We start from the raw sequence: 56,127 nt of genomic DNA, 5'->3' as shown, positions 1-56,127 counted from the left end.
TGCCGCTGCACGCCGTCGGCCATCACCTTGTAGCGCGTGGCGCGCGTACCAAGCAAGCCCAGCGCCAGCAAGCCCAGCACGAACGCCAGCAAGCCGCCCAGCAGCGCCAGCACTGGCAGCAGCGGATACTGGATGCGCACCAGCAGCGGTATCGTTGCCTGCGAGGCGCGCACGCTGTCGGGCGGCGTGAACATTTCCGAGATCGGGTCGCCGGGGAACAGTTCCTGCAGGTCCTTGCCGAAGCTGGACGCCAGCGCCAGCCGCTGTTCCGACAGGCCCACCTGCGCCTGCAGGGGCAGCAGCACCTGCTTGCCCATGGCGGCCATCGCCTGCGCCGACCACGGCGACGGGATCTGCGCCATCGGCAACGCAAACTGCACCTGCACGGACTGGCTGGCGCCCGGCTGCAGCTGGCGGATTTGATCTGGCGCAACGTGCAGCGGCGCGTTCTGGCCCGCCAGGCTGGCGTGTACCTTGGCGCTGTCGATCACGTACGGGAAAAACATGTTTTGCAGCGACGCCTGCAGCACCACCTGCGGCACCAGCTTCGCCGCATCGACGTCGAGCACGATGGTGCGCCCGTCGCGGCCCAGGCTGGCGTGCACATTGGGGCTGTTCTTGACGGACTGGGGCACGATGCGCACGGCATCCTGGTCCACCGGTTTCAGGCGCGCGGGCGGGCGCGTCAGCACTTGCGACAGCCGCCCCTCGGCCAGGATGCGGGTCAATGCCTCGGCCGCGGGCTGGCCGTAGGCAAGCGCGTACACCATCAAGCCCTTGGCGCTGTACAGCTTGCCCTGCACGGGCATGCGCAGCGGAAACACCACCGTCTTGGTGATCGACGGCTCCAGGTGCAGCAAGCGGTAAAAATCGCGGTTGCGTTCGGCCGTCTGGCTGTCGTTGTTCGGGCTGTTCTTGTTATTCGTAAAGATCCACACGATGCCGGAGGCGGACTGGAACGGCCCCGTGATGGTCTTGGTGACGGCTTCCTGGAAGTCCGTGTCGGCCAGCGCACCGCCGGCGCCCTTGCGCGCCAGGCCCAGACTGGCCAGCTGGCCGGCCACGCCGGCGCCGCCCTGCCCCTGCCCGATCAGCGATGGCGACACATTGCTGCCGCTGCTCTGGCTGAAGGCCAGGGTGTAGACCTTGTCGGACGGCCCCGTGGCGGCCTGCGCCACGGCGCCCACGAGGGCTTTCAATTGCGAATGTTCATCCGTATAGAACGGCTCCATCCAGCCCGAGTTTTGCACCAAGAACGCCTGCTGGATGCCGGCCGCGTGCGCGGCGGCGGCGCTGAAAAACGCGGCGCAGGCCACGGTCAGTAAGCGCGCCTTCATGCCTGCAAGGCCCAGCCATCGATGCGCGACAGCAGCGGGTGGTAGGCCCACAGCGTGCCTTCATGTACAAACAGGCGTACGCGCCACGGCTCGCTGACGGCGAAGGTGTGGAACACGGTTTCGCGCAATTCATCGTCCTGCACCAGCTGGGCCGCCAGGCGCTCGCTCGAACGCAGCACGCTGGACAGGCCGGCGCTGGTGGCAAACTTGACGCCGAAGACGCTGTTGCCGCCGCCCGATTCGAGCAGCGGCATGACGGCCTGGTTCTTGCCGCCGTCGTCGCCGTGTTCCGGCTCTTCCCACGGCGCCGTTTTCAGCTTGGTGGCGAAGCGGTAATTGAAGCTGCCCGAACACAGGCGCGGCGCCAGCGCGTCGGCCTTCTCGGCCTGGCTGCCCAGTTTCACGTAGACATAGGTGCCGCGGCGGCTTTCAAAGCACAGCTGCCACAGGCCGCCGTCACGCGACAGGTAGGGGCTGCCGAATTCGAAATGCGGCACCAGCCCTTCCGGCCACGGCGTAAACGAAGCGGCCACGTTGCCGTCCGGCTGCAGCTGCAGCCGGAGCTGGCCGTTGGCGCAGGGCCACACGGCCATGCGGTTGTAGGCCACGGGCGCGCCGACGGCACCCAGATCCATCATGCCGTCGAGCAGCACGTCGCTGCCCTGCTTTTGTTGCGCGTCAAGGTTGACGAAGCGGATGCGGCCGTCGTCGTCGCGCAGCGGGGCCCACAGGCGGTTCTGGAACCAGACGGGCGCGGCCGCGCACGGCGCGCCGCCCACGTGCTCGACCACATAGGTGAGCGAAGGCACGTCGGGACGGATGCAGGCCAGGCCGTGGCTGGTCGGCAAGACCAGCACGCTATTGAAGTCCGGCACCAGCTCGGCGCGCCAGGCGCCGTGGGCCAGGTCCGATTCGGCCAGCAGGCTGCCATGGTCGGGGTCCAGCGCCAGCCAGCGTTTCGAGGCGGGCAGCCAGGCGTGCAGCACGGCCCTGCGCGGGTCGAGCGCCAGCAGCGCGGGCGCGCTGGTGCCGAACCGGGCGGAAAAGAATTCGTACTCGCCCGGCGGCGGCATGGGCAGCGACACTTCCGCCTGCGCATGTTCTTCGCGCGCGCGCTGGTCGGCCAGTTTCAGCGGCACGCCGGCCTGGCGCAAGCCGGCCGGGCCGGCCGGCGGCACGTCGCTGACGGCCTGTGCGCCGAAAGGCGCAACCCAAGGCGCCACCCCGGACGGCGTGGCAGCCGCGTCGGGCGGCACTTGCAAGGCGACGCCGGAAGCGGGGTCGTACGCGAATTCGGGCGGGAACTGCCGCACGGGCTCGCCGGCGGCGCCGGGCAGGCGGCGGGCGTGCATCAGCTTGCCGATATCGGCCTGGCTCAGTAAAGGCGAGACGTTCTGCCCGTCCGCGCTGCGCTGCATCGTCCACGCGCCAGCGTCATCCAAGTACCAGGTGCCGGAAGGCAGTGGCCAATCCCCAGAAGTTTTAAGGTCCATTATTTTTTCTATGACTAACGACAAGCGCCATGCAATGGCGCCGAACACGCTACGACGGGCTGGGGCTGTGGAAACAGTATCCCAGCCCAGGCTATTCTCATAGTAACGTCTTTTTATCTACATGGAAACATTGGATAAGTTTTCACCATGATGTCCGGCGCCATGCCAGCAGCAGATGCTGATGTTTATGACAATATTTCCAGGCCTTGCTGCGCGCGTACCTTCGTCAGCAGCTTGGTGGTCGAGCGGTCGTGCTCGAAGTCGATGGCCACGGCCTGGCCGCCGTACGCCAGCACGGCGCGCCCTTCCGGAATGGCCGCCATGTCGTAGTCGCCACCCTTGGCATAGATTTCCGGTTCGATTTCCTGCACCACTTCCAGGGCGCTGTCTTCCGAGAACGGCACGACCAGGCTCACCGCTTCGAGCGCGGCCAGCACGGCCATGCGGTCTTCGCAGCTGTTCAGGGGGCGGTCGTCGCCCTTGCCCAGACGTTTCACCGAAGCATCAGTATTCACGGCAACGACCAGCGAGGCGCCCAGCGCGCGCGCCTGCGCCAGGTAGGTCACGTGGCCGCGGTGCAAAATGTCGAACACGCCGTTCGTCACCACCACCGGTTTCGGCAGGGCCGCGGCGCGGGCACGCAATTCGTCACGGCCGCACAGTTTGTTTTCAAAGTCAGGCATCGGTATCTCTTGTTGGGTTAAATATGGTCACGCTCGGGCGTGGCTATCGCCTTGGATGCCGCCCGCATCCGGGCGCCAGGCATCGATCAGGGCCAGGACCGCCGGTTCCAGGCTGTCCCGGGCGATGGAATCTTGCCGGTAATAAATCATCAGCGCATACACGCCGGCCAGGCGGCTGACGGGCGCCGACAGCGCATATTCGTTGCCGCGCGCCGGTTGCCGGGCACGCCAGTAATTAATTGCCGCTTCCAGCGCCTGTATGTGCACATCCATCACCCTCTCCCTCCGCCGCCCACTCCCGCATTATAGGGGGCGATCCGCTACAATACGCCATCGGCGCCACAGTTTCACGTTTGCGCCACCTTTCATTCATTGCAAGTAAGCACTTCCTGTGTTTCAATCAACCTATGACACTGACTGAACTGAAATATATCGTTGCAGTCGCGCGAGCGAAGCACTTCGGCCATGCCGCCGAAGCCTGTTTCGTTGCCCAACCCACCTTGTCAGTGGCCATCAAGAAACTTGAAGACGAACTGGGCGTGGTCCTGTTTGAACGGGGCGGCGCGGAAATCTCCGTCACGCCCCTGGGCGCGCAAATCATCGCGCAAGCCGAGCGCGTGCTGGAACAGACGGCCGCCATCAAGGAACTCGCCAAGCAGAACAAGGACCCGCTGGCTGGCCCCCTGCGCCTGGGCGTGATCTACACGATCGGCCCCTACCTGCTGCCGCCGCTGGTCAAGGCCATGATAGACCAGGTGCCGCAAATGCCCCTGATCTTGCAGGAAAACTTCACGGTTCGTTTGCTCGAACTGCTGCGCCAGGGCGAACTGGACGTGGCCATCATGGCCCTGCCCCTGCCCGAACACGGCATGGCCATGCAGGAACTGTATGACGAACCGTTCGTCGTGGCCATGCCGCGCCACCATCCCTGGACGGCGCGCGCGAAGATCGCCGCGCAGGACTTGAAGTCGGAAACCATGCTCTTGCTGGGCAATGGCCACTGCTTCCGCGACCAGGTGCTGGAAGTGTGCCCGGAAATGGCGCGCTTTTCCTCGCCCGGCAACGGCATGCAGCGCACCTTCGAAGGTTCCTCACTGGAAACTATCCGCCACATGGTGGCCAGCGGCATCGGCCTGACGGTCTTGCCGCGCGCGTCCGTGCCGAACATGCATGCCACCGACGGCATGCTCGAATACCGCCCCTTCGCCGAACCCGTGCCATCGCGCCGCGTGGTGATGCTCTGGCGCAAGAGCTTTACGCGCAAGGCCGCCATCGACGCCCTGTGCTCCGCCATCGCCAGCTGCGAGCTGCCCGGTATCACCTCCTTGTACGACGACGAAGACTAGCGGCCAGGCGCAAAATAGTACGGTGCGCACTATTTTGCGATAATCGATCTTTCTCTTCAACAAGATCGAGTCTTCCATGAACAAGCTGGCGCTGTATTTCCGCCTGATACGGCTGGACAAGCCTATCGGTACCGTATTGCTGCTGTGGCCTACCCTGTGCGCGCTGTGGCTGGCGCAGCAGGGCGTGCCGGACTGGCGGCTGTTGCTCATTTTTACGCTTGGCACGTTCCTGATGCGCTCGGCCGGCTGCGCCATCAACGACTACGCGGACCAGGATATCGACAAATTCGTCAAGCGCACCGTGGACCGCCCCATCACCAGCGGACGCATCAGCGGCAAGGAAGCGCTGGCCGTGGCCGGCGTGCTGACCGTGCTGGCCTTCTGCCTGATCCTGCCCTTGAATGCGCTGACGAAGCAGCTGTCGGTGGCCGCCGTCATCATCGCCGGCACCTACCCCTACTTCAAGCGTTTCTTTGCGATTCCGCAAGCGTACCTGGGCATCGCCTTCGGCTTCGGCATCCCCATGGGCTTTGCCGCCATCACGGATTCCGTGCCCGTCGTCGCGTGGCTGCTGCTGCTGGGCAATGTCTTCTGGGCCGTGGCCTACGATACGGAATACGCGATGGTCGACCGCGACGACGACCTGAAAATCGGCATCAAGACTTCGGCCATCACCTTCGGCCGCTACGACGTGATCATCATCATGTTCTGCTATGCCGCATTTTTGCTGTTGTGGCTGGTCTGCGGCTGGCATCTGGGCCTGCGCTACTGGTATGTGGCGGGGCTGCTGGTGGCGGCCGGCTGCGCCGTTTATCACTACACACTGATCCGCGCACGCGAGCGTATGCCGTGTTTTGCGGCATTCCGGCATAATAACTGGCTAGGAGCAGCGGTGTTTGCGGGAGTGGTATTGGACTTTGCTTTCCGTTAATCAATGATCCTTGCGCTGCAGCAGCCTTTGAGGCGGCGCAAGACAAGCTGGCCGCTGCTGTCTACACTGGTATTTCACTGTGCAGTTTCACTTCCATGAGGTAATACATGAGCTCGATACATACCGGAAAATCCAGCAACGACAGCGTCCTTGCCGACGCCGACAAGGCGCGTGAAAAACTGGCTGGCGACCTGAAAAACGTCATCCATGAAGCGGAAGGCTGGCTCGATGGCGCCAAGGACCAGACGGGCGAGAATGTCAAAGCCGTCAAGGACAAGTTCATCGCCACCCTGGAAACGGCCAAGAAGGATTTGATCAAGCTGGAAGAAGACTTGCTCGAACGTACCAAGAAGGCGGCCAAGGCCACCGATGAATACGTGCAGGACAATCCATGGAAAGCCGTGGGCGCGGGCGCCGTCGTGGGCGTGCTGTTCGGCCTGCTGTTGTCCTCGCGCCGCTAGAGCGGCGCACTCCTTCCGGCGGCAGGCGCGCCGGGCAGCATCGACGGCACGGCCGTCCCCGATACGAAAGGCAGCAATGGCTATCGTTCATCATGTCGCCCAGGTCGCAGCGACCCTCGCCGCCATCGTCCAGACCCGTCTGGCCCTGGCGGCCGTGGAAATGGAAGAAGAATCGCTGCGCTTCCTGTCCTATCTGGCGCTGGCCATGCTGGCGCTGCTGTGCCTGTTCGTCGGCCTCGTCTTGATCGTATTCCTCGTCATCGTGCTGTTCTGGGATACGCACCGCATCGCCGCCATCGCCGTCACGGCCGCCGTCTTCATCGCCGCCGCTATCGCCACCCTGCTGGGCGTGCGCGCCAGTTTCCGCAGCAAGCCGAAACTGCTGTCCTTCACACTTTCCGAACTGAACAAAGACCTGGACGAGCTGCAATTGCTGGCCCGCCGGGGATCGGAGCGGCCATGACCACGCATCCCACCAAACTGGCCCACGTGCACACGGCAGCCAGCCTGGCGCAGCGGCGCGACGCGCTGCTGGCCGAATGCGCGCTGCAGCGCCTGGCCCTGGGCGTGCAGACGCGCCAGCTGCTGGAACCATTGACGGGCGGCAATCTGCGCCACACGCTGGCCACGCGTTTTAAAATTCCCCTGATGGTGGGCGGCGCCGTGCTGGGCCTGGTACTGGTGCGCCCGCGCCGCTTCCTGCCGCTGCTGCGGGCCAGCGGCGCGCTGCTCAGGCATGCCACCACCGCCCTGCCCGTCGTGCTGGCGCTGGCGCAGCGTTTCAGCAAGAAAGAAACGCCGCCGTAACTATTTTTGCGCCTGGCTGCATCCAAATGGCGGACCCGTGCGTATGTAGGATATCAACCAGCCGGTTGAGCCAACGACCAGGAGTTCGCCATGCATGCCTTCATTGCCCCACGCCATACCGCCCCCTTGCTCACCGTCCTGTGCGCCGCCCTGCTCGTGGCCGCCTGTGCCCCCATGAGCGCGCGCTATTCGCAGGAACACTTGCCGAACGCCGTGCAAGTACCCGCTGGCCACCAGGTCGCCATGCAGACGGTGGGCGTGGGCAAGATCGCCTACGAATGCAAAGCGAAAAAAGACATGACGGGACATGAATGGGCCTTCGTGGGACCGGACGCGGCCCTGAACGACCGCAGCGGCATGCAAGTGGGCACGTATGCGGGCCCGCCGGCCACCTGGGCCAGCCTGGACGGCTCGAAAGTGACGGCCACGCAAGTGGCCGTGGCGCCGGCCGGCGCGGGCAATATCCCGTATCAACTGGTCAAAGCCAATCCGGCCATGGGTAGCGGCGCCATGCAGGGCGTCAGCTACATCCAGCGCGTGGCCACCAGCGGCGGCGTGGCGCCAAGCAGCCCCTGCGGCATGGAGTCCGTCGGCGCCAGACTATGGGTGCCCTACCAGGCCGACTACATCTTCTGGAAAGCCGCATAAACACGCGGCCAGGCCGGCCCAAGCCGCTTCCCGGCCCGGGCCGCGCCGTGAAACGCGTCGCCTTACTTGCCCAGCTCGTCCCCCATCTCGCGCCCGCGCTGGGCGGCCGCCTTGATGCCCTTGACGATGGCCGCCTTCACGCCGCTCTCTTCCATGCTGGTCAGCGCCGCATACGTCGTGCCGCCCTTCGAGGTGACGCGCTCGCGCAGCAGGGACACGGGTTCGCTGGAGTTCGCCGCCAGCTGCGCCGCGCCCGTAAACGTGGCAATGGCCAGCTGCGTGCCCTGCTCCGGCGTCAGGCCCAGTTCGGCAGCCGCCTGCTGCATCGCTTCGATAAAGTAAAACACATAGGCGGGGCCGCTGCCGGAGACGGCCGTGACGGGGTCGATCTTCGCTTCGTCGTCGAGCCAGACGGTCTGGCCGACGGCCCGCAGGATGGCGTCCGCCGTCTTTTTCTGCTCTTCGCTCACGCCGCTGCTGGCCACCATGCCCGTGATGCCCATGCCGATCAGGGCCGGCGTATTCGGCATGCAGCGCACGATGGCGGAATAATCGCCAAGCCAGCGCGACAAATCGGCCGCGCGGATGCCGGCCGCGATCGACAGGATCAAGGGCGGCCGCTCGCCGTCGAGGAAGGGCAGCAGTTGCGCCGCCACTTCGCGCATGCTTTGCGGCTTGACGGCCAGCACGATCACGTCCACGCCGCGCAGCGCGTCACCGGCGGCGGAAGCCGTCGTCACGCCGAACTGCGCCTGCAGTTTTTCCAGCGCGGGCGCATGCGGGTCGATCACGTGGATGTTGCCGCCCAGGGTCAGCTTGCCCGCCAGGCCGGCGATCAGGGCCGCGGCCATGTTGCCGCCGCCTACAAATGCGATATTCAATTCTGTCGTCATGGCTGTGCTTTCAAAAAAAATCAGGAATAGTTGCGGGAACCGAAGATGGCGCTGCCCACGCGCACGATGGTAGCGCCCTCGAGCACGGCGGCGCGCAAGTCGGCCGACATGCCCATCGACAAGGTGTCGAGCGCCAGGCCGTCCGCCTGCAATTGTTCGTACAGCGCACGCAATTGCGCAAACGCAAGGCGCTGGCGGCGGAGATCCGTTTCCGGCTCGGGTATCGCCATCAGGCCCCGCAGGCGCAGGCGCGGCAGCTGTGCCACGGCATGGGCCAGCGCCGGCAAGTCAGCCGGCGTCACGCCGCTCTTGCTCGCTTCGCCGCTGATATTGACTTGCAGGCAGATATTCAGGTCCGGCAAGCCGGCCGGGCGCTGCTCGGACAGGCGCGCGGCGATCTTTTCCCGTTCCACCGTGTGCACCCAGTCGAAATGCTCGGCAATCGGGCGCGTCTTGTTGCTCTGGATGGGGCCGATGAAATGCCATGCAGGGACGTGCTGCGGTGCGGCCTCCTTCACAAGAGCGATCTTGTCGAGCGCTTCCTGCAGATAATTTTCGCCAAACGCCATCTGCCCCGCCCGCATGGCCGCCAGCACGGCGTCCGCGCCGAAGGTTTTTGACACGGCCAGCAGGGTCACGTCGGCAGGGGCGCGCTGCGCCTCCACGGCGGCCTGCGCAATACTGTCGCGCACGGCTTGCAAGTTCTGTTCGATTGTGGACATAATCATTTTCTAGTGTATAGGGGCGGCGGCACAGTGCGCCAGCCCATCAATGCAGGCACAGGGATTATAAATGGACATCTCCGAACTACTCGCTTTCTCCGTCAGCAACAAGGCTTCCGACCTGCACCTGTCTTCCGGCCTGCCGCCGATGATACGGGTCCATGGCGACGTGCGCCGCCTCAACGTGGCCCCGCTCGAGCACAAGGAAGTGCACGGCATGATCTACGACATCATGAATGACAGCCAGCGCAAGGCGTATGAAGAAGCGCTCGAGTGCGATTTCTCGTTCGAGATTCCCGGCCTGGCCCGCTTCCGCGTCAACGCCTACAACCAGGAACGCGGTGCCTCGGCCGTGCTGCGCACGATTCCGTCGAAAGTGCTGACCCTGGAAGACCTGAACGCGCCGCGCATCTTCGGCGAGCTGGCCATGCGCCCACGGGGACTGGTACTGGTGACGGGCCCGACGGGTTCGGGCAAGTCGACCACCCTGGCGGCGATGGTGAACCACGTCAACGAACGGCTGAACCACCATATATTGACCATCGAAGACCCGATCGAATTCGTGCATGAGCCGAAGAAATGCCTGATCAACCAGCGCGAGGTGGGTTCGCACACGCATTCCTTCAGCAATGCGCTGCGCTCGGCCCTGCGCGAAGACCCGGACGTGATCCTGGTGGGCGAACTGCGCGACCTGGAAACCATCCGCCTGGCGCTGACGGCGGCCGAAACGGGCCACCTCGTGTTCGGCACCCTGCACACCTCGTCGGCGGCCAAATCCATCGACCGCATCATCGACGTCTTCCCCGCCGAGGAAAAGGAAATGGTGCGCGCCATGCTGTCCGAATCCTTGCAAGCCGTGATTTCGCAAAACTTGCTCAAAACCAAAGATGGCGCGGGCCGCGTGGCCGCGCATGAAATCATGCTGGCCACGCCGGCCGTGCGCAACCTGATCCGCGAAGCAAAAGTGGCGCAAATGTATTCGGCCATCCAGACGGGCGCCAACGTGGGCATGCAGACCCTGGACCAGTGCCTGTCCGACCTCGTGCGGCGCGGCGCGATTTCGGCGGAAACGGCCCGTTCGGCCGCCAAGTCGCCTGAAAACTTCCCCGGATAAGCCATGCAGACGACGCACGAACACTATGGCGCCATGCACGCGCTGCTGGCGCAGATGCGCGAACGGGGCGGCTCCGACCTGTTCATCACGGCCGGCTTTCCGCCCGCCATCAAGCTCGACGGCAAGCTGACGCCGCTGGCGGGCGGCGCGCTGGCCGCGCAACAGGCGGCCGGCTACGTGCGCGCCGTCATGAACGAGCGCCAGGCGGCCGAGTTCGAGTCCAGCCGCGAAGCCAATTTCGCCATCAGCCCGGACGGCCTCGGGCGTTTCCGCGTGTCCGCCTTCGTGCAGATGGGCCAGGCGGGCATGGTCTTGCGATTGATCAATACCGCCATCCCCACGCTGGATAGCCTGGGCCTGCCCGCCATCCTGCAAGACGTGGTGATGAGCAAGCGCGGCCTCGTCATCATGGTGGGCGCCACGGGCTGCGGCAAGTCGACCACCCTGGCGGCCATGCTGGGCCACCGCAACGCGCACAGCCATGGCCATATCATCACCATCGAAGACCCCGTGGAATTCATCCATCCGCACGGCAACTGCATCGTCACCCAGCGCGAAGTGGGCGTCGATACGGACGACTGGGCCACGGCCCTGAAAAACACCTTGCGGCAGGCGCCCGACGTGATCCAGATCGGCGAGATACGCGACCGCGACACCATGGACCACGCCATCGCGTTTGCCGAGACGGGCCATCTGTGCCTGGCCACCCTGCACGCGAACAACGCCAACCAGGCGCTCGACCGCATCATCAATTTCTTCCCCGAAGAGCGGCGCCAGCAATTGCTGATGGACCTGTCGCTCAATTTGAAGGGCATGATTTCGCAGCGCTTGATCCCCAACAAGGATGGCGGCGGGCGCCAGGCGGCGCTGGAAATCCTGCTCAATTCGCCGCTGATGAGCGAGCTGATCTTCAAGGGCCAGGTGCACGAGATCAAGGAGCTGATGAAAAAATCGCGCGAGCATGGCATGCAGACGTTCGACCAGGCCCTGTTCGACCTGCACGAGGCGGGCGCCATCAGCTACGAAGACGCGCTGCGCAATGCGGACTCCGTCAACGACCTGCGCCTGGCGATCAAGCTCAAGGGCGCAACGGCGCCGGCGGCGGCGCCGCCCTCCACGGCCACCAAACTGGGACTCCTGTGACATGAACAACATCCACGATGTCGAGGCGACGGCGCTCGACGGCACGCCCGTCGACCTGGCCCGCTACAAGGGCAAGGTATTGCTGATCGTCAATACGGCCAGCGCCTGCGGCTTCACGCCCCAATACGCGGGACTCGAAGCGCTATACCGCGAATTCCACGACCAGGGCCTCGTCGTGCTGGGCTTTCCCTGCAATCAATTCCGCCAGCAGGAACCGGGCTCGAATGCGGACATCGGCGCCTTTTGCGAAAAGAACTTCGGCGTGACCTTTCCCCTGTTTGCCAAGATCGACGTGAATGGCCCGCATACCCACCCCCTGTTTGCGCAATTAAAACAGGCGGCACCCGGCATATTCGGCACGCAGTCGATCAAATGGAATTTCACCAAATTCCTGGTGCGCAAGGATGGCCGCGTATTTCGCCGCTACGCGACGGCCAGCAAGCCGGCCAGCCTCGTGGCCGACATACGGAAACTGCTACAGGAGTAAAAATTCATCGTTTTGATTAAAGACAACAATCATGCAAAATCAATAAATTCGTATTTATTTCATGCCTGACATCAATATTGTGTTTCCAATAGCAAATTTCAGTGATAATGTTTACATAATTATTCGCAGATATCGATCAAAAAACGATGCCAGTCTTTGGGAAAATATTGTCTTCATGGATGCGGATGGGCTGCTATTGCCGCCTTTTCATCCCTATTTTCCTTCTGATACTCGCCGTTTCCGCCGTCCGTTATCACGTCCTGCTCGATACGGAAACGGCGCTGGCCAATTCCCGCTACCAGAACGATGCGCGGCAACTCAATCTCTACCTGGCCAATACCGTGCTGCCGGTGGCCGTGCAGGCAAACATGGAGAGCTTGCGCGACAATGTGCAGCAGGCGCTGCGCGGCGCCCTGCCGCTGAACCGCAGCCTCGCCGCCATCCGCTGGGATAGCGCTTCCGAACACATCGAGATACGCGCCGACCGGGAACTGGCCGAAGAACTGGCGGCCACGGTACCGGCATGGTTTGCGCGCCTGGCCGGCATCACGGCCATCAGCAGCCGCCTGACGGTGGCCCTGCCCGGCGGTGGCGACGGCATCCTCGACCTGCACTACACGCCCGGCCTGCCGCTGACGCAGGTATGGCACAGCGTACGCCAGCAGGCCATGCTGAGCGCCATCAATATCGTCCTCGTTTTTTTGCTGCTGGGCCTGATCCTGGCCTCGCACCGCAGGCTGCTGGCGCGCCTCGTGCAGGCCAGCGACCGCTTCCGCGGCGGCGACTTCGCCGTGCGCCTGGCGGCCGGCGGCACGCCCGAGGCGCAAGCCGTGTCGCAGGCCTTCAACAGCATGGCCGGCAATATCGAAGAGCTATTGAGCTCGCTCAAGACCAGCCAGCGCCAGCTGGGCGAACAACTGAACGAAACCGTGCACATGCAGCAGGCCCTGCAAAAGCTGTCATGGCAAAACTACAATGACGTGCTGACGGGCTTGCCCAACCGGGCCGCGCTGGCCGCCCGCTTCGAGCAGGAAATGTTCCTCGCGCGCGAACGCCAGCGCCTGCTGGCCGTGTGCCTGTTCGACCTCGACCACTTCCAGGCCATCAACGACCGCCACGGCGCCGAGGCAGGCGATGAAATCCTCAAGCAGGTGGCCGGCAGGCTGCACGGCTTTTCGGGACAGGTTCACTATGCGGCGCGCCTGGGCGGCGATGAATTCGTCCTGCTGCTGTGCGGCCAGGCCAGCATCGCCAGCATCGAACAGAACGTCACGCAGCTGATGGCCGAGCTGGCCCGTCCCTACCAGTGCGACCAGCAGGCGCTGCACATGACGGCCAGCGCCGGCGTCGCCGTGTATGCGGGCAAGGACCTGAATACGGAAAGCCTGCTGCGCCACGCCGACCACGCCGTCTACCAGGCCAAATTGACGGGGCGCAACCAGTACCACTTCTTCGACACGAATCTCGACGAGGAAGTGCGCACCCACCACAACCAGCGCACGGAAGTGCGCCAGGCCCTGATCAACGGCGAATTGCGGCTGTACTACCAGCCGAAGGTGAACATGCGCGCCGGCACGGTGGTGGGCATGGAAGCGCTGCTGCGCTGGCAGCATCCGCGCCGCGGCGTGCTGGCGCCGGCGCAGTTCCTGCCCCTGGTGGAACAGACGGATCTGATCATCGACATCGGCGAATGGGTGCTGCGCCAGGCCCTGTGGCAGATGCAGCGCTGGAGCGACGCCGGCCAGCACTGGGTGGTCAGCGTGAACATCGCGGCGCGCCACTTCCAGCAGCCCGATTTCGTCTCGCGCCTGAAAACCATCCTCGGCGAATTTCCCGGCGTGCGCGCCAGCATGCTGGAGCTGGAAATCCTCGAATCGTCGGCCCTGCACGACATCGAGCACGTGCGCCGCATCATCCGCGCCTGCCAGGCGCTGGGCATCACCTTCGCGCTCGACGATTTCGGCACCGGCTACTCGTCGATGTCCTATCTAAAACGCCTGCCGGCCAACATCGTCAAGATCGACCAGAGCTTCGTGCGCAACATGCTCAACGACCGCGACGACCTGCACCTGGTGCGCGCCGTCATCGGGCTGGCCCGTTCGTTTTCGCTGACGGTGATCGCCGAAGGCGTGGAAAGCATCGAACACGGCGCGCGCCTGATCCAGCTGGGCTGCGACCTGGCGCAAGGCTACGGCATCGCCCGCCCCATGCAGGCGGACGCCGTGCTGGAGTGAGCGGATAAATTCATCCCCGCGCCGCAATGGCGTATCGCGCAATACAGCGAAGTACCTATTTGACGGGCGTCAAGGCCGAATCAATCAGCTCGATCCAGTGCCGCACGGGCGTCTGCGTGCCCGACTGCAAATGGCTCAGGCAGCCGATATTGGCCGACACGATCATCTCCGGCTCGCACGCTTCCAGGTTCGCCACCTTGTTGTCGCGCAGCTGCTGCGACAGTTCCGGCTGCAGGATCGAATACGTGCCGGCCGAACCGCAGCACAGATGGCTGTCCGCGCACAGGCGCACGTCGACGCCGACGGCGCGCAGCACCTGCTCGACCTTGCCGCGCACCTGCTGGCCGTGCTGCAGGGTGCACGGCGGGTGATACGCCACCCGTTTGCCGATGCGTCCTTGCAGCAGCGCCACCAGCTGCGCCTCAAACGCGGGCATGATCTCGGACAAATCGCGCGTCAGTTCCGCGATGCGCCGCGCCTTGTCCGCATACTGCGCATCGTGCGCCAGCAGGTGGCCGTATTCCTTGACGGTGGCGCCGCAGCCCGAGGCCGTCATGACGATGGCTTCGGCGCTGTCGACATACGGCCACCAGGCGTCGATATTGCGGCGCATGTCGTCCAGCGCCGCCTCCTGGTCGTTCAGGTGATGGCGCAGGGCGCCGCAGCAGCCCGCCTTGGGCGCGACGATCAATTGCACGCCCAGCGCGTCGAGCACGCGCGCCGTGGCCGCGTTGATGTTGGGCGACATGGCCGGCTGCACGCAGCCGTCGAGCAGCAGCATGGTGCGCGCGTGCCGGCGCGCCGGCCATGCCCCCGCATTCGCGCCGGGGCGCAATTTATCCTGCAAGCCTTTTGACAGCAAGGGCCGCAGCGCCTGCCCCGCCTTGTACACGGGCGTAAACAGCCAGCGGCGCGGCAAGGCTTCCTTCAGGGCGAAGCGCAAGGCCCGTTCGCGCAAGGGGCGCTGCACGCGCTGCTCGACGACGTGGCGGCCGATGTCGACCAGGCGCCCGTACTGCACGCCGGACGGACAGGTCGACTCGCAGTTGCGGCAGGTCAAACAGCGGTCCAGGTGCGTCTGCGTCTTGGCCGTGACGGGCGCGCCCTCCAGCACCTGCTTGATCAGGTAGATGCGTCCGCGCGGGCCGTCGAGTTCATCGCCCAGCAGCTGGTAGGTGGGACAGGTGGCCGTGCAGAAGCCGCAATGCACGCAGGCGCGCAGGATGGCTTCGGCTTCGTCGCCTGCCGGCGTATTCTTGATGAAATCGGCGAGATTGGTTTGCATGCGCTCAAGTCATTCTGTGCGGGTTGAAGATGCCGGCCGGGTCGAAAGCCTGCCGCAGGCGCTGGTGGATTTTTTCTACGGCCGGCGCCAGCGGATGGAACACGCCGACCGCCTTGTCGCCGCCGCGGAACAGGGTGGCGTGGCCCCCGAGAGCGGCCACCGCCTGGCGGATGCGCTGGCCGCCTGCCGCATCGGCGTCGCCGTCGAGCTTGAGCCAGCGCTGCGCCCCGCCCCACTCGACCAGCTGGCGCCCTTTCAGGATCACGGCGCTGGCGTGCGGCGGCAGCGACAGGCGCCACAGGCTGCCCGCGCCCGCAAAAAAGGCGTGCGTCTGCTCGCGCAGGGACAGCCAGAAGGCGGCCGCGTCATCGGGCGCGAGCAGCTCGCCGCCCAGCGACTGCAGGGCTGCCGAGACGGCCGCCTCGGCGCCGGACAGGCGCACGCTCAGGACACCGTCGTGCCAGCAGCTGGCCGATATCGGCAGCGGTTGACCGGCCCATTCATTGAGCAGGCGCAAGGCGGCGATTTCCGCGCACGCCAGGCGCAAGGTCGCTTCGCGCAGCGGCAGGGGCAGCACCTTGAGCGACACTTCCAGGATCAGCCCCAAGGTGCCCATGGACCCCGCCAGCAGGCGCGAGACATCGTAGCCGGCCACGTTTTTCATGACCTGCCCGCCAAAGGCCAGGCGTTCGCCGTGGCCATCCATCAGCACGGCGCCCAGCACGAAATCGCGCAAGGCCCCCGCGCTGGCCCGGCGCGGGCCGGACAGCGCACTGGCGACGACGCCGCCCACGGTGGCGCCGGGGCCGAAATGGGGCGGCTCGAAAGCCAGCATCTGCTTGCGCGCGGCCAGCGCCGCCTCGATCTCGGCAAGCGGCGTGCCGCAGCGGGCCGTGATCACCAGCTCCGTCGGTTCATAGTCGATGATGCCCGCATACGCGCGCGTGTCGAGCACCTCGCCGTCAAGCTGCTGGCCATACCAGTCCTTCGTGCCGCCGCCGCGCAGGCGCAAGGGCCTGCGCGCCGCGCTGGCAGCGAGGATCTGCTGCCTGAATTGTTCCACTATCGCTTGCAAAGGAGTCTCCGGCGGTTAAAAACGGGGCAGGTTGGCGAACGGCAGCCGCCCCGCCGTCACATGCATCTTGCCGAATTCGGCGCAGCGGTTCAAGGTGGGTATCGCCTTGTCCGGGTTCAGCAGGGCATGGGGGTCGAAGGCGCGCTTGACGGCAAAGAAGGCATCGAGTTCGGCGCGCGTAAACTGCACGCACATGGAATTGATCTTTTCCATGCCCACGCCATGCTCGCCCGTGATGGTGCCGCCCACGGCCACGCACAGGGCCAGGATGTCCGCGCCAAACGCCTCGGCGCGCTCGAATTCGCCGGGCATGTTGGCGTCGAACAGGATCAGCGGATGCAGATTGCCGTCGCCCGCATGGAACACATTGGCGCAGCGCAAGCCATGCGTCGTTTCCATGGCGGCGATGCCCGTCAACACTTCCGCCAGGCGCTTGCGCGGAATGGTGCCGTCCATGCAGTAGTAATCGGGCGAGATGCGGCCCGCTGCGGGAAAGGCGTTCTTGCGGCCGGACCAGAAGCGCATGCGCTCCGCTTCCGACTGCGAGACGGCAATCGCGCTGGCGCCCGCCCCTTCCAGCACGGCCGTCATGCGCGCGATTTCCTCTTCCACCTCTTCGTGCGTGCCATCGGCCTCGCACAGCAAAATGGCCGCCGCATCGGTGTCGTAGCCGGCCTTGACGAACGGTTCGACCATGCGCGAGGACGTCTGGTCCATCATTTCCAGCCCGGCCGGGATGATGCCGGCGGCGATCACGTTGGCCACGGCATTGCCGCCCGTGACGACGTCGTCAAAGGACGCCATGATGACCCGCGCCGTGGCCGGCTTCGGTATCAGTTTGACCGTCACTTCCGTGACGATGCCCAGCATGCCTTCGGAGCCGATGAAGACGGCCAGCAGGTCGAGACCGGGCGAATCGAGGCATTCGCCGCCCAGTTCCAGCACGTCGCCGTCGATGGTGACGACGCGCACGCGCAGCACATTGTGCACGGTCAAGCCGTATTTGAGGCAATGCACGCCGCCCGAGTTTTCCGCCACGTTGCCGCCGATGCTGCAGGCGATCTGCGAAGACGGGTCGGGCGCGTAGTACAGCGCGTGGGGAGCCGCCGCTTCGGAAATGGCCAGGTTGCGCACGCCCGGCTGCACCACGGCCGTGCGCGCGTAGGCATCGAGGCGGACGATGCGGTTCAGGCGCGCCGTCGACAGCACCACGCCGTCGGCGATGGGCAGGGCGCCGCCCGACAGCCCCGTGCCCGCGCCGCGCGGCACGATCGGCACGCCAAGTTCGCGGCAGACGCCGAGGATGGCGATGACCTGTTCCTCCGTATCCGGCAAGGTGACCACCATCGGCAGCTGGCGGTAGGCGGCAAGGCCGTCGCATTCGTAGGGGCGCGTGTCTTCCGCGTCGGACAGCACGCAGCGTGCCGGCAGCACGGCCAGCAGGGCCGCGACGACGGCTTGCTGGCGCGCGGCGGTCAATCCGGGTTCGGGGGCGGCATTGAGCATATGGGCAACTTAAGGGGGCAAAAGTGCATGGACGTGCAACGATTGTAAGCACAAAAGTGGCGCGCGGCGCATTTTTTGTCCGATTTGCGGGCAAATCCGGCGCCGGGCGGCGCACAGTGTCGTATGCTGCCCCCATTCTTCTTTGACAGGATCGACATCATGGGCAACCGACTCTCGAAAATCGCCACGCGCACGGGCGACAATGGCAGCACCGGCCTGGGCGACGGCAGCCGCACCAGCAAGGACAGCGCGCGCATCCACGCCATGGGCGACGTGGACGAACTCAATTCCAACATCGGCTTGCTGCTGTGCGAAGCCATGCCCGACGCCTTGCGCGGCGAACTGGTGGCCATCCAGCACGACCTGTTCGACCTGGGCGGCGAAATCTGCATCCCCGGCTACCAGCTGATCAAGGAAGAGCACGTGCTGCGCCTCGATGATTTACTGGCGAAATACAATGCCGACTTGCCGGCCCTGTCCGAATTCATCCTGCCGGCCGGCTCGCGCGCCGCCTCGCTGGCGCACGTGTGCCGCACCGTGTGCCGCCGCGCCGAGCGCAGCATCGTCGCCCTGGCCAATGCGGAGCCCCTGCACGAACATCCGCGCCAGTACGTGAACCGCCTGTCGGACCTGCTGTTCGTGCTCTCGCGCGCGCTCAACCGCTTTGCCGGCGGCAGCGACGTGCTGTGGCGGCATGACCGCACCAGGGGGTAAAACAGGAAGCGACAGATGATCACGGACCTGCAGGACGCGCCGCGCCTACAGCACTTCCAGAAAGCTCTTCAGCGCAATGATTTCCGCCGATGTCAGCTGCAATGGCTGCAACAGGGGCGAGGTGACGGGAAACTTCGGATCGGCCGCCTGCTGCGCGTTGTGCGGCACGGGGCGCGACATGCCCGCGTTATACATGTTCAGCAAGCCCACCATCTGCGGGAACAGGCCGTTGTGCATCCACGGCCCTGATTGCGCCACGCCGCGCAGGCCCGGCGTGCGGAACTTGCCCACGTCCTCGTCCCTGCCCGTCACCAGGTAGCGCCCCAGGTCTTCGTATTTCTTGCGCCCGTAATAGGTCAGTCCCAGGTTGTGGAATTGCTGGTCCGTCAGCAGGGCGCCGCTGTGGCAGCTCATGCAGCGCGCCTTGGTGCGGAACAAATGCAGGCCCAGCAGCTCGCGGTCGTTCAGGGCCGTGCGCTCACCCGCCAGAAAGGTATCGAAGCGCGTGACGGGCGGCAGCAGGGTGCGCTGGTAGTCGGCCAGCGCCGTCAGGATGCGCGGCAAGGTCACGCCTTCTTTCTTGCCGAAAGCAGCATTGAATTGCGCCGGGTAATCATCGAGCGCGGCCAGCTTGGCCGCCAGGGCCGGTACGTCCATGGCCATCTCGTCCGGATGCTGCAAGGGGCCCAACGCCTGTTCTTCCAGGGTGCTGGCGCGGCCATCCCAGAACAGCGGCTTGATCTGCGCCACGCCCAGCAAGCCCGGCGTATTGCGCTGGCCCTGCCGCCCTTCGTGCCCGACGGAAACACGCTTGCTGTCGGCAAAGCTGTGCGCGGGGCTGTGGCAGCTGATGCAGGCCACCGCGTTCGAGCGCGACAGGCGCGGGTCGTTGAACAGGCGCTGGCCCAGCGCCGCCACCTGTGGCGGCACCTGCGGCAGCGGCATCGCCGACACGGGCGCCATCTCGGCCGGCGTGACGCCGTCGGCCACCTGCGGCCGGGGCCAGCGGGCGATGGGCTGCGCGTAGAGCTGGCGCAAACAGGCCATGTCCCAGCCCTTGTCCGCTGCGCAGGCAACGCCGGCGGGAATGGCATCGCTGGCGCGGCCATCCATGCTCATCATCAGGCCCGCGCCGCCCGCCAGCAAGGCGGCCACGGCGAAGGTGGTTTTTTTCAGGTGGGATGCGAGTTTCATGCGCCTGCCGATACGTTCATTAGAAGCGGTAGCCGAGTTCCAGCGTGAACTGGCGGCCTTTTTCATACACCGTCTCGCTGGCCTGGAACAGCGGATTGCTGCGGTTGGTGACATTTTCGATACCCAGGTTCAGGTAGCCTTCGCCCGGCCCCGTCTGCGGCAGCGCGTACTGCACGCGCATGTCCCAGGTGAAGGACTTGCCGACCGTTTCGTCCCGGTAGACATTGGCCACGCCATCCTCGAACAGCTTCGCCTCGCCCGTCGCGACCATGCCCGTTTCCGGCCCCCGCATGCGCAGGAAGTTATCCACCTTCAGGCGGTACGCGGGCACATCGGTCGACAGCAGCAGGCGCGCCGTCCAGGGACGGTTGTAGTTATTCGCCGGACGGTCGATCCAGCGCACGAACTTGCCCTGGTAATAGATATACTCGTCCAGGTCGCCCGCGAGATTGCTCAGGGTGTCATCGTAACTGGCGTGCGACGAGCTGGTGCGCGTGTGGTCAAAGCCGAACTGCACCTGCGTGCTGCTGCCGCCCCAGCGCAGGGGACGGGCCGTTTCGGCGGCCAGCGTCCATACCTTGCTGTCGGTGCGGCCGATATTGTCCCAATAATAATTGGCGGCCGATGCCAGGTGCTGCACCATCTCGTCGCGGCCCGCGCGCAGCACGCGCTTGGCGCTCCACTTCACGCCGCCCCATAGATGGCTGATGCCCAGCATTTTCTCGTCCGTGTATGGCGTTTTCATGTCGCCCAGCTGGTACCAGGCCCAGTTGGCGGCCATCTCGGGCGCCGCCCAGTCCTTCAGCAAGCCGCCCGACAGGGTGCGCGTCTGCGCCTTCGTCTGCAGTGCCAGGCGCTTCGACTGCGCGTAGAAGTCGAAGAAATTGCGGCCATAGTAGCGGTTGGCGCCCAGCTCGACCTGCGTCGTGCCCTTGCCCGCCACATCCCAGAAGGCGGACAGGCGCGGCGCGATGCTCGACTTCGGCGCCAGGTCGTCCGCATCGTAGCGCACGCCCAGGCGCAGGCGCACGTCGCCCGCCCGGATATCGTCCTGCAGGAAGGCGCCACGCGTCTTGTTGCTCAACTCATAGGCGCCCGCGTAATAAATGATGCGCGACGCCAGGTACTGGCCGCGCACGTTGGCGGCGGCATTCCATGGCGTTGCCAGCGAGCAAAACTGCGTATCCACCCCGCCGCCCACCATATTGCAGGTGTTGGTGTTGAGCGACGCCGTGTACTGTTCGTAGGTGGTATTGCGGCGATAGCTGGACGTCTGCGTGCCCAGTTCCAGGCCCGCCTGGAAGGTGTGCGACATGCCCAGCCAGTCCAGCGGTTCCCACTTCAGCTTGCCCTGATAGTCGACGTTTTTCTGTTGCTGGTCCACGTCGCCCCAACCGCCTTCGCTGCTGTTCCAGCCGGAGGCGCCCGTGCCCGTCTTGACGCCCCAGTTCTTGTCGCTCGAATAGCGCCACAGTTTCCAGTTGCTCTCGTCCGCACCGCGCGAGCTGTCCATTTTCTTCCAGCTCAGGCGGTGTTCCACCGTCGCCTTGCCCAGCAGCGCCAGCGGATGGCTCAGGCCCAGGTTGTAGGCGTCGCCGCCGCTCTTCAGATGGAAGTTGCTGTTCCTGGCGCTGGCGATGAAATAGTCGCCATCGGACGGCGCATGCATGACGGAAAAGTCGGCCAGCACGCCGGGAGTGATGGTCCAGAAGCCGCGCACAAAGACGTTATCGTTGCCCCGTCGTTGCACCTTGCGGTTGGCGTCGCCTTCACTGATCAAGCCGTTGGCATAGCCTTTCAAGGGAATTTCCGACGTCTTGCGGATGAAACTGCCGATCAGGCTGAAATTCTCCGTCACCTTGCCCTGCAGCGCCGCGCGGTAGGTCCACTTTTCAAACTCGGGCTGCAAGGCGGCCGATGCCGACTGGGCGGCGCTGTCCTTCTGGCTGTCGCTGAGCTTGTATTGCATCCACGACGAGCGCGTGCTTTCGACGGACATCTGGCCGGCCAGCTTGCGCGTAGGGGCGCAGGTATTGGCCTTGACCACGCCGCCCTTGAAGCGGCCATATTCGGCGCCGATGTTCGCATCGAGCACCGTCACGTCGCACAGCAGGCTGGTGTCGACGGCAAAGCCCTGGCTGGCCGACGGCGGCGTGGCGTTGACGTTGGTGCCGCTGCTGGCGGGGCCGATATCGTTGTTGAAGGACATGCCGTCCATTTGATACAGATTGTCGTAGAACTTGGCGCCGTTGATGCTGATGTCGGCCGGTGCCAGTTCGCCCTGGGTGGCGGACGCTTGCTGCTTGTTATCGAATTGCACGCTGGGATTGATGCGCAACAAACTCGTGATATTGCCGTCGATGCCATTCATCGCTTCGATCTGGCGCCGGTCCAGGCGCTGTTCGCCCACCGATACCCGCTCGGCCTGCAGCCGCACTTCGGGCAGCACTTGCGGCGCGGGTTCTTCGGAGTCGGCCTCGGCGGCGTAGGCAAACGGGGTGGCGGCGCCGGCGCCACAGGCCAGGCCAATGGCCAGTACGGACTGGCGCAAGTTAAGAATGGAAGACATGAACACCTTGAAACTGCGAAAAGGAAGAGACAGTCTCATGATGCCGCCCCCACTCAACGAGCCAGTGCCGCCGTACCATGCTGCCAATTGCAAATGATAACGATTGCTATTTGCATTTGCAATGCAGGAAGACCAAGACACGGCTATTTTTTGACGCGCGTAAAAATTTCGCGGCGGCCTGTTGCGTCCGCGCCACGCCCTCCGCTCATGCGGGCGCCGCCACCTTATCCGGCTGCGCATGCAGATGGTCGCGCAGCAAGCCGCGCAGCATCTGCACCTGCGCCACGGCGTCGGCCTGCAGGGGCGTCAGGCCCGCGCTGGCGCACTGGCCGGGCGCGCCGACATCGGCTTCACCGCGCAGCAGCGCATCGATTTCCGCGCTGACGGCGGCGATCCACTGCTGCAGCTCGGGCGTGGCCGGCTCGGCCTGGGGACTGAGGCTGATGCGCGCCGTGCTGCCCGCCACGCGGCGCAGCAGCGGCAAGGTGCGCAAGGCGGCCAGGCCCACGCCCTCGCTGCGGTCCAGGCGGCGCTCGATGCGCAGACGCTGCAGGACTTGCTCCGCGTTATTACTGGCCAGTCCCGCCTCGCGGCGCAGGCGCGCAATCGCGCTATCCCATTTACCGCCGGCCGCCAGCACGGCCAGCAGGTATTTCAGGTTGGCCGAGACGGCGTTTGCCAGGCGCTGATCCAGGTCATCCGCTTCGCGGTCGGGCCACAGGTAAAACGTGGCCAGCAGGGCCAGCACGCAGCCGAGCACATTGTTGCCCAGGCGGCTCACGGCATACACCATCTCGCTGGCCGGCGCCGCATAGTCGGCCACCAGCACGAAGGCCGGCGTCATGAACAGCACGTGCAGGCTGTAGCTGACACGGCGCAAGGCCATGGTGGCGACAATCAGGGGAAACACCACGAGCGAAATGCCCAGCGGCGTGTAAATGACGAGGCCGATCAGCACGGCCAGCACGGCTCCCAGCACGCTGCCGGCCACGCGCTCGATGCCGCGCGGCCAGGTGGTCGACACGGACGGCTGCAATATCAATAAGGTCGCCATGGTGGCCCAGTAGCCGAACGGGATGTGCAGCGCCTCGACCAGCAAAAAACCGGCCGTCGTCGCCAGCGACACGCGCGCCGCGTGGCGCCAGCTCAGCGACTGCGGCGTGGCGTTGACCTTCAGCGTCTGCCACGCCTGCGCCAGCGCCAGCAGGGCCACCTCGCGCCACGGCAGCTGCGTGGCGCGCGGCATGCCCAGGTCCATGAATTCCACGTTCAGGCGCAGCGGCAGCAAGGCGCCCAGCGCCGCTTCCAGCCGCCGTCCGCAGGCGGCCAGGCGGCGCTGCAACTCCAGCGGCGGCGTTTCCGGACGGCGCTGCACGGCCTGCCCCAGGCGGCGCAGCAGCACGGCCATCACTTCCAGGCTGCGCCGCGCGCGCGGGTCCTGGCGCAGCCGCTGCTGCTCGCGCTCGCAGGTATGCGTGACGGCGATCAGGTAGGCGAAGATGCGTTCGGCGTCGCTGAGGGCCAGCAGCAGGTTGTCGTACAGGGCGCTGCGGCCCGCCCGCGACGGCGGCACGGCGGCCAGCGCCACGCGGGCCGCTTCCAGCGCGGCGCGCGCCTGCGAGCGGTAGCTGGCGCCATGCGCGGCAAAGTCGCCTTGCGCCGGATCATGTTCGAGAAAGCGCGCATTGTCGCGCGCGATGCCGGCCAGGCGCGAATACGCGGCGCGCAGCGCGCGCCTGCTCGGGCTGAAAGGATGGATGCGCCACACCGTAAAGCTGAGCACGGTGGCGAACAGGCAGCCGAACATGTACAGGCCCAGGAAAGGCGCGCTCTGCGTCATCGAGTCCAGCGGATGCGTGACCATGACCACGCAAGCCGTGGCCGCCAGGATGGCCACTTGCGCCGTGGCCGCGCCCCAGATGCGCGCCAGCGCGCCGGCCCAGGAAAACAGCAGCACGGCGAGGGCCGCCGTCGCCACGCCATGGCCGGCCGCCAGCGCCGCCAGCCCGCCCACGACGGTCGACAGCAGGCCGAAGCCCACCATCGACACAAAACGCATGCGCCGCGTGCCGGCCGCATCGGCCAGGCAAGTCCAGAAGGCGCCGATGGCGGCCCAGGAAAAATCGGGATGGTCGAACAGCAAGCCCAGCAGCAGCATGGCGCTTGAGGCGCAGGCGGCCCGCAAACCCTCGGACAGATTCGTTTCATCGATGGCCAGGGTGACCATCCACAGGGGGCGGCGCTGCGCCAGGCTGTCGGTGTAGGCGTGCAAGCCCGTCAGCCAGCGGCCGGCCAGTGCGCGTGAACGGCGGTGAAGTTTCCTGAAATGCAAGATCAGCTTTGAAAGGTATCAAAGCGACATCGTAGCATTCCCCGCCGAAAAATGTTGCAGTGCAGCGTAAAATTCCTGCAGGCAAAAAAAAGCGGCACCGCAGTGCCGCTGTTCATGTGTACAAGCAAGCTTAGCTGACCATGGCCAGGCGGGGGCCGGCGGACGGGAAGCGCTGCTCGATCGACGCGGCGATGCCGGCGGCGTCCAGGCCCACGCTTTTCAGCAGTTGCACGGGGTCGCCATGGTCGATGAAGACGTCGGGCAAGCCCAGCATCAGAATCGGCTTGACGATCCCTTCGGCCGCCAGCGCCTCGGCCACGGCCGAACCGGCGCCGCCCATGATGCAGCCCTCTTCCACCGTCACCAGATAATCGTGCTCGGCAGCCAGCTGTTTCACCAGCGCCACGTCGAGCGGCTTGACGAAGCGCATGTTGGCCACCGTCGCGTCGAGCTTGTCACCGGCCGCCACGCTAGGTGCCACCATGGAACCGAAGGCCAGGATGGCGATGCGCTTGCCCTGGCGCTTGAGTTCGCCCTTGCCGATCTCGATGCTGCTCAGTTCCGGCACGATGGCAGCCCCCGTGCCGGCGCCGCGCGGATAGCGGATGGCGGCCGGGCCCGGATAATGGTAGCCCGTGGTCAGCATCTGGCGGCATTCGTTTTCGTCGGACGCGGCCATGACGACCATGTTCGGGATGCAGCGCAAAAACGCCATGTCGTAGTTGCCCGCGTGCGTGGCGCCGTCGGCGCCCACCAGGCCGGCGCGGTCCAGCGCGAACGTCACGTCCAGGTTTTGCAGGGCCACGTCGTGGATCAGCTGGTCGTAGGCGCGCTGCAAAAAGGTCGAGTAAATGGCCACGACGGGTTTCAGGCCTTCGCAAGCCAGGCCCGCGCCGAAGGTCACGGAATGCTGTTCGGCAATACCGACGTCGAAATAGCGGGTCGGGAATTGCTGTTCGAATTTCACCATGCCCGAGCCTTCGCGCATGGCCGGCGTGATGCCCACCAGGCGCTTGTCGTGCGCGGCCATGTCGCACAGCCAGTTGCCGAACACTTCCGTGTACGTCATCTTGGCCGGCGCCGTGGCCGGCTTGATGCCTTCCGCCGGATTGAACTTGCCCGTGCCGTGGTACAAGATCGGCTCCGCCTCGGCCAGCTTGTAGCCCTGGCCCTTCTTGGTGACCACGTGCAGGAATTGCGGACCCTTCAATTGCTTGATATTTTGCAAGGTCGGGATCAGCGAATCGAGGTCGTGGCCGTCGATGGGGCCGATATAGTTAAAACCGAATTCCTCGAACATGGTGGCGGGCACGACCATGCCCTTGGCGTGCTCTTCAAAGCGCTTCGCCAGTTCCAGCACGGGGCCGGGCAAGACGGATTTGCCAACATTTTTCGCCGCCGCATAGAACTGGCCCGACATCAGCCGCGCCAGGTGGCGGTTCAGCGCGCCCACCGGCGGCGAGATCGACATGTCGTTGTCGTTCAAGATCACCAGCAGGTTGACGTCTTCCTGCACGCCCGCATTGTTCATCGCCTCGAAGGCCATGCCGGCCGTCATCGAGCCGTCGCCGATCACGGCGATCGCGTGCAGCGGGTCGCCCTTGATCTTGGCGGCCTGCGCCATGCCCAGCGCGGCGGAAATCGACGTCGACGAGTGCGCCGTGCCAAACGTGTCGTATTCGCTCTCGTCACGCTTGGGGAAGCCGGAAATGCCGTCCTTCTGGCGCAAGGTGTGCATGCGCTCGCGCCGGCCCGTCAGGATCTTGTGCGAATAGGTCTGGTGGCCCACGTCCCACACGATGCGGTCGTGCGGCGTGTTGAACACGTAATGCAGCGCGACGGTCAGCTCGACCGTGCCCAGGTTGGACGACAGGTGGCCGCCCGTCTTGGAGACGGAATCGAGCAGGAAGCTGCGCAATTCCTGCGCCAGCGGCACCAGTTGCGAGCGGGCCAGCTTGCGCACTTGCGCTGGTTCATTGATGGTTTCTAACAGTTTCATTTATGCCTTCCGCTGCACGACCAGGTCTGCCAGCTCGCGCAGGCGGCGTGCCTTGTCCCCGAATGGCGCCAGCGCCGCATGGGCGTCGCACCGCAATTGTTCTGCCAGGGCCCGCGATGGTTCCAGCCCCAGTATCGATACGTAAGTGGGCTTGTTGGCGGCCGCATCCTTGCCCGCCGTCTTGCCCAGGGTGGCCGAATCGGCCGTCGCGTCGAGCACGTCGTCGACCACCTGGAAGGCCAGGCCGACGGCGCGCGCATAGGCGTTCAGCGCCGTCATCTCGTCCGCCGTCAAGTCCTTGCCCGCCAGCGCGCCGAGGATCACGGCCGCGCGCAGCAAGGCGCCCGTCTTGAGTTGATGCATCTGTTCCAGCTGCGGCAGGGTCAGGGCCAGGCCGACGCTGTCGAGGTCGATCGCCTGGCCGCCGCACATGCCGCTGGACCCGGACGCGTGCGCCAGCAGCTTGACCATGGCCATCTGCCGCGCCGGTGGAATGGCCGCGCCGTCGGCCAGCAGCATGAAGGCCTGCGATTGCAGCGCGTCGCCGACCAGCAGGGCCGTCGCCTCATCGTAGGCGATGTGCACGGTGGGCTTGCCACGGCGCAAGGCATCGTCATCCATGCACGGCATGTCGTCATGCACGAGCGAATACACGTGAATCATTTCCAGCGCACAGGCAGCGCGCGCGAGCGTGTCTTGATCGGCATCAAACAGTTCGCCTGCCGCCATCACCAGCAGCGGGCGCACGCGCTTGCCGCCGCCCAAGAGCGCGTAGCGCATGGCCGCGTGCAGCTTGTGCGGCACCGCGTCCGCCGCCGGCAGGAACTCGTCGAGGCGGGCTTCCACGCCGGACTGCGTGCTTTGCATCCAGTCGCCGAAGGTGACGCCGTCTTGTTGCACATTGGCCATCATTGTGCGGCCTCGCCGGCATCGACGAACGGTTTCAACATGTCGCCTTCGAGAACTTTCACCTGCGCTTCGACGCTATCGAGCTGGGTAGCGCAATACTTGACCAGTTCCGAGCCGCGCTGGTAGGCCGCGACCGATGCTTCCAGCGGCAACTGGCCCGCTTCCATTTGCGTTACCAGCTGCGCCAGTTCCGCCATCGCCTCTTCAAACGAGGCCGGCGCTGCGGCAGCGGCAGTTAATTTCTTCGACATAGACTCAGATCTCTTCGTGGCACGAGGGGCTTGTAGGGAGACGCCGGGGACTCCCGGCCAGCATAGAAGCGTTATTTTAGAACAAACCACACTATTAAGTGAAAACTAAAGCGCAATCGGCGCGCTCAAACGAGGGATGTTGCCAGTTAATCGGTGGATTTTAGCCGAATCGCCCCTTGCTACCGGAAATTGCACGGCAAATGACAATCTTTCTCATTAAAGTAGGCGATTTGCCGGTGGTGTTGGCAATGCCGAGGCCGATCCGCGCTATAATCGCCGGTTCTGTCCGAAATACCGTTTCAACAATTTTGAATTCAGGTCTTTGCGGATTCTTTCTCTCTGTAGCGGTTGCCCAGGGAATGGCCTGGGGCACTGCTGACCGTTGTACATTTATGGGGGGTTGGGATGTCCGATCTGGCTACTCACGCCAAGCTGGCGCGCTCAAACGCGCAACTTCCGGTCCACGTCTATTTTGACGAAACGCTGTTGCAGCGTGAAATGCAGCAATTATTCCAGGCCGGCCCGCGCTATGTCGGGCATGCGCTGATGGTGCCGGAAACCGGCGATTTTGCGACCCTGGCGTCTGAGAACGAAGGGCGCATGCTCGTGCGCAACGCCAATGGCATCGAAGTGCTGTCCAACGTGTGCCGTCACCGGCAGGCGCTGATGTTCAATGGCCGCGGCAACGCGAACCATATCGTCTGCCCGCTGCACCGCTGGACCTACGACCTCAAGGGTGAACTGATGGGCGCGCCGCATTTCCCCGAGACGCCGTGCCTGAACCTGTCGAAAACGCCGCTGCAAAGCTGGAATGGCTTGCTGTTCGAGCAAAATGGCTACAACGTGATGGAAAAATTGAAAGATTTGTCCGTCTCGAAAGACCTCGATTTTTCCGGCTATATGTTCGACCACGTGGAAATCCACGAGTGCGACTACAACTGGAAGACTTTCATCGAAGTCTACCTCGAGGATTATCACGTGGAACCGTTCCACCCGGGCCTGGGCAGCTTTGTCAGCTGCGACGACCTGCGCTGGGAATTCGGCAAGGATTACAGCGTGCAGACGGTGGGCGTGCACCGCGGCCTGCAGCAGGCCGGCTCCCCTGCCTACAAGAAATGGCAGGAGCAGGTGCTGCAATTCCGCGGCGGCGAACCGCCGCCGTATGGCGCCATCTGGCTGACCCTGTATCCGAACATCATGGTCGAATGGTATCCGCACGTGCTCGTCGTCTCGACCCTGTGGCCGATGGGTCCGCAAAAGACGCGCAACGTGGTCGAGTTCTATTACCCCGAAGAAATCGTGCTGTTCGAGCGCGAGCTCGTCGAAGCGGAACGGGCTGCCTACATGGAAACCTGTGTCGAGGACGATGAAATCGCCCAGCGCATGGATGCGGGCCGCAAGGTCCTGATGGCGCGCGGCGTGAACGAAGTGGGCCCTTACCAATCGCCCATGGAAGACGGCATGCAGCATTTCCACGAATGGTACCGCAGCAATATCGAACTGTAGTTCCTCAAGGGCCGCATTGCGCGGCCCTTTTTCATTTTCATCGTCAGGATTTACTCATGCAGTCACTTTGGATGCTGTTTGCCAGCTTTATGTTCGCCATCATGGGCGTGTGCGTGAAACTGGCGTCGGATCTGTATTCGACCTCGGAAATCGTCATGTACCGCGGCATCATCGGCATGCTCGTCATGAGCTGCACGATCCTGTACCAGGGCGGCAGCTTCAAAACCACGATGCCGGGCCAGCATCTGTGGCGCGGCGTGGTCGGCGTGATCGCCTTGTGGCTGTGGTTTTATGCCATCGCCATCCTGCCGCTGGCCACGGCCATGACGCTCAATTACATGGCGCCCATCTGGATCGCCGTGATCCTGCTCGCCGGCGGCTGGTGGAAAGGCATGCAACAGGTCGAGTGGCCGCTGGTGGCGGCCATTGCCATGAGCTTTGTCGGCGTGACATTGCTGCTGCAGCCCGTGTTCGAGACGGAACAGGCGGCCGGCGCCATCACGGCCTTGATTTCCGGCATGCTGTCGGCCCTCGCCTACTTGCAGGTGCGCAAGCTGGGCTTGCTGGGCGAACCCGAATACCGGGTCGTGTTCTATTTCTCGGTCGTCAATTTCCTGGCCGGCGTGATCGGCCACGTGGCCAGCGCTGGCGGCGGCCCCGTCGTCTGGCATGCGCACACGAGCGCCTACGGCATCGGCTTGCTGGCCGCCATCGGCCTGTGCGCCACCATGGCGCAGATGGCCATGACGCGCGCCTACCGCCTGGGCAAGACCCTTGTTGTTGCCAATTTGCAATACACAGGCATCGTCTTTTCCAGCTTCTGGGGCGTGGTGATCTTTGGCGACCTGTTCGACTGGCACGGCTGGGCCGGCATCGGCATCATCCTCGCCTCGGGTATCGCGGCCACCTATTACAATACCCGCAACACGGCCCGTGGCGCCGCCATCGCGCGCACGGATCCCATCGCCAGCGAAGTGTAAAGGAGCGTTCCTGATGTACACCACCTTGATCCAGGCCAGCGAACTGGCCAGCCACCTGCATGACAGCAGCTGGGTCATCCTCGATTGCCGCCACGACTTGCTCAACCCGACAGCGGGCAGCGACGCGTTTGCCGCCGGGCATATCCAGAACGCCCAGTTCGCCGACATCGACACGGCCCTGTCCGGCCCCAAGACGGCGCGCGGCGCGAACTTTACGGGACGGCATCCCTTGCCAGACCGCAACGCCCTGCTGGCCATCCTGCGCGGCTGGGGCATCGATGACGACACGCAAGTGGTGGCCTACGATGGTCAGGGCGGCATGTTCGCCGCCCGCCTGTGGTGGCTGCTGCGCTGGGTCGGCCATCCGAATGTGGCCGTGCTCGACGGCGGCCTGGCCGCCTGGCAGGCGCAAGGTTTGCCGCTGGTCACGCCCGTGGCACCGCGCCCTGCCGGCAAGCTGACGGAAAAAGCCAGCCTGGTGCGCACGGCCAGCGTGCAGGACGTCGTCGCCAACCTGGAAACGCAGGCCTTGACCGTCATCGACGCACGCGCGCCCGACCGTTATCGCGGCGAAAACGAAACCATCGACCCCGTGGGCGGCCACATCCCCGGCGCGAAGAACCGTTTCTTCAAGGATAATTTACAAGCGGATGGCCGCTTTAAAAGCGCGGAAGAACTGCGGCGCGATTTCAGCGCCCTGTTTGATGCACCGCAAGCGGCCATCATGCAGTGCGGCTCCGGCGTGACGGCGTGCCACAACCTGCTGGCCCTGGAAGTGGCCGGCTTGCCTGGCGCGGCCCTGTATCCGGGTTCGTGGAGCGAATGGTGCGCGGATACGGCGCGGCCTGTGGCGACGGGTAACTAAAAAAAAGCGGACCTCGGTCCGCTTTTTCATGTCCGGTGGATAACTACGACGTTATCCCCAGCGATTGATTCAACTGCGCCAGTTCCACCAGCCACGCCTGCTGGCTGGCCCGCTTCTGGTGGCGCGGCTTTCTCGCCAGGTCTTCCGCCAGCAATTGCTCCAGTTCACACAAGCGTTCGAGCTGTTGATCTACATCAGTTTGCGCTGGCGCAAGCGGCGCGCTTTCCATCCTTGCCACCGGCACCGGCGCTTGCCCATCCTCGGCACTCAACCGTGCATACGCGCTGGCCGCGTCCGGCCACTCTTCCAGCTGGCCGTCGGCCACCACCCAAAAGCGGTTGCACGCCGTCTCGATCAGATCGCGGTCGTGCGACACCAATAAACAGCCGCCGTCAAAGCCGCGCAAGGCTTGCCCCAGTTCCGCCTTGCCCTGCATGTCCAGGTGGTTGCTCGGTTCATCGAGCAGCAGTAAATGGTAGCTGGCCAGCGACAGCCCCAGGAACAGCAGCCGCGCCCGCTCGCCGCCGCTCAGCGTCGCCACCGTCTGGCCATGGCGCGCATACGGAAAACCGGCCGCAATCAGCGCCTGCCTGCGCGCCACCTGGCTGCGCGCCGCTTCGTTTTGCACGGCAAACGGGTACAGGGCGTCGGACAAATCGGCAGCGTCGGCCAGCTGCTGGAGCGACTGGTCGTAATAGCCGATATTGGCCGCCTTGTGGTAGCGCAAGTCGGGCCGCTCATCCTGCGCCTGGATCGCCTGCCAGCACAGGCGCAGCAAGGACGACTTGCCGCTGCCGTTGGCACCCAGCAAGGCAACCCGGTCGCCCGGTTTCAGCCAAACCTGGCCCGTGTGAAACAGCAGCGGGGAAGCGGGCACGGCGCGCACATCGAGTTCGTCCAGCGCCAGCAGCTGGTCGGCCGCCAGCGCCTTGCCGCGCAGGGTCAAACGCCACGGTGCGCCGTCGCTGACGAACGCTTGCGCATCCTTCAGCTTGTCGATGCGCCGCTGCATGGTCTTGGCCTTGCGCGCCAGGTCTTCATTGTCATAGGTGCGGCCCCACAGGGCCAGGCGGGCGCTGCTGGCGGACAGGCGGTCGATTTCCTTCTGTTCGGCCGCGTGGCGGGCGGCAGCGGCCACGTCCATCTCGGCCAGGGCCGCCAGCGCGGGACCGCAGGGCAAGTCGAAATCGTAGAGGCGGCTATCGCGCAAGATCCAGCTGCGCGTGGCCACGTTGTCGAGCAGGCGCTGGTCATGCGAGACGAGGATGAAGGCGCCGCGCCAGCGCAGCAGGAATTGCTCCAGCCACAGCAGCGAAGGCAAATCCAGGTGATTGCTCGGCTCGTCGAGCAGCAGCACGTTCGGCTCCTGCAGCAGGGCGCGCCCCAGCAGCAGCCGCGTGTGCTGGCCGCCGGACAGGGCATGCACGGGCACTTGCGCCGTATCAAGATCGAAGCCCAGCTCGGCCAGCAGGCTGTCGACCCGCCAATGCAGCTCGGGCTGCTCCAGCACGGGCGCCAGCAAGGCGTCGTACAGGCTCAGGCTGGCTAGTTCGGCCGGCAAATGCTGTTCCACATGCTGCAAGCGGCAGGCACGGGCGAGCTGGATGGTGCCGGCCGTCGCTGCCCGCGTGCCGCTGAGCAAGCCCAGCAAGGTGGATTTGCCGCAGCCATTGTGGCCGATCAGGCCGATGCGGTCGCCCTGGCGCAAGGTAAAGGCGAGTTCATTGAAGAGGAAACCGTCGTGGGTATCCAGCTGTAAAGCTTGTGCAGAAATAAGGGTAGTCATGGCTCTTGTCTTTGTTCGGGATGCAAGCATCCGCGTTAACAGGAGCGCTAACGACAACGGAGTACCAGGAAAGGACTCGTAAGGGAGGGTAACTTTGCTCTGGCCAGGTTATCGCAGCGCGATAGAACGTGGGCAAGAGCTGGCAAATGCGCTTAAAGAGCGTGCGCGCCACAAGGCGAGCAACAAGTTTTCTTCCATTATATTTTCCTCCTTTCTGTGCAAGTTAGTCAGAAAGGCAATATAGCATAGATGGTATTACGCCGGCAGAACGGCGTATCAACCGCCGTGGCGCTTGTGCGTCAAGAACAGCACGATGCACACGCCCAGCGCGATCAACAGCACTTGCGGGATGGTTTCGCGCAGGGTGGCGCGGCGCTGCATCTGCGGCATCAGGTCGGACAGGGCGATATAGATGAAGCCGGACGAGGCGAACACGAGCACGTAAGGGATCAGATTGCTGGCGCGGTCCAGGGTGAAATAGCCGAGCAAGCCGCCCGCCACCGCCATCATGCTGCACAACAAGTTGAACACATAGGCGCGCAGGCGCGAGAAACCGGCGTTGAGCAGCACGATAAAATCGCCGATTTCCTGCGGGATTTCATGCGCGATGATGGCCAGGCCCGTGACCAGGCCCAGCTTCGGGTCGGCCAGGAAGGCGGCCGCGATCAAAATGCCGTCCGTAAAGTTGTGCATGCCGTCGCCGACGAGGATCATCCAGCCGGCCTTGCCCGCTTCGTGCTTGTCGTGGCCGTGCGCGTGGTGGTGGCCGTCGCCTTCATGGTGGTGCGAATGGCGCAGGATGGCGAATTTTTCCAGCATGAAAAAGGCCAGCAAGCCCGCCAGCAGGGTGGCGAACAGGCTGCGCGGGTCTGCCTGGGACTCGAACGCTTCCGGCAAGGCGTGCAGCAAGGACGTCGACAACATGATGCCGACGGACAAGCTGACCATGCGTTCGACCACTTTGGACAGGAATGCAAACGAAAAGATCGCCGCCGCGGTAATGCTCAACACGCCCGCGATCGTGGTCGCGAGCAAAATGGATAAAAGGACGGGATCGATGATTTTCTTACCTCAAAATGGCGCCGGGTCACGGGCGCCCGCTGTGCTGGCGTCTGGCCTGATGACTATTGCTTATTATTTAATTTTTTTGCGCGCATGGCGGCGGCGTAGCGCTGCGAAGATGCAATTGTACTGCATTTACACGAACCGGGCATATTACAGCCCGGTACGCTTCTCGCGGCAACTTCTGGAAAATACAGCTATTTTCTGTTGCGGCTCACGCCACGCCGTGGCTCTTGAACCAGGCTAAACAACGCGCATAGCCGTCTTTCGCATCGGCCGCCACATAGCTGGGGCGATAATCGGCGTTGAAGGCGTGGCCCGCATCGGGATAGACGACGAATTCCGACTTGTTGCCGCCCTTGGCCAGCGCATCTTTCATCTTGCCGATCGATTCCTGGCTGATGCCCGTATCCTTGCCGCCATACAAGCCCAGCACGGGCACTTTCAAGGTGGCGGCGATGTCGATAGGGTTGCTCGGCTGCAAGGCAGTCGCTTCGCCCACGAGGCGGCCATACCAGGCCACGCCCGCCTTGACGGCCGGATTGTGCGCCGCGTACAGCCAGGTAATGCGCCCGCCCCAGCAAAAGCCCGTGATGCCCAGGCGGCCTGTATCGCCCCCGTTCTGCTTCGCCCACGCAACAACCGCGTCGAGGTCCGCCATCACCTGCGCGTCCGGCGTCTTGGCGATGATGCCTTTCATTAATTCCGGGATGCTGGCCACCTTGGTCGGATCGCCCTGGCGCACGAACAGATCGGGCGCCAGCGCCAGATAGCCCTGCTTGGCGAAACGGCGCGCCATATCGGCGATATGTTCATGCACGCCAAAGATTTCCGAAATGACCAATACCACGGGCAAACCCGTCTTGCCCTCCGGCTGGGCCGCATAGACGGGCACGGCCTGGCCATCGACCATCACGGACATGGTGCCCGTGACGAGGCCGGCGGAATCCGTCTTGATGACGTTTTGCGCCGCCACGGGCAGCACGGCCACGGCAAAGCCCGCTCCCAGCGCCACCTTCAGGAAACCGCGCCGGCCATCCGGCCCGGTCACGCTGCTCTGGCCCAGCAAACTTTCACAATCGGTGATCATGTCGCTCATGCGCTTCTCCTGAAAATGTTGGTTTATAAATTAGTGCGCTTCGTCCCAGTTCTTGCCGACGCCCACCTCGGCCGTCAACGGCACTTTCAGCGCGGCCACGCCTGCCATCAGTTCCGGCAGCTTGCGCTTGACCAGTTCCAGCTCGGCCTCCGGCACTTCCAGCACCAGTTCATCGTGCACCTGCATGATCATCTTCGTTTGCAAGCCGTCCGTTTCCAGCCATCCTTGCACGGCGATCATGGCCAGCTTGATCAGGTCGGCGGCCGTGCCCTGCATCGGCGCGTTGATGGCCGCCCGTTCCGCGCCCTGGCGGCGCGGGCCGTTCGGCGAATTGATTTCCGGCAACCACAAGCGGCGGCCGAACACGGTTTCCACGTAGCCGCGCGCCTTCGCTTGCTGGCGCGTGTCTTCCATGTACTGTTTTACGCCCGAGAAACGGGCGAAATAGCGGTCGATATAGCTTTGCGCGGCCGCGCGGTCCACGCCCAGGTTACCGGCCAGGCCGAAGGCGCTCATGCCGTAGATCAAACCGAAGTTGATCACCTTGGCGTAGCGGCGCTGTTCGCTCTGCACTTCCGCGGCCGGCACGCCAAAGATCTCGGCGGCCGTGGCGCGGTGGATGTCGATGCCGTCGGCAAACGCGCGCAGCATGGCTTCGTCGCCCGAGATATGCGCCATGATGCGCAATTCGATCTGCGAATAGTCGGCCGACACGATGTGGCTGCCCGGCGGCGCAATGAACGCTTCGCGGATGCGGCGGCCTTCCGCGCTGCGGATGGGAATATTCTGGAGGTTCGGGTCGTTCGACGCCAGCCGTCCCGTCACGGCCACGGCTTGCGCATAGTTCGTATGCACGCGGCCCGTGGTGACGTTGATCATCTTCGGCAATTTGTCCGTGTAGGTCGATTTCAGCTTGGCCATGCCGCGGTATTCCAGCAGCACTTTCGGCAGCGGATAATCCTCGGCCAGCTTTTGCAGCACTTCCTCATCCGTCGACGGTGCGCCCGTCGGGGTTTTCTTGACCACCGGCAGCTTCAATTTCTCGAAAAAGATTTCGCCGATCTGCTTGGGCGAACCCAGGTTGAACGGCTGCTCGGCCAGCTCATACGCCTTCTTTTCCAGTTCCAGGATCTTCACGGCCAGCTCGGCCGACTGGATGTTGAGCAATTCGTCATCGATCAGCACGCCGTTGCGCTCGATCTTTTGCAAGACCACGGCCGTCGGCATTTCGATCTTTTCATAGATGAACGTGAGCTTTTCATCGTTCGCCACATTGCCCCACATGGCATTGTGCAAACGCAAGGTCACGTCCGCATCCTCGGCCGCGTACTTCGCCGCCTGCTCCACCTCGACCTGGTTGAAGGTGATCTGCTTGGCGCCCTTGCCGCACACGTCCTCGAACGGGATGGTCGTGTAGTTCAGGTGGCGCAGGGCCAGGCTGTCCATGTCGTGTTTCTTGTGCGATTCGAACACATACGATTCGAGCAGGGTGTCGTGGGCGATGCCGCGCAGGGTCACGCCATGGTTGGCGAAGATATGGCTGTCATATTTCAGGTTCTGGCCCAGCTTGGGCTTGTTTTCATCTTCCAACCACGGACGCAGTTTCGCCAGCACGTGTTCGCGCGACAACTGTTCCGGCGCGCCCGCGTAATCGTGGGCCAGCGGGATGTAACAGGCGGCGTGCTCGGCCACCGAGAGGGAAATGCCGACCATTTGCGCCGTCATCGGTTCGAGCGAGGTGGTTTCCGTGTCGACGGCCGTCAGGGCAGCCGCGTCGATCAGGGCGATCCATTTGTCCAGCTGTTCGTCCGTCAGCACGGTTTCATACTCGGCCTCGACGCCTGGCGCGGCATCGGCGAACATGTCGCCCGTCGTGTTGACGGCGGCCGCGCCGGCGGCAGGCGGTGCGCCGACGGGCGACATGGGCGGCGGCGTGGCGCCCAGTTCGCGCAGCAGGGCCTTGAAGCCGTAGCGCTGGAAGAAGGCCAGCAGGGCTTCCTTGTCTTCGTGTTTCGCCACCAGCGAGTCGGCGATGGTCGTCATGTGGCCGGACAGATCGCAATCGGTCTTGACGGTGATCAAGGCGCGCGCCTGCGGCAGCCAAGGCAGGGCCGTGCGCAGGTGTTCACCGACGGCGCCGCCCACATTGGCCGCGTTTTCCATGATGCCTTCCAGGCTGTCGTATTGCGTCAGCCATTTGACGGCCGTCTTCGGGCCGCATTTCGATACGCCCGGCACGTTGTCGACCGTATCGCCGATCAGCGACAGATAATCGATGATGCGGTTCGGCGGCACGCCGAACTTGGCCAGTACGGCCGCTTCATCGAGCTTTTCATTGCTCATGGTATTGATCAGGGTCACCTGGCTGTTGACCAGCTGCGCCAGGTCCTTGTCGCCCGTCGACACCACCACGTTCATGCCGGCGGCGGCCGCCTGCACGGCCAGGGTGCCGATCACGTCGTCCGCTTCCACGCCGTCGACCATCAGAATCGGCCAGCCCATGGCGCGCACGGCTTCGTGGATCGGTTCGATCTGCAGGCGCAGGTCGTCCGGCATCGAGGCGCGCGTGGCCTTGTACTCGGGATACATGTCATCACGGAAAGTTTTACCTTTGGCATCGAACACGCAGGCGATATACGCGGCCGGGTAGTCGGCGCGCAGGCGGCGCAGCATGTTGACCATGCCGTGCATGGCGCCCGTGGGATAGCCGTCCGGGCTGCGCAGGTCGGGCAGCGCATGGAAGGCACGATAGAGGTAACTGGAACCGTCGACTAACAGCAGGGTGTTTTGCATAATGCCAATAAAATAAGGTGAGCCGCGCCAGCCGGGAAGAAACAGCGGCGGGCGGGTGGAATATCGCCCAATTATCGCAGAGTTTAGGGCCGCGCCACCTGCCGCCACGCGCGCCGTTGCTGGCGTTTTTGCCAGCCTGGCGGCCCCGAACTGGCGCGCAGGCGGCCGCTGCCAGCCATTTGCGCGCATTTAATCAGCCGTATTAAGCAGCATTGCCTACCAGTTTGTTACAATGCCTTATAGATAAATTGACGGCTTTACAGCACTGCACGCGCTGCAGTCCCTCACTTGGAAGCGAACCCATCATGATGCGTACATCGACACTCTGGCCATTCCTCGCCCTGCCCCTGCTGGCATGTTCAGCCATCGCCAGCGCCCAGACGCCGGCCAAACCGAGCGAAGCGCCGCCACAGCTCGAACGTATCGAGGAAATGGGCGAAGCGCCCATCACCGTGGCGCCGGCCGCACCAAAACAACAGATTACGGAAAAACGCGAAGCGGGCGTCACCAGCGAGGTGAAAGTCACCAGCGGCGGCAGCACTTATTACATGAAGCCGGCCGCCGGCGCCGACCAGGCCAACGGCAACGCCCTGCGCGGCCCGCAGTGGAAAGTGCTGGAATTTGACCTGGGCAAGAAGAAACAGAAGCAACGCGAGGAAGAGGCCGCGGACGCGCCTGCGCCGCCCGCCCCCGCGAAGTAAGCTGCCACGATCTGACGCCCTGCCCCGGCCACCTGCGGGGCAGCCGGCTTTTTTTGACCTTTTAGACCATTCCCCTCTTTCCCATGGCAGTTTTTACCGCGCTACACCTGGACGATATCGGCCAGTGGATCACGCAATTTCCACTTGGCAAGCCATTGGCCCTCAAAGGCATCGCTTCCGGCATCGAGAACAGCAATTTTTTCCTGAGCACGGAGCGCGGCGAGTATGTGCTGACGATCTTTGAAAACCTCAGCTTTGAACAATTGCCGTTTTATCTGCAGCTGATGCGCCACCTGGCGGACCGGGGCGTGCTGGTGCCCGCGCCGATCGCCAATGCGGATGGCGAACTGGTGACGGCCCTGCAAGGCAAGCCGGCCGCCATCGTCAGCAAGCTCGACGGCAGTTCGCAGATGGCGCCGCAAGCCGTGCATTGCGCCGCTGTCGGCGCCATGCTGGCGAAGATGCACCTGGCGGCCCGGGATTTCCCCCTGCAGCAGCCGAATTTACGGGGCCTGGAATGGTGGAACGCCACCACGCCGCTGGTCTTGCACCACCTCGACGACGCCAAAGCCCACCTGCTGCGCGCGGAAATCCATTTCCAGGACGCGTTTGCCGCCTGCGATACGTATAAGGCCATCCCGCGCGGCCCCGTGCATGCCGACTTGTTCCGCAACAATGTCATGTTTGACGGCGAGCAACTGACGGGCTTTTTCGACTTTTACTTTGCCGGCTGCGACACCTGGCTGTACGACGTGGCCGTCACCGTCAACGACTGGTGCGTGGACCTGGACACGGGCGTGCTCGATACCGTGCGCGTGCGCGCCCTGCTCGACGCCTACCGGGCCGTGCGTCCGTTTACGCAGGAAGAACAGACGGCATGGCAGCCGATGCTGCGCGCCGCCGCCCTGCGCTTCTGGCTGTCGCGCCTGTACGATTACTACCAGCCGCGCGAGGCCGAAATGCTGACCCCGCACGACCCCACGCACTTCGAACGCATTCTGCGCGAACGCATCGCCACACCTGCCCCGGAACTGTTTTAAACATGGAAAAATTACCTGCAAGTACAGGCTGGCAATGGGTGAAACAGGGTTTCGCCCTGTTTCGCAAGCAGCCCGGCGGCCTGTCGATGCTGTTTCTCGGCTATATGTTCTGCATGCTGGCCATCAGCATCATCCCCCTACTCGGCCAGTTGCTGCCCGTCATACTCGTTCCCGTATTTTCCGTCGCTTTCGTGCAAGGCTGCCTGCACATCGACCAGGGCAAGCGCGTCCTGCCCAGCCTGTTGATGTCGGGCTTCCGCAAGCCGGCCTTCCCCGTCCTGCTGGGCCTGGGCGTGCTGTACATCCTGATGGCCATCGTGGCCATCGGCGCCTCGACCCTCGTCGACGACGGCTTGCTGTGGCAACTGGTCACCGGGCAATTGACGGAAGAAGCGGCGCGCGCCGCCATCCCCGAATCGCGCCTGGGCCTGGGCATCCTGCTGGCCATCGCCATGTACGTGCCGGCCGCCATGGCCTTCTGCTTTGCCGCGCCGCTGATCTACTGGAAACAGGTCAGCCTGGGCAAGGCGCTGTTCTTCAGCTTTTTCGCCGTCTGGCGCTCGCTGTCGGCCTTCATCGTCTTCGCCAGCACGTGGTTTGCCATCAGCGTCGTCACCAGCCAGCTGCTGGCCATGCTCTTCGGCCGCACCCCGCTGATGATGCAGATGATGATGCCGCTGTCGATGATATTGACCATCATCATGCATTGCTCGTTCTACGCCGCCTACCGCCAGATCTTCGGCCTGCCCGTCGATGAGGGCAAGACGGTGTCGCTGGACAAGCCGAACGACTGATTTCGGCTCCGCATAAAAAAAGGGCAGCCTGCGCAGGCTGCCCTTTTTATTGCTGTTCAGGAAACTAGCGGCCCAGGCGTTCCAATTTGGCGATGCCCAGGTCCAGCACCTTCATGCCATGCTGGCCGAAGTTGATCTGCGCGCGCGCATTGCCGCCGCCGCCTTCGATATTGACGATCACGCCTTCGCCGAACTTGGCGTGCGCCACGGATTCACCGATGCGCCAGCCGCCGCCCGTGGCTTTTTGCGCGATCTTTTGTGCAATCGCATTGTCCGAGCCGAGGCTGGCCACCTTGGGCGCCTCGTCCCAGGCCGACTTGCGGTTGCCGAACCAGTTCGCCTGCACCTTCGGCGACAGCCATTTCAGCGATTCTTCCGGCAATTCGTCGAAGAAGCGCGACTTCATGTTGTAGCGCGTCTGGCCGTGCAGCATGCGCGTCTGCGAAAAGCTCATGTAGAGCCGCTTGCGCGCGCGCGTGATGGCCACGTACATCAGCCGGCGTTCCTCTTCCACGCCATTGTCTTCCTTCGAGCTGCTTTCGTGCGGGAACAGGCCCTCTTCCAGGCCCGTAATGAACACATTGTCGAATTCCAAGCCCTTGGCCGAGTGCACCGTCATCATCTGCAGCGCATCCTGGCCCGCCTGCGCCTGGTTGTCCCCCGCTTCCAGCGACGCGTGCGAGAGGAAGGCGGAGAGCGGCGACATCACGGCCGGCAGCGGCGCGTCCGCGTCGAGTATCTCGATGCCGTCCTGGTTGACGACGGGCGCGCCCGACTGCGCCTGGGCGGCGGGACCCAGGTGGGCCGGCGCCGCCTGGCCGAAACCTTCTTCGGACACGAACTGGCTGGCCGCGCTGACCATCTGCTCCAGGTTTTCGATGCGGTCGGCGCCTTCCTTTTCATTCTGATAATGCTGGAGCAAGGTACTCGCTTCCAGCACGACTCTGACCATTTCCGGCAGGGACAATTGCTGCGTTTCGAAGCGCACGCCTTCGACCAGTTTCACGAAGCCGGCCAGCACGCTGCCCGCCTTGCCCGCCACATACGGCACGGCCGCGTACAGCGAAATGCCGTACTGCTCCGACGCAGCCTGCAATTGCTCGATCGAGCGCATGCCGATGCCGCGCGTGGGGAAGTTGACCACGCGCAAGAAAGCGGAGTCATTGTGCGGATTGTCCATCAATTGCAAATAAGCAATTGCGTGCTTGACCTCGGCGCGCTGGAAGTAGCGCTGGCCGCCATACACGTGGTACGGAATCGCGGCCGAGAACAGCGCATGTTCGATCACGCGCGACTGCGCGTTCGATCGGTACAGAATCGCGATTTCGCTGCGCGAGGCGCCGTCGGCGATCAGGCTTTTCGCTTCTTCGATGATCCACTGCGCTTCCTGCAGGTCGGAACTGGCTTCATACACGCGCACCTGCTCGCCATGGCCCGCGTCCGTGCGCAAATTCTTGCCCAGGCGCTTGCTATTGTTCGCGATCAACACGTTGGCGCTGTCGAGGATGTGGCCGTGCGAGCGGTAGTTCTGCTCCAGCTTGATCAAGTTCTTCACTTGGAACTCGTGCTCGAAGGCGCTCATGTTGCCCACATTCGCGCCACGGAAGGCATAGATGCTCTGGTCGTCGTCGCCGACGGCAAACAGGGCGCCGCCATCGCGGCTGCCGTGGCCGGCCAGCAATTTCAACCAGTTGTATTGCAGGTTGTTCGTATCCTGGAACTCGTCCACGAGGATGTGGCGGAAGCGCGCCTGGTAATGCTCGCGCAACGGTTGATTGCGGCTAAGCAATTCATACGTGCGCAGCAGCAGTTCCGCAAAATCGACGACGCCTTCGCGCTGGCACTGGTCGTCGTACAACTGGTACAACTCGACCATCTTGCGCTCGTGCGCGTCATACGCTTCCACGTCCGTGGCGCGCAAGCCCTGGTCCTTGGCATTGTTGATGAAATACATCACCGTCTTCGGCGGGAATTTCTCATCATCAATGTTGTTCGCCTTCAACAAGCGCTTGATCACCGACAACTGATCCTGCGAATCGAGGATCTGGAACGTCTGCGGCAAGGCCGCGTCGCGGTAATGCGTGCGCAGCAAGCGGTTGCACAGGCCGTGGAAGGTACCGATCCACATGCCGCGCGTGTTGATCGGCAGCATGGCCGACAGGCGCGTGAGCATTTCCTTGGCGGCTTTATTGGTAAACGTCACGGCCAGGATGCCGGGCGGCGATACCTGCTGGGTCTGGATCAGCCACGCGATGCGGGTGGTCAGCACGCGGGTCTTGCCCGAACCGGCGCCGGCCAGGATCAGCGCATGCTGGGCCGGCAGGGTGACGGCAGCCAATTGTTCGGGATTGAGGTTGTGAAGAAGATTTTGCATCCCGTGATTATACCGGCATGGCTAAAAATACTGTGCATTTGTCCAGCGGTCGCGCCGGATTCGCCGCGTGCGCGCTACAATCGGCGTCCCGACACTGCGGCCTGTATCCCATGACACCACCCACCCACCTCGACGGCGCCCGCGTACTGGCCTGGGCCTGGTCCGACCTGCCCTTCGGCCACGTCACCGACGAGCATGGCGCCGCTCCCGCCGCCATCCACGGCCTGGCCCTGTGCCAGTATGCGGGCGAGGCGCGCGTGTACCGTTTCAGCTGCGATGCACACTGGGAAACGCTGCAGGACGAGGCATATGCGAGCGAAGACGAGGCCAGGGCGCAGCTGCCGGCGCAATACCGGGCCGTGGCCGCCGTATGGCATGCGCCATGAGCCATGTGATACGCGCGGCCGGCGGCGCCGACCTGCCCCTGCTGGCCCAGGTCGAGCGCAGCGCCGCAGCCCTGTTTGCCCAGGCAGGGGAAGAACTGGCGTGGCTGGCGCAAGGGGAGCCCTTGCCACTGGACACCTTACAGGAACTGCAGCGGCACGACTGCCTGTGGGTGGCCGCCGATGGACAGAATGCACCCGTGGGTTTCCTGGGCGCCGAGCTGCTGGACGGGCAGTTGTTCATCGTGGAATTGTCCGTCGCCCTGCCGCAGCAACGACAGGGACTGGGCACGCGCCTGCTCGATGCGGCCACGGCCCACGCCCAGTCCCTGGGGTGCGCCTGGCTGACACTGAGCACCTACCGCCACCTGCCGTGGAACGGGCCCTACTATGCGCGCCACGGTTTCAGCGAAATCGACGCCGTGGCGCTGGGCGCGGGACATGCGCGCAAGCTGGCGCGCGAAGCGCAGGACGGGCATGAACCGGCGCTGCGCTGCCTGATGCGCAGGCCGCTGGCGCGCTGATGCGGCACAACACTCAGCGCACCAGTCTAGCCTTGCCCTCGCTGAGGGCCTGGGCAATCACCTGGCGCGTGGCCTTGTCGGCCGCCTTGGTGGCCTTTTCCTGCTGGCGTCCCAGCGCTTCCATTTGCTTGCCCAGGGTTTCCATCGGCTTGCTGCGCTGATCCATCTGGCGCGACAGCACATCCACCTTGTCTGCCTCGCGCTCTTGCGCGGCGGCAATGCGGTCGTTGACCTCTTCCATCGCGTCCTGCGCATCTTCCATCTGCTGCTGCAGGCGTTCCACCTCGCGCCCGGCAGCGCGGCGCGCCGTCTCCGTGGTCGCCTGCGCCTGGCGGCGCGCCGCCTCGCCCATCTTGCGGCCCAGTTCCTGCTGCTGGCGGCCCAGCGCCTGCAGTTGCGCCACATCGCGCGCGCCGACGTTCGCCTGCGCGGCGCCATGCGCGCCCATCTTGCTGCCCAGTTCGCCCATCGCCTTGCCGTGTTCGCTCATCTGCTTGCCCAGGCCGCTCATCTGCAAGCCCAGATCCTGTGACGGCTTCCAGGCGTCGCGCACGCGGGCCAGCAGCGCGGCATCCTGCGTCACATAGCCCTTGCCCTGGTCGCGGAACCACAGGAAATGCCCCTTGAGCGAACGCTGCAGCTGCTTGATCTGCTGGCCGTCGACATCGGTGCCGGCCATGGTGACGCTATCCTCGCTGCTGTCGACAAGCGCGTAGCCATCGCCGCTGCCCATGGAAATATTGATGTGCTTGCTCGGCGCGGCCGGTGCGGCCGGCGGCGCGGGCGGCTCCGGCGGCTGCACGGCCAGCGCGCTGCCGCCAAGCAAGATACCGGCCAGGCTGAGGATCAAACGGTGGGAAGTGGACATGGCTGCCTCGTCGCAAAAGTAGGGGAGCGTTGACTGTAGCGGCAACCGAACCTGTCCTCCAGCGCGGTGCGACAGGCGGCAAGAAGACCCGCCTGGGCGGCAGATAGGCGCGATGGATGGCAAAGCGGCAAGCAAAAAAAACGGAGGCCGAAGCCTCCGCAAAAACGCCGTGGTACGGCGTATCTCAATGCATTAATACAGCACGACGGAGCGGATCGATTCACCGCTCTTCATCAGGTCGAAACCCTGGTTGATGTCGTCGAGCTTCAGACGGTGCGTGATCAAATCGTCAATATTGAGCTTGCCTTCCATATACCAGTCGACGATCTTCGGCACGTCCGTGCGGCCGCGCGCGCCGCCGAAGGCGGAACCTTTCCATACGCGCCCCGTCACGAGCTGGAATGGACGGGTAGAAATTTCCTGGCCCGCTGCCGCCACGCCGATGATGATGGACTGGCCCCAGCCCTTGTGGCAGCATTCCAGCGACTGGCGCATGGTGGTGGTGTTGCCGATGCATTCGAAACTGTAGTCGGCGCCGCCGTCCGTCAGCTGCACGATGGTATCGACCACGTTTTCCACTTCACTGGCGTTGACAAAATGCGTCATGCCGAACTTGCGCGCGATGGCCTGGCGCGCCGGGTTGATGTCGACGCCGATGATTTTATCGGCGCCGACCATCTTCGCCGCCTGGATCACGTTCAGGCCGATGCCGCCCAGGCCGAACACGACCACGTTGGCTCCCGCCTCGACCTTGGCCGTGAACAGCACGGCGCCCACGCCGGTGGTGACGCCGCAGCCGATGTAGCAGACCTTGTCAAACGGCGCGTCTTCGCGGATCTTTGCCAGCGCGATTTCCGGCACGACGATGTAATTGGAAAAGGTCGAGGTGCCCATGTAGTGGAAGATGGGCTTGCCGTCGATGGAAAAGCGCGAGGTGGCGTCCGGCATCAGGCCGCGGCCCTGGGTCGAGCGGATCGACTGGCACAGATTCGTCTTTTGCGACAGGCAGAACTTGCACTGGCGGCATTCCGGCGTGTACAGGGGAATGACGTGGTCATCCTTTTTCAGGCTTTTCACGCCCGGCCCCACGTCGACGACGATGCCGGCCCCTTCATGGCCCAGGATGGACGGGAAGATGCCTTCGGGATCGGCGCCGGACAGGGTGTAGTAATCGGTGTGGCAAATGCCCGTGGCCTTGATCTCGACCAAGACCTCGCCCTCGCGCGGGCCGGCCAGGTCGACTTCTTCGATGGTCAGCGGGGCGCCCGCCTTCCAGGCAATCGCTGCTTTGGTTTTCATGTATGTCCTGTCAAAATTTTAAGGTGCGCTACAGCGCGCCAGCATTAACCATGATAGCAAGACAATTCGCCGATGACGAGTGCACGCCCGTTCGGAACGCCACGACGTCTGACAAAAATCGTAGCGAGCGGATGTGAGTTGTGGCCGAGAGGCGCAGCTGTGCGCATGCACAGTGAGCATCGTCGGCCGCAAATCGCACCGCGCAGCAGATTTCCTCAGACGTTCTTCTTGGCCCGGTTCAGGAAGGCGCCGTGCAAGCCGTTCAGGGTTTCCTCGGCCAGCAACAGCTGGCTGGCGATTTCATTGATCTTGCGGCGGCTGGAGCGGGCGTGGTCGCGCAGCACTTCGAAGGCCGTGTTGCGGTCCGTCTGGAACTTGCCCATCAGCAAGCCAACGGCCAGACTCGTTTCGCGTCCGGCGGCCAGGGCCGCGTTCAGGTTCAGCTCGGTACGGCGCAGCTGGCGGATCTCGTCGGCACGGGCCAGGCCCGCTTCGAAGGCAGGCATCAAACGGCCTTCATCGACGGGTTTGACCACGTAGCCGACGGCGCCATAGGCGGCCGCCTGCTTGCCCGATTCGCTGTCGCCGCTGCCGGACAGGAACATGAAGGGCACGCCCGTCTCGCCATGCAGGCGCTTGGCCAGTTCCAGGCCGGACATGCCGGGCATGTGGATGTCGAGCAAGGCCAGGTCCGGCTCGCGCTGGGCGACCAGCTGCAGCGCCACTTCGGCCGAATTGGCCAGGGCCGTCTCGTAGCCGGCATGGCGCAGGACTTCGCCGAGGAATTCCAACAGGAGCTGGTCATCGTCAACGATCAGGATAAGGCGTTTCGCGGCGGCTGGCTGACTCATGGGTGGGGAACCTCGGTAATGAATGATGTTCTTATTATATGCCGATTATTGCCCCAAATCAGCCTTGCACCCCCATGCTCATGCAGCAAATAATTGATTGAATTGCTGCACTGCAATATCCACATCATCCGCCTCGTATGCATTGTTAAAGACGCTGCTGATGGCGGCCACCATGTCGGCGCCGCGCGCCACGAGCGGCGCGGCGTTCTCCGGCGTCATGCCGCCGATGACCACGCACGGCAAGGCGATCTCGCGTTTCGCCTGCAGCACGATGTCCAGGGGCGTGGTCACCGGATACTTTTTCACCAGCGAAGGATAAAAGCCGCCGAAAGCCACGTAGCTGGCGCCGCCGGCCTCGGCCGTCCTGGCCAGGGCCATGTCGCCATAGCAGGACGCGCCGACGATCTTGTCCTTGCCCAGCCGGGCGCGCACCTGCGCGACGGACGCATCCGTGCCGCCCACGTGCACGCCGTCCGCATCGAGCTCTTCGCACAGCGCGATAAAATCGTTGATGATGAAGGGCACGCCAAACTTGCGGGCCAGGGCCAGCAGGGCGCCCGCCTGCTCGCGCCGCTGCTGCGCCTCGGCGCTCTTGTGACGGTATTGCAGCAGGGCCACGCCGCCGTGCAAGGCCTGTTCCGTGATGTCGAGCAGGCGGTCGGTGTCGTCCCAGTTCGGGGTAACCAGATACAGTCCACGCATGATGTTTTCCTTATTGAATGAATCGTTGCGGCATGAGTTGACCTGGCGCAATGGCATACGCATGGGACAAGGCCGCATGGCAATAGCTTTGCGCGCCATCGAGCGCGTCTTGCATCGGCACGCCTTGCGCCAGCCGCGCCGCGATGGCCGAGGCCAGGGTACAGCCGCTGCCGTGAAACGCGCCGGGCAAACGGGGCCAACGCCACTCGCGCTCGCCGCCCACGGCGTCAAACCAGCGGTTGACGACCGTCTCGCCCTCGCCATGGCCGCCCGTCACCAGCACGTGGCCACAGCCTTGCGCAAGCAGGCGGCTTGCGCCGCCGAGGGCTGCCGCTTCCGGCCCGTTCGGCACGATCACGCTCGTCACCGGCAGCAAGGGCGCCAGCGCCAGCACGGCGTCGTCACGGCTGAGCACGTCGCCATGGCCGCTGGCCAGCACGGGATCGAGCACGACGGGCAAGTCCGGCCGGGTCTGGCGCAATTGCCCGATCAGCTGCGCAATGACGGCCGCATTCGCGGCGCTGCCGGGAATGCCGATTTTCACGGCATGAATCGCCATCTTGTCGATCAGCGCCTGCGCCTGCCGGCGCAGCAGCTCCGGCGCCACCGGCTCGACAGCAAACACGCGGTCATTGTCTTGCACCGTCAACGCCGTGATCACGGGCAAGGCATGCGCGCCCTGCGCCGCAATGGCGACCATATCGGCGGCGATGCCGGCACCGCCCGACGGGTCGACGCCGGCAAACACCAGCACCGTCGGCAACGTTGGCACCATCACGCCAGGCGGCCCGCCATCGGCGACGATGGGGAAGCGGCAAATTTTCGCGGCATGCGCCCGGCCAGAAACGCTTCGCGCCCGGCCCGCACGGCCAGCTTCATGGCGCGCGCCATGCGCACGGGATCGCGCGCGCCGGCAATGGCCGTATTCATCAGCACGCCATCGCAGCCCAGTTCCATCGCAATGGCCGCATCCGACGCCGTGCCCACGCCCGCGTCCACCAGCACGGGGACTTTCGCCTGGTCGATGATCAAGGACAAATTCCACGGATTCAGGATGCCCATGCCCGAGCCGATCAAGGAGGCCAGCGGCATGACAGCCACGCAGCCGATGTCTTCGAGGATCTTCGCCTGGATGGGGTCGTCGCTGCAGTAGACCATCACGTCAAAACCGTCCTTGACCAGCGCCTCGGCGGCAATTAACGTTTCCGGCATGTGCGGGAACAGGGTCTTTTCATCGCCCAGCACTTCCAGTTTCACCAGATTGCGCCCGCCCAGCAGTTCGCGCGCCAGCTGCAGGGTGTAGACGGCATCTTTCGCGTTGTAGCAGCCGGCCGTGTTCGGCAGTATCGTGTACTGGTCGGGCGGCACGAAGTCGAGCAGGCTGGGCGCGTTCGGGTCCTGGCCTATGTTGACCCTGCGGATGGCCACCGTGATGATCTGCGCCTCGGCCGCATCCGTCGCTTCGCGCGTCTGCGGCAAATCCTTGTACTTGCCGCTGCCCACCAGCAGGCGCGATTGATATTGCTTGCCTGCGATGGTCAGCAGGTCCTTGTTTATTTCCGTATTCATATTCTGTTCCTTGTCTTTTCTCAACTTAGCCACCGCCGATGGCGCGTACTATTTCCACCTGGTCTTGCGTTTGCAAGACCTGTCCCGGCCACGCCTTGCGCGGCACGACATTGCGGTTGACGGCCAGCGCCAGCGCCTGGTTTTCCAGCGACAGTGCGGCGATCAATTGATCGAGGGTCTGCCCCGGCGGCACCTGGTGCGGTGCGCCGTTGAGCGTGATGGATATCAATGCAGGCATCACGCTCTCCTTCAGACCTTGCGGTACAGCTCGGCGCCGTTCTTGATGAATTCGATGGCCTTGATTTCCATGCCCTGCTTGAGCGCCTTGTCTTCCGCGATGCCCATGCCGGCCGCGTATTCGCGCACTTCCTGCGTGATCTTCATGGAACAGAAGTGGGGGCCGCACATGGAGCAGAAATGCGCCACCTTGGCCGAATCCTTGGGCAGGGTTTCATCGTGGAATTCGCGCGCCTTGTCCGGGTCCAGGCCGATGTTGAACTGGTCGTCCCAGCGGAATTCGAAGCGGGCTTTCGACAGGGCGTTGTCGCGGATCTGCGCGCCCGGATGGCCTTTCGCCAGGTCGGCCGCATGCGCCGCGATCTTGTACGTGATGATACCGTCCTTGACGTCCGCCTTGTTCGGCAAGCCCAGGTGCTCCTTCGGCGTCACGTAGCACAGCATGGCCGTGCCGTACCAGCCGATCATGGCCGCGCCGATGCCCGAAGTGATGTGGTCGTAGCCGGGCGCGATGTCGGTGGTCAACGGTCCCAGGGTGTAGAACGGCGCCTCGCCGCACTGTTCCAGCTGCAAGTCCATGTTTTCTTTAATGAGCTGCATCGGCACGTGGCCCGGACCCTCGATCATCACCTGTACATCGTGCTTCCAGGCAACCTGCGTCAGCTCGCCCAGGGTCTTCAGTTCGCCCAGCTGCGCCTCGTCGTTGGCGTCGTAGATGGAGCCGGGACGCAAGCCGTCGCCCAGCGAGAACGACACGTCGTAGGCCTTCATTATTTCGCAGATCTCTTCGAAATGCGTGTAGAGGAACGATTCCTGGTGGTGCGCCAGGCACCATTTCGCCATGATGGAGCCGCCGCGCGAGACGATGCCCGTCAGGCGCTTGGCCGTCATCGGCACGTAGCGCAGCAGCACGCCCGCGTGGATGGTGAAATAGTCGACGCCCTGCTCGGCCTGCTCGATGAGGGTGTCGCGGAAGATTTCCCACGTCAGATCTTCGGCCTTGCCGTTGACCTTTTCCAGCGCCTGGTAGATGGGCACGGTGCCGATGGGCACGGGGCTGTTGCGCACGATCCATTCGCGCGTTTCGTGGATGTGCTTGCCGGTGGACAAGTCCATCACGTTATCGCCGCCCCAGCGGATGGCCCAGGTCATCTTTTCCACTTCCTCGCCGATCGACGAAGTAACGGCCGAATTGCCGATGTTCGCGTTGATTTTCACGAGGAAATTGCGGCCGATGATCATCGGCTCGACTTCCGGGTGGTTGATGTTGGCGGGAATGATGGCGCGGCCGCGGGCGATTTCCTCGCGCACGAATTCCGGCGTGATCTCGGCCGGAATGCTGGCGCCAAACGACTGGCCCGGGTGCTGGCGGCCCATCAGCTCGGCCAGGCGCTCGCCCATGGGGCCGGAAGCCTTGAGCTCGCGCAAATACTCCTGGCGGCGCATGTTTTCGCGGATGGCCACGAATTCCATTTCCGGCGTGATGATGCCCTGGCGCGCGTAATGCATCTGTGTAACATTCTTGCCGGCAATGGCGCGGCGCGGCTTGCGGTGCAAATTAAAACGCAGCTCGGCCAGTTTCGGGTCCGCCAGGCGGGCGATGCCGTAGTCGGAAGTGGGGCCGGGCAGCTCTTCCGTGTCGGCCCGCTCCATGATCCACGGCAGGCGCGGCGTATCGAGGCCCGAGCGGATGTCGATCTGCACGTCCGGGTCCGTGTACGGGCCGGAAGTATCGTAGACGTAGATCGGCGGATTCTTTTCGCCGCCGAACGACGCTTCCGTGTCGGACTGGCTGATCTCGCGCATGGGCACGCGGATGTCGGGGCGGCTGCCTTCGACGTAGATCTTGCGGGAATTGGGCAGCGGCGCGATGGCGGCTTCGTCGACCGTAGCGGTGGCGGAAAGAAATTTCGGATTGGCGTTCATTTTGGCTCCTTGGCTAGACTTGTTTTAAGCCTGGAGCCAGCTAAGGAGGTTCGGAATTGTGCACGCGGAAAGGCGGGGTGCGTTCATCCTAAAGCTTCCCTTCGCTGGCATTATCCAGATCAGGTTCGGAGGGTATTTCTCACCCGCGCTTGCACTGTGTTTCCACAGCGAAAGGCAGGACCCCTAGCGTTTGCCGCCTTGCGGCAGCGAGCCAATTATACGCGGTTCGCGCCGCGTGGCCAGATGATTTCTTGCCGGTGTCGTGTTTGCGCATCTGCTGCAATGCAGCAGACACGGTCGCGCTTATTTCTTCTTGCCCCAGCGCCAGCTGGTCGGTTCACCCTTGCGCTGGCAAATGAAAATCAGCGCGGCGACGATGGCCGCTTCATAGACGATGTAGCCCACCAACATGGTTTCCGGCGGGAACAGGAAGGCGCCGCAGGCGAACAGGGCCAGCGCGGCCAGGAACACGAGCCAGCCCTGCCAGGTGATGGGCAAGCCCCAGCCCCAGCCATAGGTCTTGGCGGGGAACCAGTATTGCGGTGGTGATTTGTCAGCCATGATGCTTTCCTTGTCGATGTGGATGGCAGCAAGTATAAATCAGGCGCTCACCAATCAAACAATGCGCAGGCGCTCCGTGACATCGAGGCCGATGCCGCGGTAGCCGATGAAGCGGCTGCCATTGTCGAACATCGGTTCGCCGCTGACCTGCAGATACTGCGTGCTGCCGTCGAGGTTGGCGCGGCTGTAGATGAAATCGAGGAACGGTTCGCGCGCGGCAATCTTGGCGTCGAGCAGGGCGCGCTCCGCGGCGTTCCAGCGCTGCGGCTCTTCCTCGCTGCCGATGCCCAGCATTTCGGCCACGGGGCCGGAAAAGCGCGTCAAATTGCCCTGCGCATCCTGTTCCCAGTACCAGTCGGACGACAGTTCCGTGAAGCGCTGGAAGCGCGCTTCGCTTTCGCGCAGCTCCGCCGTGCGGTCTTCCACCATCTGTTCCAGCGACTTGTTGTATTCCGCCAGCTTCTGGTACAGCAAGCGCACTTCCAGCATGTTGTGGATGCGCGTCTTGACCTCCACCAGGTCAAAGGGCTTGCTGACGAAATCCTTGGCGCCCGCCTGCAGGGCACGCAGCTTGTGGCCAGGCTGGGCCGTGATCACCAGCACGGGCAGGTAGCTGCCCGCTTCGAGGTCGCGCAAGCCTTCCATGACTTCGAAGCCATCCATTTCCGGCATCTGCAAGTCGAGCAGGATCAGGTCGTAGCGGTGCTGCCGGTGCAGCGCGTGCACGGCTTGCGGGTCCATGGTGGACGTGATGTGCGTGTAGCCGGCATTGCGCAGCACCTGTTCCAGCAGCATGACGTTCGCCTCCTGGTCATCGACGATGAGGATGCTGGCGTTCAGGATCTCGGTGGCTTGAAGCATGGCGGTATTCCTAAAATTGAGTGCTGAATTAGCGTATTGCGTGAGTGTCGTCGGCCAGGCCGTGCGCCGCCGCATGGTGCAGGGCCACGTCGAGCGCGTCCATGAACTCGACGACCTTGATCGGCTTGGTCAGGTAGCGGAAGAAGCCCGCCTGCAAGCCTTTTTCAATGTCGCGCGGCACGGCGTTGGCCGACAGGGCCATGACGGGAATGTGGCTGGTGAGGGGATCATCATGCAGGATGTGCAGCGCGCCGTAGCCGCTGATGCCGGGCAGGTTGATATCCATCAAGATCACGTCCGGCTGGTAGGTGCGCGCCAGGTCGATGCCCAGGTGCGCATCGATGGCCGTGAGCAATTTCAAGTCGCTGCGGCGGGCGATCAATTGCTCGACCAGCGCCAGGTTGGCGGGATTGTCTTCCACATACAGCAAGGTGCGCTGGCTTTCCTGCGGTTCCTGCACCTGCGGCAGTGCGTCGCCGTCGCCCAGCACCAGTTCCGGCGCGCTGCTGGCGGCCAGCTCGAACCAGAAGGTGGTGCCCACGCCGACGGCGCTGTCGACGCCGATGGTGCCGCCCATCAATTCGACCAGTTGCTTGGTGACGACGAGGCCGATGCCCGTGCCCTCTTCCGTGCTGTTTTCCTGTCCCAGGCGATTGAACGGCTGGAACAGCTGCGCCACCTGGGCCGCGTCGAGGCCGGCGCCGCTGTCGCGCACGCTCACGCGCACGCGCTCGCCATGCCGGCTGCATTCGACGGTGACGGCGCCGCCGCCCTGGTTGTACTTGATGGCGTTCGACAGCAGGTTGATCATCACCTGCTTCACGCGCGTGCGGTCCGCATGCACATAAAAGGCCTTGCCGCAGCGGGGGAAATGCATGCGGATGCCGCGCTTTTCCGCCTGCGGCGCGATCATCGCCTGGCAATCCTGCAGCACGTCGAGCAGCGACATCGCTTCCTGCGACAGGGTGACCTTGCCCGATTCGATCATGGCCAGGTCGAGGATTTCATTGATCAAACGCAAGAGATACCAGCCGCCCTTGAGGATTTGCTCGATCGAGCGCTGTTGCGGCGGGCTGGGCGGCGGCACGTCGGACGCCATCAGCTGGGCAAAGCCCAGCACCGCGTTCAGGGGCGTGCGCAACTCATGGCTCATGCTCGACAGGAATTCGGACTTGGCGCGGTTGGCCTTTTCCGCCACCAGGCGCGCCTTCTTCAGCTCGACATTATTGGTCTCGACCAGCGAACGCGTGTATGCCTGCTGCTCGCGCAGGCGCTGGTCCAGCAGCGCCTGTTCCGCCTCGACCTGCTTGCGCACCGTGTTGTCGGTGCCGATCAGCAGATAGCCGATGACCTTGCTCTGCGCGTCGCGCAGGGCCGTCACGGAGACGATGGCGGGGAAACGGCTGCCATCCTTGCGAATGTGGGTCAGCTCATAAATGTCTTCGATGCCGCGCATGGCCTTGAACACGAGCGCTTCCACGCCCGGCGTGATGGGCGTGTCGAGCTCGACGCTGAGGGCGGCCGCGCGCGTGACGATTTCTTGCGCGTCGGAAATACCGGCCGGCGTCAGCTTGTCGACCACGTCGCTGGCCGCGTAGCCGAGCATGCGTTCGGCGCCCACGTTGAAAATCTGGATCACGCCCTGCGCATCGGTGGCGATGCACGAGAAATTGGCGCTGTTGAAGATCGCGTCCTGCAGGGCGCCCGCCTTGAGCAGCTGACGCGGCAGGCTGGCCGCCACCGTGCGCCGGTACAGCGCCACGAGCAGCATCAGCAGCAGGAAGACCAGTGCATCGATGACGCAGGCCGTCTCGAACGGCGCGCGCCAGGCCAGCGCGCCGACGGCCAGCAGGGCGACGGCGCTGAACGAGAACGCCAATGCCATGGGCCAGCGCGAGGGGGCGCGGTTAGGATTATTTTCAACTGAGTGCATGGGTAGCCTGGGCTGGGACAACAATAAAAGGGAGGAAAATGCGGCGCTTAGCGGCCCTGGCGCTGGCGCACGTCCGACAGCAGGCGCGCGAATTCCTTCTTGACGACGCCATAGCATTCGCAGACATTGCCTTCGAGGCCGGCGCGGTCCTGCACGGTGATATGGCCGCGCCGATAACTGATGAGGCCGCGCTGCTGCAAGCGCCCCGCCGCTTCCGTCACGCCTTCGCGGCGCACGCCCAGCATGTTGGCGATCAGTTCCTGCGTCATCGTCAGCTCGCGGTTCGGCAGGCGGTCCATGGTCAGCAGCAGCCAGCGGCACAATTGTTGCTCCACCGTATGGTGGCGGTTGCACACGGCCGTCTGCGACATTTGCGTGATCAAGGCTTGCGTATAGCGCAGCAGCAAACGCATGACGGGACCGGCGCGGTCGAATTCTTCCATCAGCAGGTGGGCCTTGAGCCGGTAGCCGACGCCGCCCGTCTGCACGACGGCGCGGCTCGGCGTCGAATTGCCGCCCATAAACAGCGACACGCCCACGATGCCCTCGTTGCCGACGCCGGCGATCTCGGACGAGCCGCCGTTTTCCAGCAGGTAATGGATGGAAACGATGGCCGTGGTGGGAAAGTACACATGCTGCAGCTTGTCGCCCGAGTCGTAGATCACGTCGCCGAGCAGCATGGAGACTTGCTCCAGGTGGGGTGCCAGGCGCGCGAAATCGGCGTCGAGCATGGCGGCGAGCAAATGGTTTTGATTCGGGTTGTGCAGCTGGGCATGCGGACTCGACATGGGCAGTTTTCCTGGTTTCCAGTCGTCAGCTAGGGAGATAAATGAAAGACGTCCGAACGAGGGGCGCCATATGCAGCAGCGTAACACAGCGCCCGCACAATACCCCCACTATATTTCTTGCTGGCATGTACGTCCGTTCGGCAGCGAACGGACGTGCATCGACCGCGCGCCCTACAGTCAATCACTGCCAGGGCTGCCGGATCACGGATCGGCGCCGGCGCTGCCACCGGACGCCATCATGCAATCATTCTTCAAACGTATCTCCATCTCCGTCTCCACCTCGGCCCTGATCACCCTGGCCGTCGGCCTGTGCCTGACGGGCCTGTGCTACGCCTCGGCGCGCCAGATCGAGTCGGAAAGCACCCGGCTGCTGCTGCAATACCAGGCCAGCGGGCACACGCTGGGTGCGGCCCTGCTGCCGGCCAAGGGCATGGGCCTGGACGCCAACCATCGCGGCTCGCTGTATGTGCTGCTGGGCGGACTGCTGTCGAG

General features: G+C 64.1%; 52 protein-coding genes and 1 riboswitch (2 of these 53 only partly in view). Of the genes, 20 read left to right on the top strand and 32 right to left on the bottom strand.

Annotated features, from left to right (window positions below):
- From BXA07_RS13185 to BXA07_RS13170, 4 genes are all read right to left on the bottom strand, one after another.
- A protein-coding gene (locus tag BXA07_RS13185; protein WP_083708205.1) for a hypothetical protein crosses the window boundary here: on the bottom strand, positions 1–1,337 show its 5' portion. Its footprint begins 133 nt before the window's first position; the window shows 1,337 of its 1,470 coding nt (coding positions 1–1,337); it begins with the start codon at positions 1,335–1,337; its stop codon lies beyond the left edge, outside the window.
- Positions 1,334–2,779, bottom strand: a complete 1,446-nt coding sequence (locus BXA07_RS13180; RefSeq protein WP_139335555.1) for a hypothetical protein — start codon at positions 2,777–2,779, stop codon at positions 1,334–1,336. Before BXA07_RS13180 ends, BXA07_RS13185 begins: the two co-directional genes overlap by 4 nt.
- 236 nt (positions 2,780–3,015) lie before the next feature.
- Positions 3,016–3,513 carry a D-glycero-beta-D-manno-heptose 1-phosphate adenylyltransferase gene (gene rfaE2, locus BXA07_RS13175; protein ID WP_076568359.1) on the bottom strand — a complete coding sequence of 166 codons (498 nt, stop codon included), beginning with the start codon at positions 3,511–3,513 and terminating at the stop codon, positions 3,016–3,018.
- A 27-nt stretch (positions 3,514–3,540) separates the two neighbouring features.
- Entirely contained in the window at positions 3,541–3,786 is a 246-nt protein-coding gene (locus tag BXA07_RS13170) for a DUF3717 domain-containing protein (protein ID WP_076568358.1), read from the bottom strand.
- A gap of 134 nt (positions 3,787–3,920) precedes the next feature.
- On the opposite strand from BXA07_RS13170, the gene BXA07_RS13165 reads away from it, so the two are divergent.
- The 6 genes from BXA07_RS13165 to BXA07_RS13140 all read left to right on the top strand — a co-directional run bounded on the left by BXA07_RS13165 (position 3,921) and on the right by BXA07_RS13140 (position 7,706).
- On the top strand, positions 3,921–4,859 hold the full coding sequence (locus tag BXA07_RS13165) for a hydrogen peroxide-inducible genes activator (RefSeq protein WP_076568357.1): 939 nt from the start codon (positions 3,921–3,923) through the stop codon (positions 4,857–4,859).
- A 76-nt stretch (positions 4,860–4,935) separates the two neighbouring features.
- Positions 4,936–5,790 carry a 4-hydroxybenzoate octaprenyltransferase gene (gene ubiA, locus BXA07_RS13160; protein ID WP_076568356.1) on the top strand — a complete coding sequence of 285 codons (855 nt, stop codon included), beginning with the start codon at positions 4,936–4,938 and terminating at the stop codon, positions 5,788–5,790.
- A 107-nt stretch (positions 5,791–5,897) separates the two neighbouring features.
- Entirely contained in the window at positions 5,898–6,251 is a 354-nt protein-coding gene (locus BXA07_RS13155; RefSeq protein WP_076568355.1) for an ElaB/YgaM/YqjD family protein, read from the top strand.
- 76 nt (positions 6,252–6,327) lie between these two features.
- Positions 6,328–6,714, top strand: a complete 387-nt coding sequence (locus tag BXA07_RS13150; protein ID WP_076568354.1) for a phage holin family protein — start codon at positions 6,328–6,330, stop codon at positions 6,712–6,714.
- The gene (locus BXA07_RS13145; protein WP_076568353.1) at positions 6,711–7,058 is read left to right on the top strand and encodes a hypothetical protein; all 348 of its coding nucleotides are present in this window, start codon (positions 6,711–6,713) and stop codon (positions 7,056–7,058) included. Before BXA07_RS13150 ends, BXA07_RS13145 begins: the two co-directional genes overlap by 4 nt.
- 90 nt (positions 7,059–7,148) lie before the next feature.
- Positions 7,149–7,706 carry a DUF3455 domain-containing protein gene (locus BXA07_RS13140; protein WP_076568352.1) on the top strand — a complete coding sequence of 186 codons (558 nt, stop codon included), beginning with the start codon at positions 7,149–7,151 and terminating at the stop codon, positions 7,704–7,706.
- Positions 7,707–7,768: 62 nt separating this feature from the next.
- On the opposite strand, the gene proC is transcribed toward BXA07_RS13140, so the two are convergent.
- Positions 7,769–8,599 carry a pyrroline-5-carboxylate reductase gene (gene proC / locus BXA07_RS13135; protein WP_076568351.1) on the bottom strand — a complete coding sequence of 277 codons (831 nt, stop codon included), beginning with the start codon at positions 8,597–8,599 and terminating at the stop codon, positions 7,769–7,771.
- 20 nt (positions 8,600–8,619) lie between these two features.
- Complete coding sequence (locus BXA07_RS13130; protein ID WP_076568350.1) at positions 8,620–9,321, bottom strand: YggS family pyridoxal phosphate-dependent enzyme; 702 nt, start codon at positions 9,319–9,321, stop codon at positions 8,620–8,622.
- A gap of 70 nt (positions 9,322–9,391) precedes the next feature.
- On the opposite strand from BXA07_RS13130, the gene BXA07_RS13125 reads away from it, so the two are divergent.
- The 4 genes from BXA07_RS13125 to BXA07_RS13110 all read left to right on the top strand — a co-directional run bounded on the left by BXA07_RS13125 (position 9,392) and on the right by BXA07_RS13110 (position 14,299).
- Positions 9,392–10,435 carry a type IV pilus twitching motility protein PilT gene (locus BXA07_RS13125; protein WP_076568349.1) on the top strand — a complete coding sequence of 348 codons (1,044 nt, stop codon included), beginning with the start codon at positions 9,392–9,394 and terminating at the stop codon, positions 10,433–10,435.
- A 3-nt stretch (positions 10,436–10,438) separates the two neighbouring features.
- Positions 10,439–11,578 (top strand): PilT/PilU family type 4a pilus ATPase, encoded by a 1,140-nt coding sequence (locus tag BXA07_RS13120; protein ID WP_170909658.1) that lies wholly within the window; start codon positions 10,439–10,441, stop codon positions 11,576–11,578.
- A 1-nt stretch (position 11,579) separates the two neighbouring features.
- Positions 11,580–12,065 carry a glutathione peroxidase gene (locus BXA07_RS13115; protein ID WP_076568348.1) on the top strand — a complete coding sequence of 162 codons (486 nt, stop codon included), beginning with the start codon at positions 11,580–11,582 and terminating at the stop codon, positions 12,063–12,065.
- Positions 12,066–12,232: 167 nt separating this feature from the next.
- Complete coding sequence (locus BXA07_RS13110) at positions 12,233–14,299, top strand: putative bifunctional diguanylate cyclase/phosphodiesterase (RefSeq protein WP_244556266.1); 2,067 nt, start codon at positions 12,233–12,235, stop codon at positions 14,297–14,299.
- Positions 14,300–14,354: 55 nt separating this feature from the next.
- Here the strand turns inward: BXA07_RS13110 and glcF are convergent, their stop codons facing one another.
- The 3 genes from glcF to BXA07_RS13095 are packed head-to-tail and all read right to left on the bottom strand — an operon-like array spanning position 14,355 to position 18,165.
- The gene (gene glcF, locus BXA07_RS13105) at positions 14,355–15,584 is read right to left on the bottom strand and encodes a glycolate oxidase subunit GlcF (protein WP_076568346.1); all 1,230 of its coding nucleotides are present in this window, start codon (positions 15,582–15,584) and stop codon (positions 14,355–14,357) included.
- 4 nt (positions 15,585–15,588) lie between these two features.
- Entirely contained in the window at positions 15,589–16,659 is a 1,071-nt protein-coding gene (glcE, locus tag BXA07_RS13100) for a glycolate oxidase subunit GlcE (RefSeq protein ID WP_076568345.1), read from the bottom strand.
- Positions 16,660–16,674: 15 nt separating this feature from the next.
- Positions 16,675–18,165: an FAD-linked oxidase C-terminal domain-containing protein gene (locus tag BXA07_RS13095; RefSeq protein WP_076568344.1), complete on the bottom strand. Its 1,491-nt coding sequence runs from the start codon at positions 18,163–18,165 to the stop codon at positions 16,675–16,677.
- Between the two features lie 159 nt (positions 18,166–18,324).
- On the opposite strand from BXA07_RS13095, the gene BXA07_RS13090 reads away from it, so the two are divergent.
- A complete protein-coding gene (locus tag BXA07_RS13090; protein ID WP_076568462.1) occupies positions 18,325–18,879 on the top strand; it encodes a cob(I)yrinic acid a,c-diamide adenosyltransferase in 555 nt (184 codons plus the stop codon).
- A gap of 45 nt (positions 18,880–18,924) precedes the next feature.
- Here BXA07_RS13090 and BXA07_RS13085 read toward each other — a convergent pair whose 3' ends face one another.
- The 6 genes from BXA07_RS13085 to BXA07_RS13060 all read right to left on the bottom strand — a co-directional run bounded on the left by BXA07_RS13085 (position 18,925) and on the right by BXA07_RS13060 (position 28,133).
- Positions 18,925–20,073 (bottom strand): cytochrome-c peroxidase, encoded by a 1,149-nt coding sequence (locus tag BXA07_RS13085; RefSeq protein ID WP_244556265.1) that lies wholly within the window; start codon positions 20,071–20,073, stop codon positions 18,925–18,927.
- 19 nt (positions 20,074–20,092) lie between these two features.
- Positions 20,093–22,642, bottom strand: coding sequence for a TonB-dependent receptor (locus BXA07_RS13080; protein ID WP_076568343.1), 2,550 nt, complete (start codon positions 22,640–22,642; stop codon positions 20,093–20,095).
- A gap of 205 nt (positions 22,643–22,847) precedes the next feature.
- Positions 22,848–24,974, bottom strand: coding sequence for an FUSC family protein (locus tag BXA07_RS13075; protein WP_076568342.1), 2,127 nt, complete (start codon positions 24,972–24,974; stop codon positions 22,848–22,850).
- A gap of 130 nt (positions 24,975–25,104) precedes the next feature.
- Entirely contained in the window at positions 25,105–26,973 is a 1,869-nt protein-coding gene (gene dxs, locus BXA07_RS13070) for a 1-deoxy-D-xylulose-5-phosphate synthase (protein ID WP_076568341.1), read from the bottom strand.
- Complete coding sequence (locus BXA07_RS13065; RefSeq protein ID WP_244556264.1) at positions 26,974–27,885, bottom strand: polyprenyl synthetase family protein; 912 nt, start codon at positions 27,883–27,885, stop codon at positions 26,974–26,976.
- A complete protein-coding gene (locus BXA07_RS13060; protein WP_046683420.1) occupies positions 27,882–28,133 on the bottom strand; it encodes an exodeoxyribonuclease VII small subunit in 252 nt (83 codons plus the stop codon). Before BXA07_RS13060 ends, BXA07_RS13065 begins: the two co-directional genes overlap by 4 nt.
- A 405-nt stretch (positions 28,134–28,538) precedes the next feature.
- Between BXA07_RS13060 and BXA07_RS13055 the strand changes: the two genes are divergently transcribed.
- The 3 genes from BXA07_RS13055 to BXA07_RS13045 are packed head-to-tail and all read left to right on the top strand — an operon-like array spanning position 28,539 to position 31,484.
- Positions 28,539–29,639: an aromatic ring-hydroxylating oxygenase subunit alpha gene (locus BXA07_RS13055; RefSeq protein ID WP_076568340.1), complete on the top strand. Its 1,101-nt coding sequence runs from the start codon at positions 28,539–28,541 to the stop codon at positions 29,637–29,639.
- A 56-nt stretch (positions 29,640–29,695) separates the two neighbouring features.
- Entirely contained in the window at positions 29,696–30,619 is a 924-nt protein-coding gene (locus BXA07_RS13050) for a DMT family transporter (protein ID WP_076568339.1), read from the top strand.
- 13 nt (positions 30,620–30,632) lie between these two features.
- Positions 30,633–31,484 carry a sulfurtransferase gene (locus tag BXA07_RS13045; RefSeq protein ID WP_076568338.1) on the top strand — a complete coding sequence of 284 codons (852 nt, stop codon included), beginning with the start codon at positions 30,633–30,635 and terminating at the stop codon, positions 31,482–31,484.
- Positions 31,485–31,527: 43 nt separating this feature from the next.
- Here BXA07_RS13045 and BXA07_RS13040 read toward each other — a convergent pair whose 3' ends face one another.
- From BXA07_RS13040 to polA, 4 genes are all read right to left on the bottom strand, one after another.
- A complete protein-coding gene (locus BXA07_RS13040; protein ID WP_076568337.1) occupies positions 31,528–33,270 on the bottom strand; it encodes an ABC-F family ATP-binding cassette domain-containing protein in 1,743 nt (580 codons plus the stop codon).
- Between the two features lie 276 nt (positions 33,271–33,546).
- The gene (locus tag BXA07_RS13035; RefSeq protein WP_076568336.1) at positions 33,547–34,305 is read right to left on the bottom strand and encodes a ZIP family metal transporter; all 759 of its coding nucleotides are present in this window, start codon (positions 34,303–34,305) and stop codon (positions 33,547–33,549) included.
- Positions 34,306–34,546: 241 nt separating this feature from the next.
- Positions 34,547–35,431, bottom strand: coding sequence for a dienelactone hydrolase family protein (locus BXA07_RS13030; protein WP_076568335.1), 885 nt, complete (start codon positions 35,429–35,431; stop codon positions 34,547–34,549).
- A 30-nt stretch (positions 35,432–35,461) separates the two neighbouring features.
- Complete coding sequence (gene polA, locus BXA07_RS13025; RefSeq protein WP_076568334.1) at positions 35,462–38,224, bottom strand: DNA polymerase I; 2,763 nt, start codon at positions 38,222–38,224, stop codon at positions 35,462–35,464.
- Positions 38,225–38,529: 305 nt separating this feature from the next.
- Between polA and BXA07_RS13020 the strand changes: the two genes are divergently transcribed.
- The 3 genes from BXA07_RS13020 to BXA07_RS13010 all read left to right on the top strand — a co-directional run bounded on the left by BXA07_RS13020 (position 38,530) and on the right by BXA07_RS13010 (position 40,759).
- Positions 38,530–38,925: a hypothetical protein gene (locus tag BXA07_RS13020; RefSeq protein ID WP_076568333.1), complete on the top strand. Its 396-nt coding sequence runs from the start codon at positions 38,530–38,532 to the stop codon at positions 38,923–38,925.
- 83 nt (positions 38,926–39,008) lie between these two features.
- Complete coding sequence (locus BXA07_RS13015) at positions 39,009–39,965, top strand: homoserine kinase (RefSeq protein ID WP_076568332.1); 957 nt, start codon at positions 39,009–39,011, stop codon at positions 39,963–39,965.
- Positions 39,966–39,967: 2 nt separating this feature from the next.
- Positions 39,968–40,759: a BPSS1780 family membrane protein gene (locus BXA07_RS13010; protein ID WP_076568331.1), complete on the top strand. Its 792-nt coding sequence runs from the start codon at positions 39,968–39,970 to the stop codon at positions 40,757–40,759.
- Positions 40,760–40,823: 64 nt separating this feature from the next.
- Here the strand turns inward: BXA07_RS13010 and BXA07_RS13005 are convergent, their stop codons facing one another.
- On the bottom strand, positions 40,824–43,133 hold the full coding sequence (locus BXA07_RS13005) for a UvrD-helicase domain-containing protein (RefSeq protein WP_076568330.1): 2,310 nt from the start codon (positions 43,131–43,133) through the stop codon (positions 40,824–40,826).
- 110 nt (positions 43,134–43,243) lie between these two features.
- On the opposite strand from BXA07_RS13005, the gene BXA07_RS13000 reads away from it, so the two are divergent.
- Together BXA07_RS13000 and BXA07_RS12995 are read left to right on the top strand one after the other, a co-directional pair.
- Entirely contained in the window at positions 43,244–43,519 is a 276-nt protein-coding gene (locus BXA07_RS13000) for a hypothetical protein (RefSeq protein WP_076568329.1), read from the top strand.
- Positions 43,516–44,040 carry a GNAT family N-acetyltransferase gene (locus BXA07_RS12995; protein ID WP_076568328.1) on the top strand — a complete coding sequence of 175 codons (525 nt, stop codon included), beginning with the start codon at positions 43,516–43,518 and terminating at the stop codon, positions 44,038–44,040. Before BXA07_RS13000 ends, BXA07_RS12995 begins: the two co-directional genes overlap by 4 nt.
- Positions 44,041–44,053: 13 nt before the next feature.
- Here the strand turns inward: BXA07_RS12995 and BXA07_RS12990 are convergent, their stop codons facing one another.
- The 12 genes from BXA07_RS12990 to BXA07_RS12935 all read right to left on the bottom strand — a co-directional run bounded on the left by BXA07_RS12990 (position 44,054) and on the right by BXA07_RS12935 (position 55,635).
- The gene (locus tag BXA07_RS12990) at positions 44,054–44,908 is read right to left on the bottom strand and encodes a hypothetical protein (RefSeq protein ID WP_139335553.1); all 855 of its coding nucleotides are present in this window, start codon (positions 44,906–44,908) and stop codon (positions 44,054–44,056) included.
- A 192-nt stretch (positions 44,909–45,100) separates the two neighbouring features.
- Complete coding sequence (locus tag BXA07_RS12985; protein WP_076568326.1) at positions 45,101–46,207, bottom strand: S-(hydroxymethyl)glutathione dehydrogenase/class III alcohol dehydrogenase; 1,107 nt, start codon at positions 46,205–46,207, stop codon at positions 45,101–45,103.
- A gap of 215 nt (positions 46,208–46,422) precedes the next feature.
- On the bottom strand, positions 46,423–47,058 hold the full coding sequence (locus BXA07_RS12980; RefSeq protein ID WP_076568325.1) for an ANTAR domain-containing response regulator: 636 nt from the start codon (positions 47,056–47,058) through the stop codon (positions 46,423–46,425).
- Between the two features lie 78 nt (positions 47,059–47,136).
- The gene (gene thiE / locus BXA07_RS12975; protein ID WP_076568324.1) at positions 47,137–47,760 is read right to left on the bottom strand and encodes a thiamine phosphate synthase; all 624 of its coding nucleotides are present in this window, start codon (positions 47,758–47,760) and stop codon (positions 47,137–47,139) included.
- Positions 47,761–47,770: 10 nt separating this feature from the next.
- Complete coding sequence (locus BXA07_RS12970) at positions 47,771–48,535, bottom strand: bifunctional hydroxymethylpyrimidine kinase/phosphomethylpyrimidine kinase (protein ID WP_076568323.1); 765 nt, start codon at positions 48,533–48,535, stop codon at positions 47,771–47,773.
- Positions 48,535–49,329: a thiazole synthase gene (locus tag BXA07_RS12965; RefSeq protein ID WP_076568459.1), complete on the bottom strand. Its 795-nt coding sequence runs from the start codon at positions 49,327–49,329 to the stop codon at positions 48,535–48,537. The genes BXA07_RS12970 and BXA07_RS12965 overlap by 1 nt, the downstream gene beginning before the upstream one ends.
- A gap of 25 nt (positions 49,330–49,354) precedes the next feature.
- Positions 49,355–49,567: a sulfur carrier protein ThiS gene (gene thiS, locus BXA07_RS12960; RefSeq protein ID WP_170846499.1), complete on the bottom strand. Its 213-nt coding sequence runs from the start codon at positions 49,565–49,567 to the stop codon at positions 49,355–49,357.
- An 11-nt stretch (positions 49,568–49,578) separates the two neighbouring features.
- Positions 49,579–51,492, bottom strand: a complete 1,914-nt coding sequence (gene thiC, locus BXA07_RS12955) for a phosphomethylpyrimidine synthase ThiC (RefSeq protein WP_076568322.1) — start codon at positions 51,490–51,492, stop codon at positions 49,579–49,581.
- Between the two features lie 79 nt (positions 51,493–51,571).
- A riboswitch (TPP riboswitch) is annotated at positions 51,572–51,687 on the bottom strand.
- 108 nt (positions 51,688–51,795) lie between these two features.
- The gene (locus tag BXA07_RS12950) at positions 51,796–52,053 is read right to left on the bottom strand and encodes a hypothetical protein (RefSeq protein ID WP_076568321.1); all 258 of its coding nucleotides are present in this window, start codon (positions 52,051–52,053) and stop codon (positions 51,796–51,798) included.
- Positions 52,054–52,107: 54 nt separating this feature from the next.
- A complete protein-coding gene (locus BXA07_RS12945; protein ID WP_076568320.1) occupies positions 52,108–52,914 on the bottom strand; it encodes a response regulator in 807 nt (268 codons plus the stop codon).
- 28 nt (positions 52,915–52,942) lie between these two features.
- Entirely contained in the window at positions 52,943–54,847 is a 1,905-nt protein-coding gene (locus BXA07_RS12940; protein WP_244556263.1) for a hybrid sensor histidine kinase/response regulator, read from the bottom strand.
- Between the two features lie 47 nt (positions 54,848–54,894).
- A complete protein-coding gene (locus BXA07_RS12935) occupies positions 54,895–55,635 on the bottom strand; it encodes a Crp/Fnr family transcriptional regulator (protein WP_076568319.1) in 741 nt (246 codons plus the stop codon).
- A gap of 238 nt (positions 55,636–55,873) precedes the next feature.
- Between BXA07_RS12935 and BXA07_RS12930 the strand changes: the two genes are divergently transcribed.
- On the top strand, positions 55,874–56,127 hold the beginning of the coding sequence (locus BXA07_RS12930; protein WP_244556262.1) for a putative bifunctional diguanylate cyclase/phosphodiesterase. It continues 1,831 nt past the right edge of the window; only the first 254 of its 2,085 coding nucleotides appear in the window; its start codon is at positions 55,874–55,876; its stop codon lies off the right edge, out of view.

The sequence above is a fragment of the Janthinobacterium sp. TND4EL3 genome, assembly GCF_900156175.1.
GTDB lineage: Bacteria > Pseudomonadota > Gammaproteobacteria > Burkholderiales > Burkholderiaceae_D > Janthinobacterium.
Note: the sequence above shows the minus strand (reverse complement) of the source record. Positions and strands in the feature narration are given on the sequence as shown.

Excerpts from the sequence above, each read along its gene's own strand:
- BXA07_RS13040 (WP_076568337.1), bottom strand. The coding sequence starts at position 33,270 with ATGACTACCCTTATTTCTGCACAAGCTTTACAGCTGGATACCCACGAC.
- BXA07_RS13020 (WP_076568333.1), top strand. The coding sequence starts at position 38,530 with ATGATGCGTACATCGACACTCTGGCCATTCCTCGCCCTGCCCCTGCTG.
- dxs (WP_076568341.1), bottom strand. The coding sequence starts at position 26,973 with ATGAAACTGTTAGAAACCATCAATGAACCAGCGCAAGTGCGCAAGCTG.
- BXA07_RS13140 (WP_076568352.1), top strand. The coding sequence starts at position 7,149 with ATGCATGCCTTCATTGCCCCACGCCATACCGCCCCCTTGCTCACCGTC.
- BXA07_RS13170 (WP_076568358.1), bottom strand. The coding sequence starts at position 3,786 with ATGGATGTGCACATACAGGCGCTGGAAGCGGCAATTAATTACTGGCGT.
- BXA07_RS12970 (WP_076568323.1), bottom strand. The coding sequence starts at position 48,535 with ATGGTGCCAACGTTGCCGACGGTGCTGGTGTTTGCCGGCGTCGACCCG.
- BXA07_RS13065 (WP_244556264.1), bottom strand. The coding sequence starts at position 27,885 with ATGATGGCCAATGTGCAACAAGACGGCGTCACCTTCGGCGACTGGATG.
- polA (WP_076568334.1), bottom strand. The coding sequence starts at position 38,224 with ATGCAAAACACCCTGCTGTTAGTCGACGGTTCCAGTTACCTCTATCGT.
- BXA07_RS13060 (WP_046683420.1), bottom strand. The coding sequence starts at position 28,133 with ATGTCGAAGAAATTAACTGCCGCTGCCGCAGCGCCGGCCTCGTTTGAA.
- BXA07_RS12940 (WP_244556263.1), bottom strand. The coding sequence starts at position 54,847 with ATGCACTCAGTTGAAAATAATCCTAACCGCGCCCCCTCGCGCTGGCCC.
- BXA07_RS13115 (WP_076568348.1), top strand. The coding sequence starts at position 11,580 with ATGAACAACATCCACGATGTCGAGGCGACGGCGCTCGACGGCACGCCC.
- BXA07_RS12985 (WP_076568326.1), bottom strand. The coding sequence starts at position 46,207 with ATGAAAACCAAAGCAGCGATTGCCTGGAAGGCGGGCGCCCCGCTGACC.
- BXA07_RS12995 (WP_076568328.1), top strand. The coding sequence starts at position 43,516 with ATGAGCCATGTGATACGCGCGGCCGGCGGCGCCGACCTGCCCCTGCTG.
- BXA07_RS12990 (WP_139335553.1), bottom strand. The coding sequence starts at position 44,908 with ATGTCCACTTCCCACCGTTTGATCCTCAGCCTGGCCGGTATCTTGCTT.
- BXA07_RS13015 (WP_076568332.1), top strand. The coding sequence starts at position 39,009 with ATGGCAGTTTTTACCGCGCTACACCTGGACGATATCGGCCAGTGGATC.
- BXA07_RS12980 (WP_076568325.1), bottom strand. The coding sequence starts at position 47,058 with ATGAGTCAGCCAGCCGCCGCGAAACGCCTTATCCTGATCGTTGACGAT.
- thiS (WP_170846499.1), bottom strand. The coding sequence starts at position 49,567 with ATGCCTGCATTGATATCCATCACGCTCAACGGCGCACCGCACCAGGTG.
- thiC (WP_076568322.1), bottom strand. The coding sequence starts at position 51,492 with ATGAACGCCAATCCGAAATTTCTTTCCGCCACCGCTACGGTCGACGAA.
- BXA07_RS13085 (WP_244556265.1), bottom strand. The coding sequence starts at position 20,073 with ATGAAACTCGCATCCCACCTGAAAAAAACCACCTTCGCCGTGGCCGCC.
- BXA07_RS12935 (WP_076568319.1), bottom strand. The coding sequence starts at position 55,635 with ATGTCGAGTCCGCATGCCCAGCTGCACAACCCGAATCAAAACCATTTG.
- glcF (WP_076568346.1), bottom strand. The coding sequence starts at position 15,584 with ATGCAAACCAATCTCGCCGATTTCATCAAGAATACGCCGGCAGGCGAC.
- BXA07_RS13080 (WP_076568343.1), bottom strand. The coding sequence starts at position 22,642 with ATGTCTTCCATTCTTAACTTGCGCCAGTCCGTACTGGCCATTGGCCTG.
- BXA07_RS12950 (WP_076568321.1), bottom strand. The coding sequence starts at position 52,053 with ATGGCTGACAAATCACCACCGCAATACTGGTTCCCCGCCAAGACCTAT.
- BXA07_RS13030 (WP_076568335.1), bottom strand. The coding sequence starts at position 35,431 with ATGAGCGACATGATCACCGATTGTGAAAGTTTGCTGGGCCAGAGCAGC.
- BXA07_RS12965 (WP_076568459.1), bottom strand. The coding sequence starts at position 49,329 with ATGAATACGGAAATAAACAAGGACCTGCTGACCATCGCAGGCAAGCAA.
- BXA07_RS13050 (WP_076568339.1), top strand. The coding sequence starts at position 29,696 with ATGCAGTCACTTTGGATGCTGTTTGCCAGCTTTATGTTCGCCATCATG.
- ubiA (WP_076568356.1), top strand. The coding sequence starts at position 4,936 with ATGAACAAGCTGGCGCTGTATTTCCGCCTGATACGGCTGGACAAGCCT.
- BXA07_RS12945 (WP_076568320.1), bottom strand. The coding sequence starts at position 52,914 with ATGCTTCAAGCCACCGAGATCCTGAACGCCAGCATCCTCATCGTCGAT.
- proC (WP_076568351.1), bottom strand. The coding sequence starts at position 8,599 with ATGACGACAGAATTGAATATCGCATTTGTAGGCGGCGGCAACATGGCC.
- BXA07_RS13125 (WP_076568349.1), top strand. The coding sequence starts at position 9,392 with ATGGACATCTCCGAACTACTCGCTTTCTCCGTCAGCAACAAGGCTTCC.
- BXA07_RS13045 (WP_076568338.1), top strand. The coding sequence starts at position 30,633 with ATGTACACCACCTTGATCCAGGCCAGCGAACTGGCCAGCCACCTGCAT.
- BXA07_RS13155 (WP_076568355.1), top strand. The coding sequence starts at position 5,898 with ATGAGCTCGATACATACCGGAAAATCCAGCAACGACAGCGTCCTTGCC.
- BXA07_RS13095 (WP_076568344.1), bottom strand. The coding sequence starts at position 18,165 with ATGCTCAATGCCGCCCCCGAACCCGGATTGACCGCCGCGCGCCAGCAA.
- BXA07_RS13090 (WP_076568462.1), top strand. The coding sequence starts at position 18,325 with ATGGGCAACCGACTCTCGAAAATCGCCACGCGCACGGGCGACAATGGC.
- BXA07_RS13130 (WP_076568350.1), bottom strand. The coding sequence starts at position 9,321 with ATGTCCACAATCGAACAGAACTTGCAAGCCGTGCGCGACAGTATTGCG.
- BXA07_RS13000 (WP_076568329.1), top strand. The coding sequence starts at position 43,244 with ATGACACCACCCACCCACCTCGACGGCGCCCGCGTACTGGCCTGGGCC.
- BXA07_RS13145 (WP_076568353.1), top strand. The coding sequence starts at position 6,711 with ATGACCACGCATCCCACCAAACTGGCCCACGTGCACACGGCAGCCAGC.
- rfaE2 (WP_076568359.1), bottom strand. The coding sequence starts at position 3,513 with ATGCCTGACTTTGAAAACAAACTGTGCGGCCGTGACGAATTGCGTGCC.
- thiE (WP_076568324.1), bottom strand. The coding sequence starts at position 47,760 with ATGCGTGGACTGTATCTGGTTACCCCGAACTGGGACGACACCGACCGC.
- BXA07_RS13165 (WP_076568357.1), top strand. The coding sequence starts at position 3,921 with ATGACACTGACTGAACTGAAATATATCGTTGCAGTCGCGCGAGCGAAG.
- BXA07_RS13055 (WP_076568340.1), top strand. The coding sequence starts at position 28,539 with ATGTCCGATCTGGCTACTCACGCCAAGCTGGCGCGCTCAAACGCGCAA.
- BXA07_RS13120 (WP_170909658.1), top strand. The coding sequence starts at position 10,439 with ATGCAGACGACGCACGAACACTATGGCGCCATGCACGCGCTGCTGGCG.
- BXA07_RS13010 (WP_076568331.1), top strand. The coding sequence starts at position 39,968 with ATGGAAAAATTACCTGCAAGTACAGGCTGGCAATGGGTGAAACAGGGT.
- BXA07_RS13005 (WP_076568330.1), bottom strand. The coding sequence starts at position 43,133 with ATGCAAAATCTTCTTCACAACCTCAATCCCGAACAATTGGCTGCCGTC.
- BXA07_RS13150 (WP_076568354.1), top strand. The coding sequence starts at position 6,328 with ATGGCTATCGTTCATCATGTCGCCCAGGTCGCAGCGACCCTCGCCGCC.